We start from the raw sequence: 57,671 nt of genomic DNA on the forward strand, positions 1-57,671 counted from the left end.
TTATCGTCGTTGAAAACAGTGTTGCCAAGAGTGAATAAAATGACTCTTTCTTTTTACACAATTATATGGACTCAATCGAATTTTTCCAAGTAATGCACGAATTCTTTCAAGTAATGCACGAATCCCCAAAAGAAATGCCCAGCAAAAATAAGGATTGCACAAGTTATAGCGAGAATGCACAACATTGATCATTTATGCCCATCCCTGGCATCCCTAACATCTCTGTAACCTTTACTTCAGAAACATAGGGTTTTTTTTCACGTCCTGCCAGTACTCGGTTTGCTCGAAAGTTCCTGCCATTTGATATAATAAGTCCTCTCTTCCTCCTGCAGCCATGAATTGGACGCCTATCGGGAGTCCATCTGCGGTCATATGCAAAGGAACCGACATAGCGGGCTGGCCGGTTAGGTTCGCAAGCTGGGTAAACGGGGTCCGTTTCAGGCTATTCTCTATTATGGTATCAACTATCCCAGCCTTCTTCACAAGTCCTCCAAGTCCAAATCGCCCAACCATACTGATCAGCCTTTTTTCAGAAGGGCTTGGATCAAGTTCACCAATCCTTGATGCAGGGAACGCGGTGGCAGGAGTAACATAAAAATCGAAATTCTCATGAAAGCTTTCCATTGCATATGAAGCAATATCCCATTCCCGAAGGCTCAATACCCATTCTTCAGCAGAGGTTACTTTTCCAAGCAACCCAAGCAGCCATGTGGTTGGTTCAACATCCATCCGGGTTACCTTGCGGCCGAGTATTTCCTCCATGCTAGCCAGTGCAGCTGCTACCTCACCAAAATACATGGTAATATAGCTTTTCGCAATCTTTTGACCATCAACCGGAGCATTCTTTTCTGTTACTTCGTGACCCATACCCTCAAGCAATCTAGCTGTTTTCATTACTGCCTCTTTGCATTCAGGGTGAACCTCCGTCCCAATCGGCGACGCGACTGAGAAGGCAATTTTCATGGGCCGGTTAAACTCCTTATTCATGCTTTCCAGATAGGAATGATCAAATGGCGGAGCATGGAAGGCAGCCCCTTTTTCATGCCCTTTTAATAAATCAAGCATGTAGGCACTGTCACGGACTGTCCTCGTTAACACATGGTCGGCCGATGCCCCCTGCCAGTGCCTCCCCAGTCTTTTACCAACAGGGGTTCTTCCCCTGGACGGTTTTAATCCGAACAGCCCTGTAAATGCGGCAGGTATCCGAATCGATCCTCCTCCGTCGTTTGCTCCTGCTATAGGTACCATTCCCGAGGCAACAGCAGCAGCTGAACCGCCGCTTGAACCTCCAGGTGTATGGTCCGTATTCCAGGGATTTCTTGACGGGCCGTAATGTACAGGTTCTGTAATACCCATTAATGCTAACTCAGGTACATTGGTCACCCCTAAGAACCTCGTTCCTGTACCTCGCATTCTTGAAACAAATTCAGAATCCTCTTTTGCGATATATCCGCGTAATGCCCGTGAACCCGAGGTAATCGGTTCTCCTTTAATTTCCTGTATGATATCCTTTAAAAGAATTGGCACTCCAGCAAAGGGTGTAGCATTCTCGGATTCCACTTTTTGATGTTCGTATGTTTTATGAATAACGGCATTTAGTTCAGGATTGATTCTTTCTATTTTAGCTGTTGCTGCCTCAATGACCTCCTCTTTTTTTACTTCCTTTTTTTTAATCAGCTCGGCAAGTCCCATTCCATCAAAAAGTTCATATTGAAAAACTGTCACTTTCCCCACCACCCTTTGTTTTGTTTTATATTCTAAAAATTCAGTTAATTAACCCTTGATAAAAACCCGCAATAAAGCGGGCGTTTAAATGCTTTCGATTGCTTGCTTCACATTAGCGTAGACTTCAAAGGATGTGAAGTTAATCCCTTCACCTACTACATGCTGTGCAAGGTCTGGTCTTATGCCGGTAAAAATAATCCTTATTCCCAGCAAACGAAGTACATCGTATATCATAAAAATATGTCTCGCTATATTAGTATCAATGTTACCAATGCCTGAAAAATCGAGAATCAGGCATTCAACGTGCTGGTTTGCTATTTTAGGAACTACCTTATCTAAGAGATGTCTTGCTCTGTCTATATCAATAGAACCAATTAGAGGCAATACAGCAATTCCCTCATGAAGGGGTACAATCGGTGAGGCAAGCTCATTGATTTCTGCCTGTGCGTTTTTAATAAATTCGTCATATGATCGCTCATAAGCAAAAACGGTTTCATTTAAGCTTATATCGAGCATGTGGTTTACTCTTTTAAGAAGCATGACTACTTCTTTTGTATTCAAATCAAACTTAACCCCAAGATCCAGCATAAAATCAGAAAAAACCATCCTGGTATCAGGATAACGAATCAGAATAGACGAAATTTTTCCTCCCCGAGAGGCTGCAGCCTGGCCATTTTGCTTGCTCCAGTTCGATAACTCTTCAGGTACAGAACCTTCCTTGCAATCAATGGAGTCGGCAAGGAATTCAAGAAACTCTCCATACATCTGTTTAGCTTGATCAATATCTTCTTTTGGTACATCAAACCCAAATTTATGAATGATCTGGTCAACAATCTCATCAGCTAATTTACTATTGTTTTCTTTTAAGTATTCAACGAGAGTTGATACAGCGTTCATATATTCTTCCACGTCCCTATTTAAAAATGAATTAATGTGCCTGGACATTTTATCAACTCTTATAATATAACTTTTATTAAAAAATTACTAATCTAAATCTGCTTTCAATAAGAAAATTCTATCCTTCTTTTTGCAGCTGGGTTCTTTTAGCCGAACGCAGAATATCTTCCATCGGGAATACACGTCCAAATTCATCCTTATAAACAAGGTGCTTTCTTTCAAATTTAGTAGGACAGTCAATTCCCGCAGCAGCAGCCAAATTATATAGTCCCTCACGGAGAGAAGCTATATAATTGCAGACTCGGTAAAACTTTTCATCCACTACAAGGGCATCCTGAAGTTTTCTATCTGTTGTGGCAACCCCTGCAGGGCATTTATTAGTATGGCAAACTTGTGCCATAATACACCCAACGCTTATCATCATACCTCGCGCAATATTCACAAGGTCTGCCCCCATGGCAAGAGCTATTGCAATTTTATCCGGGGTAATAAGTTTACCAGAAGCAATAAGTTTTACCCGGTCTCTTACCCCGTATTGCTTAAGCATTTCATCAACGACTGGCAAAGCAGATTTAATTGGCAGTCCTACTGTATCAGCAAGCTCCTGAAACGTTGCCCCGGTTCCGCCCTCACCACCATCAATTGTAATAAAATCGGGTCCCTTTCCGCTTTCCTTCATGTAGGAAATCATATTTTCCAAGGCATCTAAATCCCCGATTACTATCTTGATTCCAACTGGTTTTCCACCGATGCTTCTTAGCTGTTCAATAAAGTCAAACATGGTTGGAGTATCGCCAAACTCGTAGAATCGGTTTGGACTGTTGATTGTTTTGCCTGGCTCTACTAGGCGGATTCGCGCAATTTCCTCTGTTACCTTTTCCCCTTCAACGTGCCCTCCGCGCGTTTTAGCACCCTGAGCAAGCTTCAATTCAAATGCCTTGATTACATCCATTTCACTTTTCCGCTTAAATTCTTCCCAGGAAAATTCGCCATTGGGTTTTCGTACACCGAACAGGTCTGGTCCAATTTGCATAATAATATCAGTATTTCCCTTTAAGTGGTGATCGGACAGCCCGCCTTCGCCTGTATTCATCCAGGTACCCCCTGCAAGGGCAAGACCTTTAGAGAGAGCGGTGATTGCATTTTCCCCGAGAGCACCGTAGCTCATTGCTGACTGGCCGATAAGCCCCCTAACCTGAAAAGGTTTTCTGCACGTTTTCCCGCCGAGCACAACCGCTTCGTCTTCGGGCAAATAATATGGATCAATAAGCTTTTCCTCGCTATGTTCTTTTCTAGTTAAAAGATTGTCCCCGTCTACCTTGTACACTCTCGTTTTTATCTTTTGAGAGTTATCGACCTTCATTTCGTCCCTGAGTTTTGGAAAAAGCGTGTTGCGTATATACATCCCTGCCTGTTCAAAGTCTCTGACTGATCCAAAGCCAATTAATCTCTGATGATATTTACCTGCTTTTACAACGTCCTGATACTCTTTTCTTGAAAAAGGCTTTCCTTCATTATCATTATTAAATAGATACTGTCTTAACTCCGGCCCAATCTTTTCAGTTATATATCTTACCTTCCCTATCACTGGAAAATTTCTTAGAATGGAATGCTGCTTTTGTCTGTCATCCTTGAAGTAAAGATAGATTCCAAGCACAATCGGCACAATGAAAATGACAGCAATAAACATAAATAGTGCGATAACCAGATAATCTGTTAAATGCAATTTCTCTCGCCCCTCTTTCTAAAAATCTGCCAATGCCTCTGCAATTTCCTTCTTTCCTGCTGTTACACTAATCGTTTTATTAAAAACATTTTCGATTTCAATGGCTTCTACCAGTACAGCCGCAATGTCATCACGGGAGATTTCATCCCTTTCACCCCTTCCGGCCTCAGATACCAAAATTTTTCCTGTCCCCGGCTGGTCTGTCAGCTTCCCAGGTAAAATAACGGTATAATTCAATCCAGATTCCCTTAAATACTCATCAGCTTTATGCTTTCCTCCAATTCTTGAAGGATTTCCGGGTTCTTCTGTATTTTCATGTGCCTTAACAGCACTTAGCATAATAAAGCGGTGTACCCCATTCTCCTTCGCTTTCTTCACCGTTTCTTCCAAACCATCATGGTCTATAAGCACTGTTTTATCACTTTGAGCTTTTTGGTTCACATCAGACAAGTAAATGACCGTGCAGCCTCCGTCAAGAAAGTCTTCCATCCTCATTTCTTCAAAAACAGCTGTCTCATCAGCTCCACGGTTTTTAGCCCCTTCCATTTGCATCTCTTTCCCGACAACAGCAAGGGATTGGTATTTCTTCTGCTTTAGTTTTTTGATAACATGCTCCCCTATTTCGCCATGCGCACCAAACACAACAACCTTCATAGAATCGCCTCCTTTTTTTATTTACACATTTCCACTGCATATTTTTTTAAAACCAAAGAATGTTGCCGCTTTTGTTTTTTCTATAAAAACTATATATAGCTAAGAATCCTGATTAAGAACTCCCCATATATTTAATAATGGTTAAGGAATATTCCAATCAAAGGAGAGCTTAGCTTGATTTGTATATGCGAAGAATTGGATTGCAGTAAGTACGGACTTTCAGGAAAAGTAGCTATTTTAGAAAATAAGCAAAGCATTCTTACATCCTTTAGCTTAAAAAATGAACGGTGGCTTCAGCTTCTCGGTATCGATCCTAGATTGTTAACTGTTTTTTATCAATCACTGGATCCCAGGTATGATTGGTTTATTGTTGTGTACGATTATCCCGAATTCTGCAAAGACCCGGATATAAAGGAAGCCATTCTATGGCATGAATTGGGGCATATCCAGTATCCTGTTCAAGCAGGCATGAATGATCTGGAAAGTGAAATAAAATGCGATGAACTTGCAGTAAAACAAGGTTTTAAAGCAGGACTTGAAAAAGTTCTGGATCTTACCCTTGAAATGGCAAGACATCTTAATCATGAAATACTCCAGCAAATGACCACAGCAAGAAAATTAAAAATCACCGGCTAAAAAAATTCACAATTTACTGAAAGCAATTAATGGAATTATTTCGAAAAACGTAGTATTGTGTATTTGAAGATTCGAAAAACTCGGCTTTTTCCTGCCGGATTTTCTTAAATTTAATAAGGGAGTGGTTGGATGGAATATCGTCGCTTGGGAAAAACAGGTTTAAAGGTTAGTGAAATCAGTCTTGGCAGCTGGCTTACATACGGCGGTTACGTCGAAGAACAAAATGCGGTTGCATCGATTGATAAAGCATTTGACCTTGGCATCAATTTTATTGATACTGCAAATGTTTATGTTCGTGGGGAAGCAGAAATTGTTGTTGGTAAAGCTCTTAAAAATTATGCCCGTGACTCTTATGTATTAGCTACAAAGGTATTCTGGCCAATGGGTGATGGCCCTAATGACAGAGGCCTTTCAAGGAAGCATGTGATTGAACAATGTAATGCAAGCTTGAAGCGGCTGAATACGGATTATGTTGACATTTATTATTGCCACCGCTACGACCCTGAAACCCCTTTAGAAGAAACTCTTCGCGCTCTCGACGACCTTGTCAGACAGGGTAAAGTTTTATATGTTGGCGTAAGCGAATGGACAGCAGAACAGATTTCAGAAGCTGTACATTTGGCAGATAAGAGACTTCTTGACCGAATTGTTGTAAACCAGCCTCAATACAGCATGCTTAACCGCTATATTGAAAAAGAAGTTCTGCCAGTCAGTGAAAAGCATGGCATTGGACAGGTTGTCTTCTCTCCTCTTGCACAGGGAGTGCTCACTGGCAAATACCAAAAAGGATCAGAACCGCCTGCTGGAAGCCGTGCCACACAGAAAAATCTTGGTTCCCTGTTTGGACTTTTAAACGACGAGAATCTTGATAAGGTGGAAAATTTAAAAGGTGTTGCAGCTGAAAACAACTTAAGCCTTTCACAGCTGGCATTAGCATGGATTCTCCGCCAGCCGGCAGTAGCAAGTGCTCTTGTAGGAGCAAGCCGTCCTGAGCAGCTTGAAGAAAACGTAAAAGCATCAGGCGTTAAACTAAGCCAGGATACAATCAACCATATTGAAGACATTTTAAGATAAAAACCTGTATTCGCCAATTCCCTTTTGGCGGCTACCCTAGTTTTTCTTATCGATTAGGAAATTATGAAAATCTTAATATCGAAATAAGGAACAGGCCTTCAAAAGAGCCTGTTCTTTTTTTGTTTATTTTAGAATCCAGTCTCCATTTTTGTCTATTTCGTGAACTCTCCTGTTTTTAGAAAAGAAAAAAGCAAAACATTGATTTAAATCAATTCTTTTGACCAAAAATTTTATTATGGTTGAGTTAGAAACTTTCAATAAATGAATGGAGAGGATATCATATGGAATTTCAAATGGACGGCACTAGAGCAATTATTGATGTAAGAGAAAGTGTTTTACGGGGAGAGCATCCAAGAAAGGAAATCCTTGATTTTGTAAAAAGCACACCGGTCGGTACAGTGATTGAAGTTCACCTTCCACACCGGGGAGAGCCAATGGCTGCTGGTTTTAGCGCTATGGGAATGAATGCGATTATTAATGAACTTGAACCTGGCCATTACAGGCTGATGGCTGTAAAACTGGAAGATCGAAGATAAATCGACTATCCACTACATTGACGAAACTTTAGCTTATGTTTCTCCTATAGTTGTGATTGTAAATTACATCTTTTTAGATGGGAATTTATTATATTTAATATATGAAAGAAAGTAAGGGGGAATTTCTAATGGGCTTTGCGACTATAAAAATGGAAGAGTTCGGGTGTCTCTCTTGTTTGAAAAAAGTCAAACGTGGCATTCAGAAGGAAGACGGAATTGAGAATGTTACCATACTATTTGATTATGTAAAAGTGAAGTTGACTTTTAATGAAGAACGAATCGGTTTGCAGGAAATTCAAACGAAAATCAACCGGCTTAAATTTAAAACCTTCGATTAAAATCCATCGCCCTGGAGGAGTATCCAGGGCTATTTTCTTTATATGATTTTTGAATCTAATATCATTTCTTTTTCCAAATGGCTTGCACGGATGCCAAATTGTGGACTTAAATTTTTAATTTCTTCTCCAAGAAGCAGTTTAAGGGCCAGATAGGGATAATTCACACCGGATAGGCAGCTAATATGAAGGCCTCCGCTCATTCGAGGGTTAATTTCCAACAGTTTCGGAATTCCCATCGAGTATTTAAACTGGATATTAAAAACATAAGGAAGCCTGAATTCCTTGTAAAATTCATGAGCAAGCTGGATCAGCTCATGGTTCTCAATAAGCTCCCTAACTCTGCCGTCCCCTTTCATGCGCGGGACGGCTGTAAATAATTTTTTCGTTGAAGCCAGGCAGTCTATACTATACTCCGTTCCTTCAAGGAATTCCATTACGATTAAATCAGAAAAATGTTCCTTCTGGCTTAATATTTCAAAGGCATATGGATAAGGAATACGGTATCCATTCCCTCCGCCAATCAATTGTTCGACCGTATCAATATTTTCCTTTATGACTCGAAACCCGCAGGCTCCCTCGCCCACGGCCGGCTTCATGCAGACAGTACGTCCCCGCTCTCTTAATGTTTGATAGGCATCCTTAAATTCTTCTGCATTATTAACAACAAAATACTCAGGGATCCTTATACTCGTTTTCTCCCCAACAACTTGATAAGCCTTTACTTTATTATCAAGCACCTTCATTAGCTCATAATCAGGACAGACAAGCACCTTGACTCCGATGGAATGAAATTTTTCAAGTCGTTTAGAGATTAAAACATTTTCTGTCCTTGGGATAAAAATATCTATTTGGTGGTTTTGGCAAAAATCCAGGCAAAAATCAATGTATTCCTCACCTTCCACATCAGGCTCCGAATAGGCGAAATCGCAAACCTGCAGATACAAGGCATCCAGGTTTGAATGGGTTCCATAAATAGTGAACTTTCTACTTTCCGGGTTATTTCTTATTAACTCAATAAAATGGGCTGCAGTGGTAAACCATCGGTTAAACCAAATGTTCATCTTAATCCTCTTTCATGTTGTATTTGGCTTTTCCATTATTTGTTTTTTTGTCGAAATTTATTAAAAAATAATTCGCCCATTTTTTCAATAAGTGGACAGGTGTTTTTGCTTGTCTCATTTTTTTCATACTATGTTAATGTAAGGTTAAAACATTACATACTCCAAGCCGAAAGGGGGGATATGTAATGGAATTAGGATTAGTGGATTATCTTGTTGTAGTGCTGATTTTAGTAGCATGGCTTCAGTAAGTCTTTTAAGCCCTGGAAGTGACACTACCGAAAATGCACTTAAAGTTTCAGCTTGTACAATTTTGGGCTGTTAATCCAATGAAAATAGGTTGACTTTTAACATGTTGCAATACATTTTCACAGGGAGCCTTGGAAGATTTTCTTTTCCAGGGCTTTCTTCTTGCGGAAAAATAAGCCCATTCTTCCTTTAGGTCTTATTAGCGGCTCAAAAGTCACTGGGTTTTCATACAATATAAGGACAACTAGTAAGCAATACTTTATGAAAATTTCAGAATGGAGATTGATATTATTATGCAGGAATCAGAAATGCCAAAAAAAAATGACGAGGAATCTGCACCTAATTTAGATTTTACTCAGCTGGCAGATTTACTAAAAATGAATTTACTTAATCTACAGGATGGAGGGAAATCAACAGGACTGAAGACAAAAGTAAATGCGGAGCCGCTCAAAAATATGGCTTCTAAAATTGCTTCAAAATCAGCCAGCACTGGATATGGGCTCCATCTTTAAAAGGGCAGGAACCATTGCAGGCAACAAGGAAGTTTTAAATGCAGTTAAAGGAATGGCAGAAGGTACTTCTTCTGAACAAAAAAATTCCCGGCTGGAGAGCCTTCTGGAAGAGCTGGTAAAAGAGGTTTCCCTTTTAAGAAAGGAAATTCAAGTTATAAGGCAGATACTGTAAATTAAAAAAAGGATCTATTCATAGCAGAATAGATCCTTTTTTTATAACTGTTTATTAACGAATCAAGTCCGCGGCTTTCCTCTTGTATCAGCCAGTATTCCTAAGTCCTGCAGCAATTCCGCTGATTGTTAAGAGAACCTGGGTCATGAGTTCATCATCGATTTCTTCTGTGTTCCTCAGTTCCTTAATCAGTTCAACCTGTATATGATTCAGAGGGTCTACGTAAGGATTGCGTCGATGGACTGAATCCTGAATATTCGGCGTGTGGTCAAGCAGCTCTTCAACCTGTGATATTTGCAGGAGAATGGACTTGGTTTTGTTGTATTCTTCCACAATATTATTGAAAATACGGTCGGCTATTTCTTTATCCTCTACAAGGGCACAATATTCGCTTGCCGTTGTAAGGTCTGCTTTCATTAAAGCCATTTGCAGGTTATCCACTGTTGAGCGGAAGAATGGCCATTCTTTGTACATTTCCTGCAGTAAAACCAGATTTTCTTGATTCTTTGCAGCAAAGTTTTCAAGGCCAGTTCCCGCTGCATACCAGGCAGGGAAAAGCTGGCGGCTCTGCGTCCAGGCAAATACCCATGGAATAGCTCTCAGGTTCTCAAATTGAGCGCTGTTCTTCCTGCTCATTGGGCGAGAGCCAATATTTAATTCCGCTAATTCCTTTAGTGGTGTTGCTTGATTAAAGTAAACCAAAAAGTCAGGATCAGCGAACACGAGGGATTGATATTTTACAAGTGAGACTTCAGAGATTTCCTCCATTGCCTCCTCCCATCTGATATCCCGGATATGCCCCTGCTCTGATTCCTTAGATACCTTAGCTGCTGCGAGAATCAATGTTGATGTTGCCTGTTCGAGACTTCGGTATGCAATATCTTCAAGCAAATATCTTGATGATAAAACCTCTCCCTGCTCGGTAATTTTGACTCCATCACCCAGGGTTTCTGCCGGCTGAGACAAAAGGCTTCGGTGCAGTGTACCGCCGCCCCTTCCAAGGGAACCGCCTCGGCCGTGGAAAAACTTCAGGCTGATGTTATATTTTTTAGCCATTTCATGAATTTCAAGCTGAGCTTTATATAGCTTCCAGTTAGCTGTTAAAGTTCCTCCGTCCTTACTTCCATCGGAATACCCCAGCATGATTTCCTGATGGTCGCCCAGTGTTTTCAGGTGGTTTCGGTATACTGGCAGATTAAACAGCGTCTCCATTATTTTTGGACCTGCTTTTAAGTCATCAATGGTTTCAAGCAAAGGGGCTACATTCAGATCGTTCTCAATCGAACCGTCCGCATGAAGACGATAAATCCCTGCCTCTTTTGCCATAAGCAAAACCTCAAGCAAATCGCTGGCCGACTGTGTCATGCTGACAAGGTAAACGGTAATTGATCTTTTTCCGAACTCAGTATGAGCTCTTTTGATAAGCTGGAAAACTTCAATCATTTGCTGTGTTTCCGGAGAATAGTCTTCATTCATTAATAGAAGCGGTCTCGGATCATTCAGCAGGCCGTCGAGCAGGCTTACTTTTTCACTTTCACTTAATTCTTCATATTTGTCTGTAATCCGAACTTTACGAAGGATTTCGGAAACAGCTGCCTGATGCTCACCGCTATGGTTGCGGATATCAAGTGTGGCAAGATGGAATCCGAACAATTCTACCTGGCGGATCAGCTTGTTCAGCATTTTGAGTTCATGATTTACAGGATGATGCTGGCGAATACTTTTTTGAATCATAAGTAAATCCTCAAGCATTTCTTCGGCTTTTTGGTATCCAATTTCCGAATTACCAACATTGCGAAGACGTTCAATCATTACAGCAAACTTGCGTCGGTAGACTTCAGATTCGATTGTCCAGCGTTTATCTTCAGTTAAGTACTTCTGCTCGTCTTTTTCAAGAGCTTCAATAAAAGCAGCTGGCACAGATACTCGGAGGTGCGAGTGACTGAAACGCTTCATTAATTCAGTTAAAACTTCCTTGTACTTTTTTAAAACAAGCCTTCGCTGCCTATTTAAGGTTTCCCATGTTACAGCTGGAGTGACATTTGGATTACCATCCCTGTCGCCTCCGATCCATGATCCAAAACGAAGAAACTCGGGAACCTTCCACTTATTGGTGTTGTAATGCATGTTCAGACTCTCTTCTACCTCCTGGTGGATTTCAGGGAGTACTTCAAACAGCGTCTGGTCAAAATAGTAGAGGCCATTACGGACCTCATCGATGACTGAAGGTTTGTTATGTCTTAATTCGTCAGTTTGCCAGAGAGCAGTTACCTCGTTAAACAGGCTATCTTCTAATTTTGTTCTTTCTTTTTTTGAGAGAATTGGAGAATCCAGCTGTTTCAGGATATTAGCAATCCTTTTTTGGATCTCAAGAATGGAACGTTTTGTTGCCTCGGTTGGATGGGCTGTAATGATAAGTTCCAAAGATAAACTGTTGATTACCTTTTCAATTATTTCACTCGTAATTTCATTTTCTTTTAAGGACAAAATCGCACTTTCAATCGATCCAGGCTGGGCATTTACTTCCGATTGAAGCTGATATTCCCTGCGCCTGCGGATTCGATGATTTTGTTCTGCCACATTAATTAAATGGAAATAAGCGGAGAAAGCACGGATAACCTGCTGACGCATTGGCGGAGTCAGCATGGCAATTTCCTGCTTTAATTCGTCATACGTTTCCTGGTGTTTTTGCGTGCGGAGTATCTTGCATAATGCTCTTATTTTTTCAACTTTATCAAGAAGCTCCTCGCCGCCATGATAGATTAGGATTTCGCCCAGTATATTACCAAGCATTTTTACATCCCTGCGCAGCGGCAGGCTGCTGTCATTTGTTTTTAAACCAGTCGGCATCTACTCATCCTCCCTAACACAGATGTTTGTGAATTTTTTAAATATTAATATAACATATGTTTTAAAAAATGTCCGATTTAAGCTTGTATGATTAAATTTTTCCGTTTATAACCGGCAAAAACTTCCTGTTTCAGTAATTACATACTATAATGAAATTCATTAGTTCAAAAATAAATTACTTTTTATACATATAAGCAAGTAAAGGGGTTTGAGTCAATGAAAGATGAGTTAAAATATTTCGGCGAAAAGCTTATTCAAGATAGTAAAAGGCTGGCCATAAAACTTGAGGAACACCTAAATGACAACTACTCCCAAAGTCTCCGAAATGCCGGTATGCCTTTAAATGAATTAAGAGAGATTCGGGCAGAAATAATTCATTGTTTAGGAGAAGCATTGAATGGTGATGAGACTGATATTTCCCAGCGTCTTGATAACTGGGGAATAAAAGCTGCAGAATTTGCCCTCCGGTATGAGGTCCCATTAAGCGGATCAATTCGTGCTGTTTCCTATTACAGGTCTGTCCTATGGGACGTTTTCACAGAGGAGTTAGAACTGCGTGACTTTGCTGCAAAAACCATGCTTGATATTGCAAAAATTATTGATCCCATGATTGATCAGGTTTGCAATGTCATAGGTGAAGTTTACGAAAGGCATAATCACCATCTTATGAGTGCAGCGTACACAGCTTTGGATGAATTATCGGTTCCCGTTGTACCCATTTCAAAAGGAATTGCCGTAATTCCAATTGTTGGCGAAATTGACGCCCGCCGCTCCAGACTAATTATGGAGGTTTCCCTTAACGCAGGAACAGAGCTCCAATTAAATCATATTATCCTTGATGTTTCCGGTGTGCCAATCGTCGATACAATGGCTGCAGACCAACTTATGAAGATTATTAGCGCGTTAAAGCTTACCGGAGTTGAAAGTATTCTAACCGGCCTGCGTCCTGAAATCGCTCAAACAATTGTCGGACTAGGTATTGGATTTACGGACATCCAAACACAGGCCAATATGCGTAAAGCCCTGGAGACCTTAGGATTTAAACAAGTGAAATAAAATGGCAGCTGTTTCGGTGTGACCGGTCTTTGGAGGATTTCCCCCCCCTTTGCTCACCCGCGCCATCATTGTCACTGGAAGGCTTGTCTGCTTTTGAAAGTGTGCATTTACAACTGAACTTGGGCACAATTGCAGGGACTCTGGCATTCAATTTCTGGATTCGTGCATTTAAGTTGGAAAATCGTGCATTCTTCTGAAAAAATTGTGCATTCCTCAGCCAAAATCGTGCATAAGCCTTTCAAAGCCGTGCATTTCTTTTTTAAAAGCCTTTTAACTTTGTTTAAAAATGCCTGTTTCCCGACTCTTCGGGCTGTAATTTTTCTGAATTTGATCAAAACAACAGGGACTGCGCACCAGCAGTCCCATTTTTTATCCCATTAACAGTTTCATGATTGCCTTTTGTGCATGCAGCCGGTTTTCAGCTTCGTCGAAAACAACAGAATGCTTGCCGTCAAGGATTTCAGCTGTCACTTCTTCCCCACGGTGTGCCGGCAGACAATGAAGGAACAAATAGTCCTTTTTCGCATAGCTGCAGAGCTTTTCATTCACCTGGTATGGGGTAAAGATTTTCATTCTCTCCTGCTGTTCTTCTTCCTGGCCCATGCTTGCCCAAACATCTGTGATGATCACATCGGCATCACTTGCTGCTTCAGCAGGGTCATTGGTCAGAATAACTTCTCCGCCTGTTTTTGCCGCTTCCTTTTTCGCACGCTGGACAATCATTTCATTCGCTGCGTAGCCTTCCGGGCTCGCAACAGCAATTTTCATGCCAACCTTTACAGCACCTTCGATCAAGGAGTGTGCCATGTTATTTCCGTCACCTACATAGCAAACCTTCAGTCCTTCCAGCTTTCCTTTGTGTTCAAGAATGGTCAGCAGGTCGGCCATTACCTGTGTGGGATGATGGTCATCAGTCAATCCGTTAATAATCGGAACATCCGCATGATTCGCCAGCTCTTCAATTTTTGAATGTTCAAATGTCCGGATCATAATGCCATCTACATATCGGGAAAGAACCTTTGCGGTATCTCCTACTGTTTCACCACGTCCCAATTGGATGTCGCGGGAGCTTAGAAAAATAGCGTGGCCTCCAAGCTGCAGCATTCCCACTTCAAAGGAGACACGGGTTCTGGTTGAGGATTTTTCAAATATCATCCCCAACACTTTTCCCTGCAGGAAGGAGTGCTGCTTTCCTGCCTTCTGCATCTGTTTTAATTCTTTTGCCTCATCAAGCATATAGAGAATTTCTTCCGTAGAAAAATCATTTAGTGTTAAGAAGTTTTTATTTTTAAATTTAGGCACTTTCTCGTTTTGCATTTTTAAAGTGTAAGTCATTCTCCTGCCCCTTTCTATACGAGCGATTGATTCATTTTTAGATATTCATTGATTTCCAGACATTCTGCTTCCAGCGCCTCTGGGCATCGGATAAAGCTTTGGAAGGTTTCAAGATTTGTAAAGCATGCAACCTGATACCTAGTTGCCATGGACCTCATCTGGAAGCCGAGAGTCTGGCTGTTTCGTCCTTGGGTCGGAATGTTAAGAACTGCCGAAATCTCTTTATCTTTTAAGAGTTGTTCTGTTTCTGCCAGGCTGGAAACTTCTCCAGCGTGAACACCATGGCTTTTTAAAAATTGTGCCGTTTTCGGAGTTGCCATCAGCTGTTTTCCCTGTTCAGCTAATTCCTTGATTAATGGAAGTGCCTCGGTTTTGGCTCTATCGGTAATGGAACATAAAATTGCTCCTGATTGACCTGATTTCTTTGCCCCTTTTTTATATGCTTCGTCAAAGGTCATTCCAATTCCGATTAATTCACCGGTCGACTTCATTTCTGGTCCGAGGATATGGTCGACATCCTTTAGTTTTTTATCTGAAAAAACTGGCTGCTTTACGACTGTATAGGAAGGCTCATTTAAAAGTCCGAGTCGGTGTGTGATTTCTCCAAGCTTTTCGCCCAACTGGCAGCGGACCGCCCATTCAATCATTGGGATTCCGGTTACTTTGCTCATGATCGGCGTCGTTCTGGAGGCTCTTGGATTGACCTCTAATACATAAACGGTGTCGTTAAAAATGACAAATTGAATATTCATCAGGCCAACTACTGGAAGGCCGCAGGCAATTCGTCCCGAATATTCAACCAGCGTTTTCTTTATTTCTTCACTAAGGGTTAAAGGAGGAAATACAGCAATGCTATCACCGGAATGGACTCCAGCTTTTTCAATATGCTCCATGATTCCCGGAATAACAATATCTTTCCCGTCACTGATAACATCGACTTCACATTCAAGCCCAGGATAGTAGCGGTCCATCAACAGCGGCCAAATTCCTTCGTCTGCCTGCTGTAAAAAAATCTTTTTATAATTAGCTAAGTCATCATCATTATTTAAAATAAACATTGACTGTCCGCCGATTACGTATGAAGGGCGTACAAGTAAAGGATAACCGAGCCGAGCAGCGGCACTATCGATCACCGCAGCGGTTTCGACTATTTCCCCTTCAATATGAGGGATATCTAGATCGTTTAAGAGCTGATAAAACTGTTCCCTGTCTTCTGCAGCATCGATGCAGTCCATGCTTGTTCCCAGGATTGTCAGTCCTTCTTCATGGAGGGCTTGAGCGACATTTATTGCCGTCTGGCCACCAAATTGAATCAGCACCTCTTTAATTTGCTCTCGCTTGATAACCTGGAGGATATCTTCTGCAGCAAGCGGTTCAAAATATAATCGGTCCGCAACCGTATAATCAGTACTTACTGTTTCTGGGTTGTTATTGATAACAATTGCCTCATAGCCTTTCTTTTTAAGGGCAAGCGCGGCATGGACGGAACAGTAGTCAAACTCAATTCCCTGGCCGATGCGGATGGGTCCGGAACCAATTACAAGAACCTTTGGTTTGCTAGAATCCAGTTCCAGTTCATCTTCACCATGATAAGTAGAATAATAGTAAGGCGTGATTGCCTCAAACTCAGCGGCACAAGTATCGACCTGCTTATAAACCGGCTGGAAACCGAGGCTCTCCCAGTGATCGCGCACCTCTTTTTCCTTCTTATTAAAAATGCTAGCAAAAAATTTATCGCTAATTTGGTTTTTCTTTGCCCAAATTGCCACATCCTGAGGAATCTCTTCCAGTGTTTTATAGGATCGAAGCTCTTTTTCAAAATCTGTCAGTTTTTTAATTTTAGCGAGAAACCACATATCAATGGCAGTGATCTTTTGAATAGTCTCGATATCCGTTCCTCTATAAAACAACTCGGCGATTTGGTAAAGCCGTTCGTCCGTGGCGGTTTTAATCGATTCAGCCAATTCTTCATATGCCGTTTCGCCAAAACGGTTGCCTGTCAGGCTGAAGAAGGATGTGTTTAAAGAACGGATTGCCTTATTTAAGGCTCCTTCAAAGGTACGGTCAATAGCCATCGCTTCACCTGTTGCCTTCATCTGAGTTCCAAGCGTCCTGTCTGCTTCAGGGAATTTATCAAATGGAAACCTTGGAAGTTTGACAACAATATAGTCAATTGCCGGTTCAAAGGAAGCAAATGTATTTCCTGTTATAGGGTTCACAATCTCATCAAGATGAAAGCCAATGGCACATTTTGCAGCAATCCTTGCAATTGGATAACCTGTCGCTTTCGAGGCGAGTGCCGATGAACGGCTCACCCTTGGATTTACTTCAATAATGCAGTACTGATTGGATTCAGGATTGAGCGCGAACTGAATATTACAGCCGCCGATGACACCAAGTGCGCGAATAATTTTTAAAGAGGAATCCCTTAGCATCTGGTATTGAGTGTCAGATAATGTTTGAGATGGTGCCACAACAATGGAATCGCCGGTATGAACACCAACCGGATCAAGATTCTCCATATTGCAAACAATAATACATGTATCGTTTGCATCTCTCATTACCTCGTACTCTACTTCCTTCCAGCCTTTGATACTTCTCTCCAGCAAAACCTGGCCAATAGGGCTTAAGGATAAACCCTTTTTCAAAAGAGGAACTAGTTCTTCCTCGCTATTGGCAAATCCTCCGCCTTCACCACCGAGCGTAAAAGCAGGACGGCTGATTAGCGGGAAGCCTGTTTCCCTGGCAAAATCTAAACCTTCCTCAACCGTACTGATAGATAGGGAATCAGGAATTGGCTCATTTAATTCAATCATCAATTGTTTAAAAAGCTCCCGGTCTTCCCCTTTTTGAATCGAAGCAACAGATGTGCCAAGAATTTTAACTCCGTACTTTTCTAAAATCCCTGCCTGGTAAAGCTGGACTGTTAAGTTTAATCCTGTCTGTCCTCCCAGGGTTCCAATTAATCCATCTGGCATTTCTTTTTTTATAACCGCCTCTATGCTTTCAACAGTCAAAGGCTCCATATACACTTTGTCAGCTACTGCAGAATCGGTCATGATCGTAGCGGGATTATTATTTACCAGAACTACCTCAAGGCCTTCCTCCTTGAGGGCAAGGCATGCCTGCGTTCCTGCATAGTCAAACTCAGCGGCCTGGCCAATAACAATAGGACCTGCACCTATTACTAACACTTTCTTAATTTCTTTCAATCTAGGCATTTTGCATTTCTCCTGTTTCCGCAAGCTGCTGGACAAATTTTTTAAAAATATGAGCTGTGTCATTTGGGCCTGCATTGGCCTCAGGGTGAAACTGGACTGTCTGAAGCGACAGCGTTTTATGTTTAAGCCCCTCCACAGTGTTGTCATTTACATTTTTATAGGCAATATCAAAGGTTTCCTGATCAATGGTATGCTCGATAACTTCATAGCCATGGTTCTGAGAAGTAATCCACACCTTGCCGGTTTCAAGCTCCTTTACAGGATGGTTGGCTCCCCTGTGACCAAATTTCATCTTTTCAGTTTTACCTCCAAAGGCGAGGGCTATTAGCTGATGGCCCAGACAAATTCCAAGAGTAGGTAAGGCCTCTGCCATTTTCTTAATCTCAGGAAAAAGTGGTGCGAGTGCCATTGGATCCCCAGGGCCATTACTTAGTAATAAGGCATCTGGATTGAGGGCGCTGATTTGCTGGTAGGTGTAGTTATAAGGGACTACCGTTACCCTGCAGCCTTCTTCAAGAAGTGAGTCAAGGATGGACCTTTTATAACCATAATCAACCAGGACAACGTGGGGTCCCTTATTCCCATGTACTTCCGGCTCCTTAACAGAAACCCTTGGAACCTGACTGCTTGAAAAATCAGTAATCCATTCCTGCTTTTTGCCTGCGAAGCTTTTATCCGATATCCAACCCTTCAACGTTCCGTGTTTGCGGATTTTTTTCGTAAGGCTTCGGGTATCTATCCCCGCCAGGCCGGCCACTCCGAAATGGCGCAATTGGTCAGAGAATGATTGATTGGCCTGAAAATGGCTAGGTTCATCACAATGTTCACCAATGATTACCCCAGATAAATGCAGGGTGTCAGCTTCGAAATCAAAGGAATTCATCCCGTAATTCCCGATCATTGGATAGCAAAACACCACAATCTGGCCTGCATAGGAAGGATCGGAAACGATCTCTTGGTAGCCTGTCATACTGGTGTTAAACACCACCTCGCCGCAAGCTTCACCTGCCTTTCCGATAAAGCTTCCTTCATATATGTCGCCGTTCTCCAAGATGAGATACCCTTTATCCATTGTTTTCCCCTTCCTTAGGCTTCTGCTAAAATATTTCCTAATGATTTAATAAACTGATCACATTCTTCTTTTGAAGCGGTCAAAGGCGGAAGAATCCGCAATACATTCGGACCCGCAGTCAGAGCAAGCACCTTTTCTTCCTCTCTTAATCTATTTACAAGTGGCCCCGCCTCTGTATCCATTACTAATCCCAAAAGCAGCCCTTTTCCTCTTACATCTTTAATTTGGATATGCTTGCTTTTTAATTCAGCCAGTTTTTCGAGTAAATAATTACCGAGGTTCTGTGCTGCTTCAGCCGCATTATTTTGAACCATATATTCCAGGGTTGCAAGACCTGCTGTTGCTGACAGCGGATTTCCTCCAAATGTACTGCCGTGTGTGCCTGGCCCAAGTACCTTAGCTGCTTCAGTCGAAGCAATAATCGCTCCAATAGGAAATCCTGACCCTAATCCTTTTGCCAGAGATACTGCGTCAGGCTTTATTCCGTATTGCTGAAAAGCGAATAAAGTTCCTGTCCGGCCCATGCCTGTCTGTACCTCGTCAATCATCAGGAGCATTTCTTTTTCGCTACAGATTTCTGCCAGCTTATTCACCCATTCCTGATCAGCAGGGACGACACCGCCCTCACCCTGAACAAGCTCAAGCAAAACTGCGGAAGTATCTAGTTCCTTTAATTGCTGCAAAGCTTCTTCGCTATTAAACTCCAAATAAATGAAGTCATTTGTTAAAGCTGAGAAGCCGGCCTGGATTTTTTCCTGGCCAGTGGCTGACAGAGTAGCAAGCGTACGTCCGTGGAAGGATTGTTTAAAGGTTGCAATTTTATTGCTTCCTCCCTTTTCTGCTCCATGTTTTCTGGCTAGCTTAATCAAAGCCTCATTCGCCTCAGCCCCGCTATTGCAAAAAAACACCTGGCCTCCAAAGCTGTTCTGAATTAATAATTCTGCAAGCTTTTCCTGTGCCGGTATATGATACAAATTGGAGCAATGCCAAAGGCTTTGAAGCTGATCCTGTACTTTTCCGTAAACGGCATCAGGCACATGCCCCAAATTACAAACCGCTATACCTGAAGTAAAATCGAGATACTTTTCTCCTTTATCATCCCAGACGAAGCTTCCTTTTCCTTTAACCAGGGTAAGTGGAAATCTGGAATAAGTGTTCATTACAGCACTTGTTTTAAGCAGTGAATTAGGCATGCAATAACTCCTCACTTAAATATATTTTTGTTCCAATTTTTTGTCCTTTACAGTAGGCGGAAATCGCCTTTTCTGCTTTTCCGCTGAAAATGAGTACTTCTTTTACTCCGTTTATTAATGCTTCCCTGGCACCGTTTACCTTTGGAATCATGCCTCCGGTAATGGTTCCGTCTCCTATCAGCATATCTGCCTGAGTGGTAGAAACAGCGGATAAAATTTTCCTTTCTCCAGCTTCATCACTATAAATACCAGGTATATCGCTCATTAACAGCAAAGGGCATTTTAATGCTGAAGCGATAGCTGCCGCCGCAGTATCTGCATTAATGTTAAGGCGCTGCCCTGAAGCGTTCTGTCCCACAGGAGAAACAACCGGAATATAACCTTTCCCGCAAAGATCAATAAGCAAATCTTCAGTTATTTTTTTCGGTGAACCAGTATATCCCAGCTCTTCACTGATTTGTTCTCCTTGGATCAGCCCGCCGTCTATACCGCTTATGCCAACTGCCCGGCCCCCTGATGACTGAATGCTCCTGCAGATCATTTTATTTACAGAACCGCTTAAAGCCATCTCGATTACATCCAGCATTTCTACTGTCGTTACTCTAAGACCGTTTACAAAGGTAGTTGGTATATCCAATTGGCCAAGCAAACGGGTAATTAATTTACCTCCGCCATGAACAATAATAGGCTGATACCGGCCTTCAGATTGGATTTCAGCCAGTTCCTGGTAAAAGGTAGGAGAAACATCGTCTATAACACTGCCGCCTGCCTTAATAACTAAGTATTCCATTCGCCAGGTCCCTCCTTACGTCCTGTACGAGGCGTTAATACGGACATAGTCATATGTCAAGTCGCAGCCCCAAGCCACGGCAGATTCGAGACCCTGATTTAAATTAACACTGATTTTAATTACTTCATTATCAAGATAAGCTTTCGCTTCTTCTTCACTAAATGGATATGGAAGTCCGTTTTCAACAACTGTAATCGGTCCGATATTGGCAGAAATTTTTGAAGGATCAAGCTTTTTGCCACTGTAGCCGACTGCACATATAATCCTTCCCCAGTTGGCATCACTTCCGAAAACGGCCGTTTTTACAAGGCTGGATCCTACGATAGTTTTACTTATTGCTGTGGCGGTTTCCTTATCAGGACATCCGATAGCCTCTACTTCAATCAGCTTGGTAGCGCCTTCGCCGTCACGGGCAATCATTTTCGCCAGTTCACGCGATACATAGGAGAATCCATCCAGGAACACCTGCCAATCCTTATGTTCAGGTGTTAATGGTGAATTTTCCGCAAGGCCATTTGCCAGAGCAAGCACCATATCATTTGTACTTGTATCACCATCAACTGTAATCATATTAAAGGTTTGGTTCGTTGTTGCCTTTAATGCCATGCTTAAAGCCTCAGCAGTAACAGCAGCATCAGTAGTGATAAATCCCAGCATTGTAGCCATATTTGGATGTATCATACCCGACCCCTTGGCAGCACCGCCTATGATAACCTCTTTTCCATCAATGATGACCTTTACTGCTATTTGTTTTTCGGTTGTATCTGTTGTTAAAATCGCCTGTTCGAAATTTCCCGGCTGTCCGATGGAAGCATCTATTTGGTTGATTCCTTTTATAATTTTTTCAATAGGAAGCTGTTCCCCAATTACCCCTGTTGAAGTAACAGCCACATAATGAGGGGTAATCCCTAACACCTCAGCAAATTGGCTTTGCATAGTGCGGGCATTTTCCATTCCTTGATCCCCCGTACACGCATTGGCATTTCCGGAGTTGACAAGAATCGCCTGTACTTTATTTTCCTTAGCAACACTTTCCTGTGTAACGATTAGTGGTGCAGCCTGGAATAGGTTAGTCGTGTATACCCCTGCTGCTGAAGCCGGCACTTCCGAGAAGATCCAGCCGAGATCAAGGCGCTTTCTTTTAAGCCCGCAATGCAGGCCGCCTCCTTTAAATCCACGAGGAGAAGTGACGCTTCCTCCTTGTATTTCAGTAAATACGCCCAACTCCTGCGCAATAATTTCTCCCAACTTTGTCCCCTCCAACGTCATATTAAAAATTTGCCTTGTTTATGGAAAAACAGGCGTCATATTTAGTCCTTCAGTTTCATTCCATCCCATCATCAGGTTCAAGTTCTGAACAGCCTGCCCGGCTGCACCTTTTACGACATTATCAATCACGGAAACTACCATAATTTGATTGGTTCGCTGATTAATCGCAAACCCGATGTCACAAAAATTAGAACCGTAAACCTGTTTTGTAGATGGGTAGGTTCCCCCCTCACGGATTCTTACAAAAGGACTTGTTTCATAAAAGTCCCGGTATAATGCTTCAATTTGATCCTGTATGAAGCTTTTTGCCATTTTGGCGTATATGGTGCACATAATTCCCCTTGTCATCGGGACGAGATGAGTACTAAAGGTAACTTGGACCGGTTTGTTTACCTGTTCAGATAAAACCTGTTCAATTTCTGGTATATGCTGGTGTTTGCCAAGTTTATAGGCTGATAGGTTTTCGTTCGTCTCCGGGTAGTGGGTGGTCTGGGATAATCCCCTCCCAGCTCCTGAAACACCGGATTTTCCATCAATAATAATGGAATCAGGTTCAATCCATCCCTGCTTCAGCAATGGAGTAATCCCCAGAAGCGTTGCAGTTGGATAACAACCAGGATTAGCAATAAAGCGACTGTTAGAGATTGTCTCTCTGTAAAATTCACTCAGCCCATAAACCGCCTGGTTTAAATGCTCCATTTGTGCTGGAGACTTTCCATACCATTCTTCATATAGTTCTGGTGATTTGAGCCGAAAGTCACCCGATAAATCAATAATTTTAACATCTTTGACTAAAAGCTTGGGTACTTCGTTTTTGCTAATGCCGGATGGTGTTGCATAAAAAACCACATCCGTTTCATCTGCATTTAATTTTGATAGCCTCGGAATTCCCAAGCCGGATAAATGGGGATAAATCTCAGAGATATCTGCTCCTTCACTGGTGCCTGAGACAACTGAATGGATCTCCACATTGGGATGATTATGCAGGAGCCGGATAAGTTCCAGCCCGCTGTAGCCAGTTGCCCCCACTATTGACGCCTTCATTCAATTCAACTCCAATGGATTCATTTTTACTATGTTGATAATTATACATATTAATGGATTAATATACAAATAATAAAATATAAAAAATTAAAAAAATACTAATTTTATTTTTCCACCCGCAGGATTCTGAACACTTTATTTTGCCTTTTATCCTAAGAGGGTCAGCTCGTTTTTTCTATTCGTTTTCCGTTAATACATAAATATTCAGCATGCTGTATAAAGTGCAAAAAATCCATCCTGTAAAAAAACTTTATTGTATTTTCACTGTGAGCATAGATAGTAAGATGGGATTCTGATAAGGAGCAGTTGCAGACTATGAAAATATTTTTTTGGACAAGTAGAATGGGATCAAAAGGTATTACCTCTGTGTGTTATAATTGTTGATAAATATACTAATTTAGGATCATTGGTAATTACTATGAGATATCCAATTGGACATGGCGTGATCCAGTAACGCCATTGAATCAGTTAAATAGAGTGATATATTCCAATAGGAAATTTCAATAAAATCAAAAAGGGGGTTCGGAATAAAGCATTCCGAACCCCCTTTTGTCGACAAACTGAAACTCCGGCAGAACCGGAGTTTTTTTAGTTTATTTCGATCTCAAGCTGTCTCGTTACAGCACCAAACACCTTTTTTTCCACGTATTTTGGCGTATAGCTGTAAAAATGGCTGAGGCGGAGATTTTCAAATCCCTCAAGAGCATTAATGGTTTTTTCAATATATTGGACTTGATGTGAGGATGAAGCTGACGCATATTCCTTATCGGGAAGCTGTATGATATATTTCCCCTCTTTTAAGACATCCTTTGGAATTCCTTTTACAGCAAGACGGTTCAGCTTTCTGTTTACTTTCCAGAGTGAAATTCCTTCAATCTTTTGGTAAATATTTAATCTTTGTTCGATGTTTTCCTTAAGGGTGGTTTTAAGCTGTTCCAACTTATATACCCTTTTTTCAACCAGCTTTGAAAAAAATAAAGCCACCCGGTTTTCTCCTGTGTCTTGGCTTTTTATTGTTTTCTGCCACTTTTCTTTTTTCTCTAGTAACATCGTGCTGCTTCCTCCAATTCTCATCTTCAAAAAAATATTCGAGCCCCTCAGTTGTTTTCTGGGTGCCTTTCAATGGTACTTTATGAACAAAATGAGTGAACTGCCGCCCCCTTTCAACTGATGAACTGGCAAGCCTCCTCTCGTACTCGATCCGTGCTCTTGCCAGCCCCTTTTCCGGAAAAGTACCGCAGATTCACTCAACAATAGTGGCTACCAAAAAAGACTGCTCCTTCAGGGAGTTATTCCCCGACATAACAGTCTCTATTGTATCTTTAAGCTCGACTCAAACTTCTTTTCTTTGTGTGTTCTTTCATTTCAGAAATGGCGAAAGAACTGCCAAGCCATAAAATAACTCCTGATATAATACTAAACATCCAGTTTCCGCTTGCCTGGAGAACCAGAAGAACTGTGGCCACACACACAATACCTCCGATCATTCCAAAAACGGAACCTGTAGCAATATTTGCTGCTTTTTTAGAACCAGAGGAAATGCCCATCATTAAAACGGCTGTGAGCATTACTGCCGGAAAGGCTGCGAAGATACCGCCAAGTATTTTCCATGGAGAGATAACGGTTACGAGATAGCTTAAGGCTACTGCTGAACCCCCCAATAAAAATCGAAGTAATAAATCATTTTTTTTCATGAAGTCCACCTTTGCTTTCATAATTAGATGTAATCATTACAACAACCATTGATACAACAAACCAACACACCATTGCCTCAGTTAAACCGCGCTTCCATCCCTGACGAGGCAGCAGGTAACCAGCTAAAATCGCTACACCAATATTTATAGCCATTCCAAATATGGCTCCCTTTGACAACAGAATCGAATGAGAAATAAGTTCTTGTCCATGAAAATCCAGACCGTTTGTTAAGAGTGCTGCCAAAAATACGGCAGGAAAAGCGGCAAAAATTCCACCTGCCCTATCCCCCAGCTTACGCGAAATTATTGTTGAAGCAATTACAGCAGTTCCTCCGAGAATAAATCTGATCAATAACGCACTCAATGACAATCCACTCACTTTTGTTCGCCTCTCTCTGGATATTGGAAACTATATTATGGTGAGTAAGCCCACGTTTGTGAATACTATCACAAAGCTTGCTACAGTCTCTATTTTAACGCAGAAACCGATAATTCCCTGTGAACATTTTATTAAGATTTTTGAAGCATTTCTATTCCAGGTGGTGAGTTAAGTTTTTTCCACTAGCAGTTTTAATAGGTTTATTTACTTTCGTGGAGGGTATTAATAGAAAGGCACTTTAATCTCTTTATTCTTTTAAAAAAGATATAATAGATTAAAAGGTTATAGAAAAAGATGAGGAGAAGCAAAATGTCGATAGTTATTGTAGACGACAACCATGTTAACCTGTACCTGATTGAGAAAATTCTTCACAGGGCAGGATACCAGGATTACATATCTCTTACTTCTGCACAGGAACTTTTTGATTACTTGCAGATTGACAGCAAATATCCAGAACCTGTGCAAACCGATGTCATTCTAATGGATATTATGATGCCAGAAATTGATGGTATCGAAGCATGCAGGAGACTTCAGAAAATACCGCATCTTCGTGATATACCTGTTATCTTTGTAACGGCACTCGAAGATACTAACAAGGTCGTAGAGGCTCTTGATGTTGGCGGAATTGACTACATAATGAAACCAATAAATAAGGTTGAATTACTGGCTCGTATAAGGGTAGCTCTTAGACTGAAATATGAAAAAGACTGGCATAAAGAACAGGAAGAAAAAATCCGGAAAGAATTGGATTTATCCATGAAGGTTCAGACGAGCTTGCTGAGCGAACCGGTATTGAAGGAAAATCTAATAATAAAGGCCTCCCACCTGCCTGCCAATAAATTGGCGGGCGACATGTATTACTGGTATAAAATCAACGATGATCAATATGGAATTATTCTGTTGGATATGATGGGCCATGGAATTTCCGCTTCCCTTGTATGTATGTTTATCAACTCGGTTTTGCGGGACGCCATCCGAATCCATGTTGACCCTGAAGCAGTCATTAAGGAATTAAATCGCTGGATGGCCCAGATCAATCGAAAAGATTCTTCTATGCATTACTACTTTACAGCTATTTATCTAATTATCAACATAAGTAAAAAAACAGTGGAGTATGTTAACGCAGGGCATCCTCCAGGCTACATACTAATTGACAATCAGGATGTACATAATCTTTCTACAGGCACCTGTGCTGTTGGTTTTTTCCCGGAAATGGACGTTAAAAAGACGGTTATCCATTATAAGGAACATGTTCAGCTTCTTCTTTATACGGATGGAGTAATGGAAGCACTTGAAGAGAATGGAGAGGATGGTCTGCTGCTCCTCAAAGAATCAGCCTCTGCTGAATGGGCAAATCTCAAGGAATCCAATCCAATTGACTATGTATTGCCTAAAGAGCTTCACGGCAATCAGCCGGACGATATGTGTGTACTAACGATTCAGGTATAAATGTATTTAGTTAAAAAGAACCTTCGGATTCGGGGGTCTTCTTTGCGTTTCCTCCGAACTATGAAGGACAAAAGCTACGGTCCGACCATATATAAAAGTCTTTCACTCTGGCTTGTCCTCAAACCATAACCAAAAAGCAGGGATGCCCTTATGGCGATCCCTGCTCTTTTTTTTGATAAATTTTCTCAGCAACATCAAAGTTATGGTATTTTTCTGATATGTTCATAGCCCTTAGAGTTTCTTTGTTTCCAAGGCCTAAAAATCCGCCCTCACAAAGACTTTCATAAAAAAGGGCATTAACCTTGGCCTGAAGGTCTGCATTAAAGTAGATCATGACATTCCTGCAAATAATCACATGGAATTCATTAATGGATCCATCAGTTACTAAGTTGTGCTGAGTAAAAAAGATATTTTTAAGCAAATTTTCATTTAAATAAGCATTTTCAAAGTCTGTTCTATAATATTCCGAAAATGCTTTTTCACCGCCGGCTTGCAGATAGTTTTTAGTATAGGACTGCATCCGTTTCAAATCGATAATCCCTTTTCCCGCTCCTTTTAAAACAGCCTCATTCATGTCAGTCGCATATATCCTTGCCTTATGGTAAAGCCCCTCCTCCTCTAGGAGAATAGCCATAGAAAAAGCCTCTTCACCGGTTGAACAGCCAGCATGCCAAATTCTTATTTCCGGAAGCTCTCTCAAAAAAGGAATGACCTTCTTTCGAAATGCACTGAAGAAGGCTGGATCTCTAAACATTTCTGTTACATTAATGGAAAAATCCTCAAGTAGTATATCAATATATCCTTCTGTATGAAAAACCTTTTCGATTAATTGGCTGATGGATGAAAGCCCATCCTGCCTCATCCGATGCTGTACCCTTCGGAAAATCGATGAGCGCATATACTCCCTGAAATCAAAGCCGGATAATCGAAAGACAGCCTGTAAAAGCAAATCCATTTCTAGTTCTTTTATTTCATCATCATTTATTAGATGTACCAACTTTGTCCTCTCCTCCCTTTCAGTTTTTAGAAGGATTAGACAGCCATACTCTTAGCACAGATAAAAGCTGATCCATCTTGATAGGTTTACTAATATAATCGGATGCGCCAGCCTCAAGACATTTCTCCCTGTCACCTTTCATGGCTTTAGCTGTTAATGCTACGATTGGCAGATCGTCATATTTCTTTTCAGTCCGGATTTGCCTCATCGTTTCATAGCCGTCCAGGCCAGGCATCATAATGTCCATTAACACAATATCAAATTCTTTTCCTTTGTTAAGGATATCCAGACACTCATGACCGTTATGTGCAGTAGAGATATGCATCCCTTCATGCGCCAGGGCCTTTTCCAATGCAAAAATATTACGGTTATCATCATCCACCACAAGAACTTTTTTATTTTGTAAGTGATTCGATCCAGCCCCAGAAGGATTTATTGGAATGTCTTTCTCCTGGATAACCGGTTCACTCTCTGTTTCAACTGGCATTGCTGCCGCTACTTCTTCCGAAGCTATTAGGGTTGCTTCCTGCATTGTTAATCCTGCTGGAAGGCTAGGAATATACAGGGTGAACTTGCTGCCTTTTCCTTCCTTACTATCAACCTCAATCCAGCCTCCGAGCAAGGCTGCAAACTCCTTACAAATGGCAAGTCCTAATCCGGTACCACCAAACTTCCTCATAGTAGCTCCGTCCACCTGCTTAAATGCTTCAAAAATAATCTCCTGCTTGTCTTCCGGAATGCCAATGCCTGTATCTTCTACTGTAATTTCAAGCCAATCCACATCAATGTAGGAAAAATTAGCTTTTTTCATAGTTTCGGGCGAAGGAATCCCTATATTAACAGAAACCGAACCTGACTCTGTAAATTTAAATGCGTTTGACAGCAGGTTTTTGATAATCTGCTGAAAGCGCTGTTCATCAGTATAAAAAATCCCTGGTGTTTTTTCATCTTTTACAATATTAAATTGAATGCCTCGGCTTTTAGCAAGATGGGTAAAGTTTCTCTCCAAAATGCCTGGCAGTTCGCTTAGGTTCATTTCACCAAATACCATATCAAGCTTGCCGACCTCCACTTTAGAAAGGTCTAAAATATCGTTTATCAAAGAAAGAAGATCCTGTCCGGAACTATTTATGACTCTGGCAAATTCCTTTTGTTCTTCTGATAACGTTTCTTCTGTTCCATCTGAAAGCATCTCAGAAAGTATCAGAATACTATTTAATGGTGTTCTCAATTCATGTGACATATTCGCCAGGAATTCTGATTTGTATCTTGAACTTAATTTAAGCTGCTCAGCCTGTTTTTCAAGATTGATTTTGACTTTTTGCAGTTCTCTTGTTTTTTGCTCACTTTCAAGATTCCGTTCCGCCAGCTGCTCATTTATCATGCGAAGTTCTTCAGACTGTGATTGCATCTCTTCTGCCTGTGCCTGCAGCTCTTCTGATTGCGATTGGAGTTCTTCCGATTGAACCTGCAATTCCTCTGTCTGGGCTTGCGATTCCTTGAGGAGCCTTTCAATTTCCATCCTGCCCTTAACACTATTTATGGTAATTCCAAGAGTCTCGAGTGCCTGTGTAAGAAACTTCCGTTTTTTCTCATCGAAAGCTTCCAGGCTGGCAATTTCAATCATTGCCACTGCTTCATCTTCAAAAAGGACAGGGGCAATCAGAATACTTTTTGGCCTAACCACTCCAAGTCCTGAGGTAATCAAACGATAACCCTCTGGTATATCTTCGATAAGATGTGCACGCTTTTCGATAGCTGCCTGTCCAATTAGTCCTTCGCCAGGAAGAAATTCATGCCTTCCTGCTTCCCCATCACTGCCTGCAAAAGAAGCTAGTTTCCGAAAACGTGTCTTTTCACCTTCACCCACTTTTGCGTAAAAAGCACCATAGGCTGCATCCAGCATTGGCGCGAGACTGGTTAGGAAGCGGCCTGCCAGAATATCCATGCTGACAATGCGCTGATACATAGTTGCCAAATCTGCTAGTCTGGTTTGGATCCAGTTTTGCTCTTCAATTTTGGAAGTGAATTCTTTTTCCTTAAAACTATAGTTCTCGAGTGAGCCAGCCATCTCATTAAAAGCTGAAGCAATATCGCCTATCTCATCTTTTGTTTTTACACGGATCCTCGGAAGAACCGATAAATCTTTATAATTCAGTGTTTTAATCACTTTGGTAATCGCACGAAGATTATTCGCCGTGCTCCTTATTACCCAATATCCAATTACTGCGGTAGCAATTAGTGCAAGCAGCAATCCCGTAATAAGAGTGTTAATAGCATCCTGGTAGGTATTTTTAGCTGATTTCAGGCTCGATTTCATTAAACTTTCCTGGAAATTTTTAAAGCCATTTAAATTCTTAATGACTTCAGTGCGTCTTTCATTCTGCACAACAAGAAGCGGCCGTAATGCGGTTTTATCTCCCCGTTTTATGGCTTCTTTTACCTGTGTTTCTGTTTCCGTATAAGAGCGATAGCTCTCCTCAATTCTGCTTAAAAGGTACCTTGATTTTTGCCGATTTACGATTCCGGTTAAAGTACTGATATCTTCAAGAAGAATAGTATGGTTCGTATTCAGTATTTTATTGCTTTCCTTAATTTCCTGCTCATCATTTGAAACGGTCATACTTAGCAGTTCACGGTCGGATTGAAAGAATAATTGCCTCATATCTGTAGCTAAATTCACTTTTGTATACCTGTCATCCATGATATCCTGCATATTATTCTTCATGGAATTAATCATATAAAATATTCCTGCCATCAATGAAACAATTAGCAGCAGGATTGCACCAAAGCCAATAATCTGTTTCTTTTTAAAACTCACTTAAGCTCCCCCTTTCCAAAAATCTTTTATATGTTGAAAAACTAGTAAATAAGTTCATCTATTAATATACCTTATTTTTTATAGTAGTTCCAAAATACAGCCGGTATTAAAAAGGAAACCATTTTCTCTATTCTTTTTTTTCGTTCCTATTATTTATAAATCCCCATGATACTTGCAACAAGTGCACACTACTTTTTACTATTCTTTCTTCCTTTTAGGACAAAGAACATATAATAATGGAATCTTTATTTTTCTTCATTTATTTTTAGTAAAATAGTCCGAAATTGGAAAAGAAGTGAATCATATCCCAATATAAGGGTAAATTATTTTAGTGAGATTTCTGATAAAAACAACCGGGGGTAATCCTATGGAAAATCAAAACTCCGATAGTCAAAAATATTTGTGGGCGGATGTTGTAAAGTCCGTAAAAAAGTTAGACCCTAAAAAGCTGGAAATCGTGAAGTCTACTCTACCTATTATCCAGGAACATGGTGAAACGATTACAAAACATTTTTATCAAAGACTTTTTAAGAACCACCCAGAATTGAAGAATATTTTTAATATGACACATCAAAAAACAGGCCACCAACCAAGGGCGCTTGCGAATGCCGTTTATGGTGCTGCAGCAAATATTGAGGATATGAGTACAATTATGCCAGTCCTTGAGAGAATCGGGCAAAAGCACCGCAGCCTCCAAATCAAGCCGGAACAGTATCCAATCGTTGGAGAGAACCTGCTAGGTGCAATAAAAGAAGTCCTTGGTGATGCGGCTACAGATGAAATCATTGATGCCTGGGCAGATGCTTACGGTATTATTTCCGATGTTTTCATCCGAATGGAGGACAAGCTGTACAAGTATGCAGCAACTCAGCCTGGTGGATGGGCTGGCTTTAAGGATTTTGTTGTTGCCAATAAAGTTCCGGAGAGCGACGTGATCACTTCCTTCTATTTAAAGCCAAAGGATGGGCAGGAACTTCCTCGTTATACTCCAGGCCAATATATTACAATGAAACTTGATGTCGAGCAGGAAGAATATACTCACCTAAGACAGTATAGCCTCTCTGACCGTCCAGGGCAGGATTATTACCGAATTAGTGTGAAACGGGAGGATGCCCCGTCAGAAGAACTCCCTCCTGGCGTGGTTTCAACCGATTTGCATAAGCTAATCAATGAGGGAGATATCCTCCCAATCACATCGCCTGCCGGAGATTTTTATTTGGATATGAATAGCACCCGTCCGGTTGTACTTTTAAGTGGAGGTGTCGGACTTACTCCGATGATGGCCATGCTGAATACGATTGTTGAAGAGCAGCCTGAAAGACAGGTAACGTTTATACACGCCTCGCTTAACGGGAAAGTACATGCTTTTAAGGACCATGTACGTGAAATGGCAGAACAGCATGAAAATGTGAAGTCCTATGTAATTTATGAGAAGCCGACAGAAGAGGACCAGGCAGCTAAAAATTATGATAAGGATGGCTATATTACGCTTGAGTGGATGAAGGAAACACTAAAGTCGAATGACGCTCAATACTATTTCTGCGGACCTCCACCGTTTATGAAAGCTGTTAACTCTTTCCTTAAAGGCTTTGGCGTTCCCGAAGAGGACATTCATTATGAATTCTTTGGATCCTTTGGTGATTTGGAAGGTTAATATGCACCTAAATAAAGCTCCCGCTGCAGCGGGAGCTTCTTTATTATGTATTTCATTAATACTTATCGGCCCTTCCCTTACTTCACCGAAATTCGAGCAATAAGCGGCGGTCACTTTTATCTAAAATAATCCCACTTATAATCAATACTTAAGATGCCGGCAATCTCAGGAATGGGTCCCCTATCCTTTTTCACAGCCAGTTCAGGCTTTCGGAAGCATGCCACTTTTTCATAATATCCAAATTTCCGGCAAACTTCAGGACGTGCTGAATAGATACCGCATTTATCCTTTTCTAGATCATAAAAAATGCAGGTCCCAAAATACCGTTTTTGATTGGTGAGCTCCTCTCTAATCTTAGAGGGCATTGAATTTACCTTTTTCTTTATCTTTATAAGTTCTTGTTTGGTCACAGCGACAGGACCGCAGCAAAGCCCTCTGCATCCCTGGCAAGGCAGCGTCTCCAAAAACTTCTCCCCTTTTCCCTTATTTTAAACTTTTGTAAACCTCTTCCCAATTTAGAGGTCTGGCAAGCCGGTTCTCTACCTGCGGTAATGGTTCAAATCCAAATCGTGCATATAAGGTGGGCATCCTGTGTAGCTAGCATGAAGTTTGTTCCCTTCAATCTTGGATGACTAACAATGGTGTCGATTAGCCATTTACTTAATCCTTTTCCTCTGTATTCGGGAAGGACAAAGACATCTCCAAGCCATGAAAATCTCACCAAATCGGTAACAACTCTTGCAAAACCTGCCTGTTTTCCCTTACCCTTCTCTGGATTCCCCTCATAAATGCCATAGCAAAGCGTGGAATTTTTAATAAGTTCATTAATTATTTCAACCGTAACGCTTTTATCCCACCAATAGGCCTCATTTTTTAAAAATTGGTGTATGGCGGATGAATCTAAAAACTCTTTATCGTGATATAAAAGCCGTCTTTCCGCATCCATATTCCCTTTTCTACAGCATCCATTTTATTTCCTCCTTTTTTCTCGAACTATATTTTAACGCTTCTGCTAAATTTGCTTGTTGATTTTAGCTCCAAAATTAAAATGAGTTTTACATAACTATTTTAAAAAGTAAATCATTACTTGTCTCCACTAAGTTATTAGTTTGAACCCGCTTGATATATTTTTCAAATATAGTAGGATAGTAAAATGATAGAAAGACAGGAAAGAAGGACTTAAAAAATGACATATAAAATGGTCGTACTCGATTTAGATGATACCTTGCTCCAAGATGACCTTACGATTTCATCAAGAACGAAAGAGGCTTTATTTGCTGCACAGGAGGCAGGCGTGAAAGTCGTCCTTGCATCTGGCCGGCCTGATTTTGCAATGCACCCTATTGCAGAAGAACTAAGACTAAAGGATTTTGGGAGCTTTATTATTACTTTCAATGGAGCAAAAATTATTGACTGCAAAACCAATAAAGAGATTTTTAGCAGCATGTTAACTCCTGAAACCGCTCATAGACTTTATGATATCAGCCAGCGCGAAGGCATTCTTATTCAATCCTACTTAGGGGATGAAATTATTACGGAAACACCTAACCGTTTTACCAATATTGAGGGAGAAATTACAGGGATGAAAATTAAATTGGTGGACAGCTTTAAAGAAGCCATTAATGAATCAGTAGTAAAAGCCCTTATGCTTGCTGAACCGGAAAGACTTGCTGAAGTGGAGAAAAAGCTGCAGAAGGAGTTAGACGGAGAAATCAGCACCATGAGGTCCAAGCCTTTTTTCCTTGAATTTACGAATCTGGGAGTAACAAAAGCGACAAGCGTGGAGCACCTGATTAAAAAACTTGGAATTAAGCGTGAAGAAGTCATTGCCATGGGTGACAGCTATAATGACCTGGCCATGATTGAATTTGCTGGACTCGGTGTTGCCATGGGTAATGCGCCTGACGATATAAAAGCGAAAGCAGACTTTGTGACAGATACCAATATGAATGATGGCGTCGCCAAGATCGTAGAGAATTTTATCTTAAATAAAATAATATTCAACAACTAACTACTAGCACAAAAGGCATCGATTCTCCTCGGTGCCTTTTCTTTTATCCCATTGAGTCTAATATTAATGAAACAAATAGCCCCAAGGCGGCAAACAGTCCTGTAATGGAGCCGCCCTCCTCATAAGCTTCGGGCATCATGGTAGAGCCAATCATTGCAATAATTCCTCCCCCTGCGAACGAGGCAATGACTGCCATTAGCGTATCCGGAGCGTGATCAAGAAAAACAAATCCAGCCCATGAGCATATTGCGGATATGACTAGAACCGTAAGCCAGAGTGACAGAACCGTTTTCCTGCAAAACCCCCCTTTTAGTAAACCGGTTGTACTTGAGAGGCCCTCGGGAATATTGCTGATAAAAATAGCAATGACCAGCAGCCAGCTAATCCGGTGTGTTTCAACAAAGGTAGCACCTATCATGATGGATTCAGGTATTGCGTCTAAAACAGTACCAGCAAAAATGGCCATTCCGGATCCTTTATACCTTCTTTGACTATCAGAACGTTTCCTGTTAAGTGCCCCTCTTTTTGAAATTTGCAAGTCAAGCAATGTAAAAACCCCTGCCCCCAATAAAAACCCTAGCCCTGTTGCCTTGATCCCTCCGCTATGTACAGCTTCCCAAAGCAAATCATATGTAGCTGCACCAATAAGGACTCCTGTACCAAAAGCCATAATAAAGCCTATTATTTTCTTTTTTATAGGAAAAAACATTGCCGCCAAGGCGCCGAGCAAAACGGCAGATCCAGAAACGCCACCCCATAAAGCGGCAGTCCACATAAAACAACCTCCTTTTTTATTCAGTTTTTCCATAACGTTGAAAAAGACTCTTGTTTACTCAAAAAAAAAACAGGCAATCCTGCCTGTTATCAAAAATTATTTTGGCTCATGGTACTTTAAAGCCTGTTCACTATCCGAGTAACCCTTCGTTGTCGGGTCCTGAACAATTCCCAGCATAGATAAAATAACAAAAATAGCATTTACCAGTGCAAGTACCCATTCTTTTACCGATTCTGTTAATTGAAAATCGGTAACACCCATCATATGAAGACCTGTCAGCAGCAATTCTAAAACAATCATCAGCTGGGAAATAAAACCGATTACCCATCCTCTGTTCTTCAACCGGACCTTCCAGTTAATCATCCTTATCCCCCCGGTGTTAATGGCCTTTTTATATACTATGTTTAAAAATCTTCAGGTTGTACGCACTTGTACCTTCCAATGAAATTTTTTCTACCCATAAGTAATTTAATGATACATATTGTCTTTTTTTAATAAAAATCCTTATAATATAACGCAGAAACATTTTGTATCATTCCGCACTTGCGGTAAAAGTCAGGAGATTCCTATGAGTAAATTAGAATTTATAAAAGATGCCGCTATTCGATTTTGGAAAAGAAGGCATCTGACGCAAATATTACTGCTTATTTTGCTTACAGTTATACTGTTAACCATTCTTTATTTTGCATGGCTCGCAAGCAGGACCAATGTCGAGTCGCTTAAGGAAGGTCTTAGCCAGTCCACAACCATATACGATAAAGATGGTGATGTGGCAAGTGAGCTTCAGCCAAACCGTCTGAAAGGAATTTCCCTTCAGGATGTTCCCAAGTATGTTCCGGAAGCGGTCGTCTCCATTGAAGATGAACGTTTCTATCAGCATGGCGGTTTTGATATTAGAGGAATTGCACGTGCCTTCTTTGGCAACCTTTTAGCTGGTGGAGTAACTGGAGGCGGAAGTACCTTAACTCAGCAGCTTACGAAAAACGCCCTTCTTTCCCCAGAAAGAACTTATAAACGGAAAGCTGAAGAATTATTCCTTGCCGTAAAGCTGGAAAAGGTTTATACAAAGGATGAAATTTTGCAGATGTATTTGAACCAGGTCTATTTTGGTTCAGGTGCCTGGGGAATTGGGCAGGCGTCTCAAAAATATTTCGCAAAGGATATACGGGATATTTCAATAAGTGAAGCGGCTCTGCTGGCTGGCCTTGTACAGGCGCCAACCGCCCTTGATCCTTATAATCATTACGACAGGGCGATGAAGCGGCGAAATGTTGTACTTGGAAAAATGAAAGAACTTGGTTATATTAGCTCCGCTCAATATAAAAGGGCAATAAATGAAAAAATCCGCCTGCGTGATGGTGGCGGAACAAAAGCGGAAAGAAATTACCCTTATTATTTGGATGCTGTTTTGGATGAGGCCATCAATAAATACGGACTTACCCAGGAAGAAATTTTTACAAGGGGTTTTAAGATTTATACCGAAATGGACCAAAATCTTCAAGCCGGACTTGAAAAGGTTTATAGCCGTCGCAATTTATTCCCCCGCGGACCTAATGGGGCGCTTGTTCAAAGTGGTTCCGTACTGATGGATCCAGCAACAGGAGGAGTACGTGCCGAAGTGGGCGGCCGTGGCGAACATGTTTTCAGGGGCTTTAATAGAGCTACTCATTTAAAAGCACAGCCAGGATCAACCATGAAGCCGCTAGCCGTTTATACACCTGCTCTGGAGGCAGGCTATGATGCGACATCCATGCTTCAGGATAAATCAATGTCCTTTGGCAACTACAAGCCAGAGAACTTCTCGAGGACTTATTCCGGCGAAGTGCCAATGTACAAGGCGGTTGAAGAATCACTAAATATCCCTGCTGTTTGGCTATTAAATAAGATCGGCCTAAATAAGGGAATTGAGTCAGTAGAAAAATTCGGAATTCCTGTTAAAAAAGTAGATAAAAACCTGGCTCTTGCGCTTGGCGGTATGTACAATGGCGTGTCTCCCCTTCAAATGGCAAATGCCTTCTCGGCTTTTCCAAATGGCGGAAAACGCGAGGACAGCCATTTTATTACAAAGATTGTTGGACCAACTGGCAATATTCTTGCAGAGCATGATTCTGAGACAACGAAGGTTACTTCCAAATCAGTAGCAAACGAAATGACCTCCATGTTAATGAATGTTGTTGAAACCGGAACAGGACGAAGAGCACACATCCCTGGGTATGATATTGCCGGTAAAACAGGCTCTACCCAGCTTCCGTATAATGATATTAACGGAACAAAGGACCAATGGATGGTGGGATATACACCTAATCTTGTAGGGGCTATCTGGATTGGTTTTGACCAGACTGACCGTAATCATTACCTTCCAAATAACAGTTCAGGGAATGTTGTCCCTATTTTCAGAGCGATGATGGATGAATCACTTCCTTATATTAAAAAGGAAAAATTCGAGGTGGAATCGGTTAACACCCAGCTCGCAAATAAAGGACAAACAGCTGAGGAAGCCAGAAAGGCCTTTCAGAAAAAAGCGGATCAAATCCGTAAAGAGTTAGAGGACAATGCCGGCAAATTAGGCAAAAAACTAAAAGATGAAGCACCAAAGTGGAAACAGGAGCTTAATAGTGGGATGCAGGGACTTGGCAGAACCATTGATGATATAATCAGAAAAATCCAAGGCCAATAGAATTGTAAAAGCTGTGCGGAAATCCGCACAGCTTTTGCATTTTCCTCGCCGGCAAGGAAAGTTTCCATTAACAGCGCCGGTTGAAAATAAAACTGTTATTTTAATACCCACTTTTCAATGGCGAAGGCTACTCCATCTTCATCGTTTGTTTTTGTCACAAAATCAGCTTCAGCCTTGACTGCTTCCTGCGCATTTCCCATAGCAACCCCCAGTCCTGCTTCCTTAATCATAGCCATGTCATTTAAACTGTCACCTACTGCCATTACATGCTCGAGCCCGATGCCAAGCTTTTCGCAAACAGTCTGAAGACCCCTTGCTTTGTTTACTCCAAGTGCATTTACTTCTATATTAATAGGACTGGAATTGCTTATTTCAAACAATTCTTTGTCCTGAAGTTCTTTTAATATCAATTCCCGCACATGAACGTCCTCAATATTAAAACCAAATTTCAGCCATTCACCTGCCATAATATCCTCCGGCATACTGTCATTCCAAACCTTATCTACACCAGTGGCCCAAAACTTTGTCCCATGCTTTTGGGAAAGCTCCCACATCCACTGCACAAGGTCGGATTTTACGGAATTTCGTTCGACTAGTTCTCCGTTCTGATCCCAAATCTCACTTCCATTCACTGTTACCAAAAATGATGAAAGCTGCAGGGATTCTGCATGCTGCCTGGATGTCAAAATAGACCTACCTGTACTTAAAACAACATAAATCCCTTTTTCCTGAGCCTCTTTGATTGCTCTGCGGTTGCCTTCTGAAATCTCATCACTGCTGTTCAAAAGGGTTCCGTCCATATCAAGTGCAACTAATTTAATGTCAATCTCTTTTTGCTTATTTTCCAAGATAACGATCCCCTTTTTTCCTATTTAATAGTTATTAAATTATCCATATACAGTTTAATCAAAACATAGGACAAAAAATCTGATTCAAAAAATAAGGCTCTTTTCGTAACCTTTGTTGTTTTTAAAAGTAAAAATAGGCTCGCTTTCCGCGGCAATCCGCGAGCCTCCTCGGTCGCTAACGACCTGCTGGGTCTCGCCTGGCTTGCTTTTCCCGCAGGACTTTGAATTGTCATCGTTGAGTTAACCCACGCACGAAGGAAATGCGAATGCATTTCCGAGGAGTCTCGCCTATTTTTGCTCATAATTTCTTCGAATTAGAACAATCTCTTAGAAAAGAACCAAAAATAAAAACCGGGATTAGCCCGGTTTTTAGATTCAGATTAACTCACAAAGTGCTTAGTGGGCAGGGCTCCAGCGCCATGATTATCTGCTGAAATTCCTGTTCAGCTCGCCGCCAAGCAGCATGGGTATTCTGGAAGCTGAACCGCTTCTGCTTTTCTTTAATGGTGATGATGGTGTTCCTTTGAAGGATTGGTAATGACAAACTCCTCTTTTGGCACGTAGAAATACTGGAGCCAAACTCCGTCAAGGAATCCTTCATTTTTATCTAGAAGGATATCAATATCCTTATCCGTTTTCACAATTTCATCGTTTTCTGTCGGAGTATCTAATCTAATATCATAATGGGCGTGATCGCCATGCATATGTGTCACATATACTCGAATCATCTTTCCCTCTGCTTCTGGCTTGCCAAGCATTTCTTTTAAAACCTTTGCCGCATTTTTGTTAATTTTGCACTTCATGTCAAATCCTCCATTCGATCTTTTTCATTCCCATTATGCCATATTAAGTTGAAAAACACTAAATTATTCAATTTGTGGGTAATTTTATTATCGCGGTAAAACAAAATTACACCAAAAAGAACCTTGACATTGGCTTATGTCAAATAAAAAGACTTCTTTTTACAAAGAAATTCCACTAAAGGTTCAAAAATCCTTACTAATTTTGTCACATTTAAACCTCGCTTTTTATGTTATTATCATAAACGTAGTGTTAACTGCATACTCTCATGCGATTGTGATCACCAAGTCCGCTTGAGATTGTGAAGATTTTCACAACAATATTAGAATAATCATTCAATTCATTATTTAACAATTAATTTTTTATTTAGAGAGGAGCTGACGGAATGAAATCGAAGAAAGGGTTCTTGATTTCGTTCATGGCGCTGATTCCTATGCTGTTTCTAAGCGGCTGTGACACACACATGGTCGTATTTGAACCAAAGGGGCCTGCTGCCAGAGAAATACTTGGTTTAATTAACTGGTCGCTTGTACTTATGCTGCTGGTTGTAGTAGTCGTATTCGGCCTTTTTGGATACATTATCTGGAAATACCGCGACCGGCCGGAAAGAAAGGACTACGAGCCTCCTGAAGAGCACGGCAGTACTGCTCTTGAAATTACATGGACTGTTATTCCTATTCTTATCGTTATTGCACTTACTATTCCAACCGTTAAATCTATTTATAATTTGGAAAAAGTACCGAAGGGTTACGAAAACAAAAAACCAATTACAATTAATGTTACTTCCGCTGACTGGAAGTGGATCTTCAGTTATCCTGAACAAGGAATTGAGACAGTAAACTATGTAAATATTCCAGCTGGAACTCCTGTTAAATTCAAGCTGACTTCTGCTGGTACAATGCAATCCTTCTGGGTTCCTGCATTGGGCGGACAAAAGTACACAATGAATAAAATGGAAACTCAGCTTTATCTGACAGCTGATAAACCAGGCGAATTTTTAGGCCGTAACACTAACTTTAACGGCCGGGGCTATGCTGACATGGAATTTACAGTAGAAGCTCAATCTCCGCAAAAGTTCAAGAAATGGATAGAAGAAGTTAAGAATACTGCTCCAAAGCTTACAGAGAAAAAATATGAGAGTCTTCTTGATCCTACTCATCTTGGCAGATTGACTTTTAATGGGACACATCTTGCATGGGTTGACCATGGAAAAATGGACTCAAAAACATATCTGAACCCTGAAAAGTACCGTGTACACGGTTACCAGGGACAAATTTTTAAAGATGAAGATACAAGCAAAAACAAAAATAAAAAAGATGAAGCAATGAATATGGATGGCCATTCAATGGACGGTATGGACATGAAGGGCGAGAAAGATGGAGGTGGACATTAATGGACATTCTGCTAGGCAGTATTCAATGGAATGAAATTTTAATGGGCGGCGACCCGCTTATTGTTGGTTCCCAAATCGCCATTGGCCTTACAATGCTTGGTATTCTTGCCGGCCTGACTTTCTTTAAGAAATGGTCTTGGCTTTGGCGTGAATGGCTGACAACTGTCGACCATAAACGAATTGGTATTATGTACATTCTAGCTGGTGTACTTATGTTCTTCCGCGGCGGTATGGACGGAATCTTAATGAAGGTCCAGACTTTGACACCGGAAGAGAAATTTTTAAATGCACAGCACTATAATGAAATTTTCACCACTCACGGTGTTATCATGATTCTTTTCATGGCAATGCCATTCCTGATTGGTTTAATGAACGTTGTTATTCCGCTTCAAATCGGGGCTCGTGACGTTGCGTTTCCTCAATTGAACGCTCTAAGCTTCTGGCTGTTCTTCGTTGGGGCAATGCTGTTTAATATTTCCTTTGTTATAGGCGGATCACCTGATGCAGGATGGACAGCTTACTTCCCTCTTGCGGGCAAGGAATTCAGCCCGGGCATTGGTAATAACTATTATGCCGTTGCCATTCAGATTGCCGGTATCGGTACCCTGATGACAGGTATTAACTTTATTGTTACGATCTTAAAAATGCGTGCCAAAGGCATGACATTATTGAAAATGCCAATGTTCTCTTGGACTTCCCTAATTACGTCTATTATTATCGTAGCTGCTTTCCCTATCTTTACAGTAGCTCTTGCATTAATGACCTTTGACCGTATTTTCGGAACTCACTTCTTTACAATAAGCGGCGGCGGTATGGACATGATGTGGGTAAACTTGTTCTGGTTATGGGGACACCCTGAGGTTTATATCGTTGTTCTGCCTGCATTCGGTATGTTCTCGGAGGTTATAGCAACCTTCTCGAGAAAGTCATTGTTCGGTTATAAATCAATGGTAGGTTCCATCGTAGGTATTGCATTTTTGAGTATGCTTGTTTGGGTCCACCACTTCTTCACTATGGGTGCAGGACCAGCAGTTAACTCTATTTTCTCGATTACAACTATGATGATTGCGATTCCGACTGGTGTTAAGATGTTCAACTGGCTCTTTACCATGAGAAAAGGACGTATTCAATTTACAACTGCTATGCTTTGGGCACTTGCATTCGTTCCGAACTTTGTTATCGGCGGTGTAACAGGTGTCATGCTGGCAATGGGTGCAGCTGACTATCAGTATCATAATACTCTGTTCCTTGTTGCTCACTTCCACTATGTACTTATTCCTGGTGTCGTATTTGCGGTATTTGCAGGATTATACTACTGGTGGCCAAAAATGTTCGGCCATATGCTGAACGAAAAGCTTGGAAAGATCCATTTCTGGTTCTTTGTTATCGGCTTTAACTTAACCTTTATGCCAATGTTCTTCCTTGGTTTAAAAGGTGCAGTAAGACGTTCTTACACTTTCTCTGTCGAATCTGGTTTCGCTCCATTGTTCCTTGTTTCCGGTATTGGTGCGTTTATACTTGCGATCGGCTTTGGTGCCTTCTGCTACAACATTTACTGGAGTGCACGTTATGCAGACCGCAATATCTCAAATGACCCATGGGATGCAAGAACTTTAGAATGGGCTACAGCAACACCAGTACAGCACTACAACTTTGCAAAAGTTCCAGAAGTTAAATCTTTAGATGCTTTCTGGCACATGAAGAAAAATAAGGTAAGCCTCGATATCAGCGAGGATGAACTTGAAGAAATCCATATGCCAAGCAATTCTGGTCAGCCTATTATTATGGCATCCATTATTGGTGTAGCCGGCTTCTTCCTTGTTTTTGAATGGAAAATTGCAGCTCTTATTGCTGCTGTAGGTATTCTTGTTGGTTTGATCGTTCGTTCGTTTGATTACAACGATGGCTATCATGTCCACATCGATGAAATTAAGAAAACTGAAAGCAAATGGCGTAAGGTAACTAAAGGGGTGAATAATAATGTCGGCTAATGTGAATACTTCCCTGCCGTTAGAATATCAGACAGAGCAAAGCAGGCTGAATATTCTTGGCTTCTGGATTTTCCTTGGAGCCGAAATCGTCCTGTTCGCCACTCTGTTTGCAACGTATTCAGTTTTAAAAGCAAGATATGCTGGAGGCCCTACTCCAAATGATCTTTTTGAGATAAAAGGGATTTTGACAGAAACAATTTTACTTTTAACAAGTTCTTTCACTTGCGGTCTTGCAATCTTTGAAATGCGCCGCAACAACAGAAATGGCCTTGTTGCCTGGATGATCGTTACCCTATTGCTGGGTGCTGGCTTCGTTTTCATGGAAATCACTGAGTTTATCAATTATGTCCATGAAGGTGCTACTATGCAAACCAGCGCGTTCCTTTCAAGCTTCTTTGTATTGCTTGGAACCCATGGTCTCCACGTTAGCATGGGTATTGGCTGGGCAACAATGATTATTATCCAGCTTATAAGAAGAGGTTTAACTCCGACAACTGCCCGTAAGACCTTTATTATCGGTCTTTACTGGCACTTCCTTGATGTTGTCTGGATCTTTATTTTCACTTTCGTATACCTGGCAAGGATGGTGGGTTAATATGCATAATCACTCAAAAGGCTTTCCGTTGACTCACGTTCTTGGTTTTATTGCATCACTTGTTTTAACATTCGTTGCACTAGGAGTGGCATTGCATACTTCCCTGTCATATAAAGCAATTATCTGGATCATCGGCTCTCTAGCTGTGGTCCAGGCTCTCCTTCAGCTTTATATGTTCATGCACATGAACGAAAGCGAAGAAAACCGTGCAACAAATACCATCAATATTTACTTTGCAATTTTTATGGCAATTATACTCGTGGCAGGCTCTGTCTGGGTAATGTCATTTGGGATGTAATATATATGGGAACAGCCCGCTCAGCAATGAGCGGGCTGTTTTTGTTTTATCTTATGGCTTATAAATTTATTAAAGACAAACTGATTCATTCTTTAAGGGAAATGTCTCCAATAAGCCTACTTGAGGACAAGTCCATGTAATTTTTAAGGCTAATTGTCTTTAATACGCTTATTTTGGGCCGCAATGAAACCAAAACGTGACTTGCCTTCCCCTCTTAAGGACAAACTCTTTCATTCTTTATGGGACAATGTCTCCAATAAGCCTCCTTGAGGTCAAGTCCATGTAATTTTCAAGGCTAATTGTCTTTAATACGCTCATTTTGGACAGCAATGAAACCAAAACGTGACTCGCCTTCCCCTCTTAAGGACAAACTCATTCATTCTTTAAGGGACAATGTCTCCAATAAGACTCCTTGAGGACAAGTCTATTCAATTTTCAAGGCTAATTGTCTTTAATACGCTCATTTTGGGCAACATTGAAACCAAAACGTGTCTTGCCTTCCCTTATAGAGGACAAACTCATTCATTCTTTAAGGGACAATGTCTCCAATAAGCCTCCTTGAGGACAAGTCCATGTAATTTTCAAGAGAAAATGTCTTTAATAAATTACCCTTCAACATTATTTCTTCTCCTCCTGCTTAAACAGATCGGCAGGCATCTGGATAATGGAATTAGAACCTCCATTTACATATGGCTGGACCCCGTTCCATTTTTTAATCCAATTATCCTGGATTATTGCTGGCGTCATTGATTTTGTTAGCAATTCATTGGCCTTTGCCTGGGCTTCCGCACGGATTCTCGTCTGCTCCGCATCGGCTTGGGCGTTAACAATACCTACATTCTTTTTTCCCTCTGCCTCTATTTTGGCATTGATGGCTTCCTGTTCTTTGTTCTTTTGTTCCCGTTTTAAAAACTCCTGCCTGTTCTGCGCATCGGCAATCGCCTGAAGGGATTTAAGGGTCTCTTTGTCAGGGCGGACATCAGAAAGCGAGAAGTTTTCAATAATAATGCCATCTGGCTTCAAGCGTTTGATAATGAGTTCCTGCATCTCTTTTGTCACTTCTCCCCGCTTTTCAGCATAAACCCCAAGCACCGAATAATGAGTTGAAACCTCCTGCATGACTGTTTTAATTTGTGTTTTTAAATAACCTGCCTGGATTTCTTGATGTGTCATCCGCCGGAATTTTGTAAAGATATGCGGCAGTTTTGCCGATTCCATTTTATAGGAGTAAACCACATCTACATTGACTGACTTTCCGTCAAAAGTATTAATATTGAAGGAATCATCACTCGGGGACCCATCTGTTCGTGATTTAGTCAAATATACTGTTTCTGTTGAAACTGGATATTGGGTCACATCCTCCCAAGGCCAAATAAATTTCATTCCCTGACCAAGTACTTTTTCCTTTAGTCCTCCATTTAAGCTGTACACAACACCTTTATAGCCTGGTTCAATCTTCACAGTTAAAGTAAAAAAGCCGATGACAATAATTAAAATAATCAGGAAAGCAGCAACTACAGCAAAAATTTTTCTCTTATTGTTCTGGAATAGAGGTACAACGTTGTTTCCCCCGCGATTATTTGCCATTCTCATTCCCCCAAATTCCAAGATGTTAAAGCACCCATAAAATGGGCAGCCGCAAATATGCTTTATCATACGAAGGTTCTGGGCGAATGTTGCTTCTTCTCTTTTAATTTTCATAAAAAAATCCAGGGATCACTGATCCCGGGACTTGAAATTCCTTATAGGATTAGGCTTTTGCTGAACAAAAATATTTAACGCTTTTTCCATATCGACATCTATTTTTAAATGGTTAGGCGTCTATGGATAGTGAATATGAGGCTCAATGCCTTTTCCTGTCATTCCCTGGCCTTTATCAATCCGTAATAAGCGAGAGCATTCCATGTTCCTACCCCTATTTTATAAAGCTCTTTCCGTAAGCTTTGTCGTTTATAAATACAAAAATAGACTCGCTATCCGCGGACGATCCGGGAGCCTCCTCGTCGCATTGCGCTGTGGGGTCTCCCCTGGACCGCTTTTCCCGCTGGACGTTGAGTTTCCATCGGTGAATCGTCAACGCACGGAGAAAATGCGAATGCATTTTCGAGGATCTCGCCTATTTTTGCTTACTATTTCTTCAAATTACAACAATCTTTTAGAAAAGGACTTTATTTAAAGACTTCCAGCACAATGTGTTCTTCTAACAGAAGTTCCCGGAAAACTTCAGCTGCTCGAATGGTATCAGTGTCATGACCACTTTCGGCTGACCAGCAGGAGGATAATACAGAATGACAATATCCCCAAAGGAAAAGTCTTTTCTTATTCAGCTTTAATTCCCTTGTGAATATTTCTGCCCGGTTTCGTATTATGTTTTTTAGGTTCGTTTGAGGCCACTTGTTAAGGAAGTATTGGATAAGGTCATATTCCCTTTCTCCGATTAATCCTTTAGGATCAATAACTGTCCAGTCACCCACACTGTTTTTTAAAAGGTTAAAATGGTGGAAATCCCCGTGAAGTAAATATTCTTTTTCTGATGTTTCAATCATGTATGTAAATAAGGCAGAAGCTTGCTTTATATGCTCTGCGGATATGTTTGCAAGACCATCTTTATTCTCCCTTTCTATTCTCTTCATGGACTCTTCTCTTGATTTTATGGATGGAAGATTTGTCCCTAGTGGAACCTCTGCCCAAAGCTGGTCCAATGCCTTGGCAGCCAAAACCACTGCCACTGAATCATCCTCCAAATCGGCAAGCGGATTTCCAGGAAGAATCCTTTCTAAAAGCAAAACTCCTCTTTCCCTATTATAATCAAACAGCTCCACCATACCTCTCCCCTGAAAAAGCTGAAGTGCTTGAAGCTCGGACAAAAACTCATCCCCGGGTACACAAAGTTTTAAAACTGCTTCATGCCCACTTTGCAATACTGCAGGAGCAACATAATTATAGGACAAGGAAAAAGGTTTACCTATTGTCAGGTTCCAATGCTTTTCACAATATTGGAGAAGGCCAGGAAAAGCATCCATCCATGCTCTGCCTTTTTCACCATGAACGTTATGAAGCGTTTGTTTAAAACTTTCAGTAAGCATGACTTATACCGTTTTTGAAAAAATGCATGTGTCCCTGAGTTCGTTTCCTTCAATGGACATAGCTTCATTTTTCAATATTCCATCAAGAGTAAAGCCAGCTCTTTCCGCAACAGAACGGCTTTTGACGTTTTTAGCATCACAGCGGATTTCTAACCGCCTTGCTTTTAATTCCTTGAAGGCAAATTCGGTTATCCCTTTTACCGCTTCCGTCACATAGCCTTTTCCGCTATGACGCGTATCCACCCAGTACCCGATTTCCATTTTCGGAACTTCCCAGTTAATTCGGTGCAATCCGGAGGAGGCAATCAATTCGCCTGTTTCACCCAGGAAAACCAACAGTCTTAAATCTTCTCTTGTTAGAAACTTAACATGAGCTTCCCGGATATTTGCCTCTACATCCTGTTCTGTTTGACTAAAGTGAGCAAAGGGCATCCAAGGCTTTAATTCTTCCAAAGCTGCTTCAATCGCATCGTAAACAGCCTTTCCGTCACCAGGTTTAGGGCTTCTTATAAGTAATCTTTCAGTAGTAAACTCTGTAGAAAAATCCAATAAAATAGGTTTCAAATTGTTTCTCTCCTCTTTTGCCAATACGCGAATGTAAAAATTACTTCTATAATTGGCACTGTAATTCCTGCTTTGCACCAGTTTTTAGCACCTTACATATACAGTGACCTCAGTAAATCCAGCAGGGCACTAATCGTTAGGATCATCTTTTCCTTTTTCATCGAAAAAAAGAACCCGGCGCCAGCCGGGCAATTAAACGTTATAAAATTTATAAAGGTCCATTGGTATGATCATTTCGGATGTTGTGCAAATGCGATCCAATATAAACCCTCTCGGATTCAGAAACATGCTTTTCATTCTCAGAAGGATCTAAATGGTCAATGCCTTTGCTTTTATAAAACCAGTCAACGATAAAGCCAAAAGCAAGCAGCCCGCCTATGATTAGGATCCAGCCCATTGTCCTCACCTCTTATATGTATATTACAAATAAAAGGAAAAAAATGATACTTAAATTTCCACTTTTCTAAAAACGGTCTTTAATAAAGATCTTTTGTATATCCTAATTTTAAACCCGCGTCAATGTCTTCTGCTTTTCTTCCGCATATTTTTGCGTGGTCAGCAAGAATCTGTGCCGCCCATGGTAATGTCTCTTTATCTGGCCAGGATTCAGGTTTCCATAGTCCGCTGCGGATTGTAGCTTTTGCACATTGAATAAAACATTCTTCTACATTTACAGCGATACCGAATTTTGGACTTTTTCCATTAACAGCCATCATATCAAGGATATCCTCATCCCTTATTAATGTGGCCTTGCCATTTACCCTAAGCATTTCTCCAAAGCCAGGTATAAAAAAGATCACGCCCATATAAGGATTTTCAAGAATATTCATCATGGTATCAGCTCTTCGGTTTCCTTTTCGCTCTGGAATCACCATCTGATGATCATTTAAAATATGAACAAAGCCCGCTTGATCCCCTTTTGGAGAAACATCGGTTTTTCCAGCCTTGTCAGTAGTGGAAACCACAATAAAAGGCGACTTGGAAATAAAACTCCGGCAGTGTTCATCCAAATAGTTAATCACCTTGTTCTGTACCATTTCACTTGGTGTTCCGAGCAGTTCCCGCAGTTCTTCCTTAGAAGTTACAGCATTTTCAAATTGATATTCTCCCATAAAAATTCCCCTGTCTTTATTTTTCTTGTCTTTATCTTCTCGTAATTGGTTTATTTCTGTCAAAAACTTTTTGTTATTTATTTTAAAAAAGGGGTAAAGATTAATACCATCATACGAAGGGAGACTAGCACTTATGTGGATTGTATACTTAAGTCTTATCGTTATTGTTGCTTCCCTTGCTTATCTAGGCTGGTTTGCTTTTAAAACATTGAAGGCGGCAAAGCCGACCATCAATGCGTTGAACCATACGGTGGCAAGAGTACAGCAAAAGACAGACAGAATAAAGGATGAAACGGACAAACTGACACTGAACCAGCAGGAATTAATGGCCGATATTAATTTTAAAAAGGAAGCTGTCAACTCAGTTGTTGGTGAAGCAAAGCAGACTGCTTTTTCTGTTAAAAAACTGTTTAAGTTTAAGCCGATGGCAATAGTTGCAAGGAAACGCCGCAGCAGAAAATCAAAAATGCGTACAGCTCCGTATTAATAAGAACAGCGTAAGCACCCTGATTAGCCCCGAGGGGTTGAGCGCTGGAGCTAGACATAAAGAGGCTGTTCCTATGGGAACAGCCTCTTTTTTGTGATTTATGATAGGAAAAGTAGTAGTTTCGGAAATAGGAGTAGAAGTTTTAAGAAAAGAGGTAGAACTTCTTCTCAAAAAGGAAGAACATCAGCGTGTGGGACCAGCTGAAGCCGGTCCTTTAACTCTTCTTCCCGAGTACTTCTTTTACTGCTGCTTCAATTTCAGCATAACCCGTGCAGCGGCATATATTTGATTCAAGCCATTCTTTAATCTTTTTGTCATCAGCACCCGGATGATTATTAACAAGAGAATGGCAATTCATGATAAACCCTGGCGTACAATATCCGCATTGAAAAGCAAAATGTTCCACAAATGCTTTCTGGATAGGCGCATCATGAAGGCCTTCAACTGTGGTGATTTCTTTCCCCTGTGCCTCAACAGCGAGCATGAGGCAGGATTTCATCGGCCACCCATCGACATTCACGGTACAGGCACCGCAGTCTCCGTTTAAACATCCTGGCTTTGAACCTGTAAGTCCGAGTCTTCCTCGTAACGTATATAGAAGGGTATCGGCCGACCTGACTGTTACCTGACGATCCTCTCCATTTATTCTTAATACCAGATTATGTGTTTTCAAGCTTAAACCCTCCCTCCTGCCAGTTTAGAATTTCCTCCAATAAATTCCTTAGTGCAAAAAGGCGGTATTCTTTTGAACCTTCTACATCATCTAATATTGGAGATGGCATTGCCTTCAATGCCTCCCGGATTTTTTCCTCCCTGTTAAATTCTTTTTTGTTCAAAGCTGCTTCCACAGCAGCAGACCTGAAAGGGAAAGGACAAAGCCCGCTTAAGCCTACTCTGAGTCCGTCTTCTGCTTGTAAAGCCGCAATTGTAATCAATGGATATCCAGTTTGCCATTGCTGACGGCGTTTAATGTGGATAAAAGGTGCATTTAGCCATTTTCTTTCTGTTAACAACTGCACCAGAAATTCACCTTTTTTAAGCTGGATTTTTTCCTTAAATGCATCGCTCATTTTTTTGGCAGTTATGCCTTTGTTCCCTGCAATTATGACCGTACTGTCCACCAGCAAATATGGAAGGACTGCTTCACGATAAAAAATCGCCGCACAGATATTGCCGCCAATTGTTATTTTCCCTCTGGCAGTATGGTCTGCAACCTGGCTGGCCACACTTGTTAAAAACGGAAAAAAATTAGCTACTTCTGCTGCGGTTAAAGAAAGTGCGCTGCCCTGGACAAGAAAATCTCCAGATAAGCCGTGGGCGTGGCATTCTGGTATATTTTTTAAATCGATAACGGCTTCGCTATAAGCCATATTCAGCCTTCCCAACGTGATAAGTTCAGTTCCGCCTGAATAATAATAGGGGCTTTTCCCCTCCTGATCCAGCCTTTGAAAAAGCTCAGCTGCCTCCTGCATGGTGGTGGGTGTAAGGTAATCAAAATCAAAGGATATCACCGGAGCAGCCCCTCCCTTGTTCTCCACAACAGCTCAGGAGTAAGCGGTAAATGGTAAATAGGTACTCCAATCGCCTTTGATAAGGCATTCGCAAGCGCTGCCGGCATTCCAAGCAGCCCATGCTCTCCCACTCCTCTTGCTCCATATGGCGCATCAAGCTGCGGGGTTTCAATAAAATCAACCATGTATTCCGGCTGTTCTCCATACCTCAGGGGTCTGTAGGTTCGCAGCTGTGGATTGAGTATTCTGCCCAGTTCATCCATAACGAAGGTTTCCCTGCCGGCAAATGCGAGCCCCATGCTCATTGCTCCCATTACCTGCCCTTTTGCTGCTTTCTCATTTAACACCTTCCCAATATCAATAACCGATACGGCTCTCAGCAATTTATAGGTTAAGTCTTTACGATCAAATTCCACTTCTACTCCGTGAGCTGTAACTGTCCACTCCGGGCCTGGCTTTCCCTTTCCATTCTCAGGATCCAGATGAGTCAAACCACGCAAAATGTAATTACCCCGACCAATAATTTGTCCGCCTATAGCGTTTCCATTTGGATAGGTATAACCATAACAGATTTCTTTAAAATGAACCCCTTGCTCCGGATCATCCCGAAGGAATACCCGGCTGTCCGCAACTTCTAAATCCTCAATAGGAGCTCTTAATACACAGGCAGCAATGTCCTTTAGCTGCCGAATGACATCATCTGCTGCCTCCAAAACGGCTTTTCCGCCCATAAAGGTTCCCCGGCTGGCTACCGTCTTCCAGTGCTCCGGAGTGGTTTGTGTATCAACCTCCATCCTTACATAGATATGGTTAACATCCATTTTGAGCCGTTCAGCTAAAATTTGAGCAAGTACTGTTTTCGTTCCTGTACCGATTTCGATAACACCGGACATTAGGTTAATGGTTCCGTCCCTGTTAAAGGTTAAAATGGCTCCTGATGGTGCATTCGTATCTATAGTTGAGGTTTTCCAGCTGCAGGAAATTCCTTTTACTTTTACAATCCTGTCGTTAACGGGAACAACCTCACCCTCCTCCCATTTGATCAGTTCTTTTAATTTCGTAATACAGGCTGGGAGGTCACCGACATTGCTTTTGTTTAGCTTAACCTGGGTCGGGGTCAGGTCACCTGGCCTTATAGCATTGATTCTTCTTAATTCAAGAGGGTCCATCTTTAATTTTTCAGCAAGTAAATTCATTGTCCGTTCGATCGCAAAGGAAAGTTCCGAATGGCTAAACCCTCGAAATGGTGCGGGATAAGGATGGTTAGTATACATGCAAAAGGAGTCACACCAAACATTTTCTATTCCATATGGTCCTGTACAGTCCGTCGCACCGGCTCTCGTTAAATCAATCGCTTTGTCTGAGTAAGCTCCCCCATCCCATAAAAAAAGAATTTCCGCGGCTCTTATTTTTCCATTCCGGTCCGCTCCGAATTTAATTTTGGCATCCAGACCAATGTGGCAAGGGGAAGTGATCATATCTTCTTCTCTGCTATTCCATAACTTTACAGGCCTTCCGCCGACTGCCTTAGAAGAAAGATAGGCTAAAACCTCAAGCTGAACAGAAGCTTTCCCGCCATAAGCCCCGCCCACCAGTGGAGTATGAACTTCAATATTTCCTTCCGGCTCGTTGAAGTACTGGCTGATTAACCTTTTGGCCATGAAGGGTGCTTGTGAGGAGGTGGTAATGAGGATCCTGCCTTCGCGGGTAATTTCGGCAATCGAACACCTTGTTTCCATGGCCACATGATCAGAGGGGTTAAAAGAATACCTGCCTTCAACGGTGAACTCCACGTCTTTCCAAAAATTCGTCAGGTCTCCCTTTCTAATTTTCAGGTGTGTGGCAATATTTGTCCCCGGTACGGGATAACTATCTTCATCCTTCTTATATTTCCCAAGCTGTTCATGAACAAGGGGAGCCCCTTTTTGAAACGCTTGTGCTGGCGAGTTTACTACAGGAAGCTGTTCATACTGAATCTTTACTTTGTCAGCCGCTTTTTTTGCAAGAGCGGGCGTATCTGCTACCACGATCACTACCGGCTCGCCATGATAGCGAACCTTTCCAAAAGCAAGCGGCGGTCTGTCTTTAATGGCTTCGCCAATAAGTGGGAGCCCTTCCCCGGTCAAGACACCCCTGACACCTGGCATTTTTTTCGCCTCTGACGTATCAATTGAAATTATTTTTGCATGGCCAAACGGGCTCGTAACCATCTTCGCGTACAGCAGCTCTGTAAATTGAAAATCATGGGTATAACGCGCTGTCCCCGATACCTTATCCCAGGCTTCCTTCCTGATGACACTTTTACCGACTGTCCTCATCTCCACCCTCCTTTTTAAAAATCAAGTAATCCTTCCATGTATCAATGTCCCGAAAAGCAATGGCTGGCAATTCCACCCTAAGAACTTTCTCATGATGGCGAAGGATATTCCGAGCCCCCTGATCACCTTCCAGTGTGGCCAATCGTGAAAAGAACTTTTTTGAAAAAATAACAGGCGGCTTGCAAATACCATTGTCTGCTGCAGACACAATCCACTCCTGCCCCACTTGTTTATAAGCTGCTAATAGCTGATTCAGCATGGCAGTACTGATAAATGGCTGATCAGCCAGAAGAATCATTATCGCCTCAGCCCCTGATTTTTCTGCTTCCCGGAGACCTGCTTTAAGTGACTCGCTTTGCCCTGTTGCACCTTCTGTTATAGAGACCTTTTTCCACCGTATGTTTTTTAAAAAAGGACTCAGCCACTCATCCGTCCTTATCCCATTTGTTACCGTAAATACAAAGCTGAGTTTTGATTCTAAAGCAGTTCCGAAAGCACAGCTTCCCAATAAGCCGGGACCAAAAGGGAGATTCAGTTTGTTTCGTCCCATGCGCCTGCTTTGCCCCGCTGCAAGAAGGACCCCTATTACTCCGGAAGCGTCCACAAAGGTATATTCCTCCTTTTTTTCGGTTTATAAAGGCCCTGGAGGATTTCCGCCATAATACTTACGGCAATTTCCGCTTCATCTGCTGCTCCAATATCGAGGCCTGCTGGTGAATAGATTTCTTCAGGAATATCATTTGTACCCAGGAGTCTTCTGGTACGATCCCTCGGTCCCATCACACCGAGGTATTTCAGCTTGTTCTCCTTTAAAAGCTCCAGCCACTCCCTATCCCGCTGAAAATGATGGCTCATAATAATGACATGATCCTTGTCTTTGAAAGATATCTGGGGGTAAACCTCGTGCGGGAAACCGATTAAGAAGCTATCAGCCTCAGGAAAATGCAAGCTGCTTGCCAGTTCTTCTCTCCAATCACAAATCGTAACAGCGAACCCATTTCGTGCAGCCAGTGATACGAGGGGTCTTGCATCCTTTCCTGCCCCTATGACATACAAGCTTCGTTTCGGCTCATACAATTGCAGGTAAACGGGCAGAGAAACAGACATTACCTTCTTAGTTCCAATAACCTTTTCTTCTTCCAAATGAGTAATTTTTACTTTTTCCTTTTCCATTAACTCGAATAAGTCTGCAAAGACCTTGTTTGGCCCTTTCCACGGCCCAAATGAATTGCCATTCTCTGCGATAAACATCTGATCAAATGGTCCGTTTAGTTTTTTAACATTCAGTACGTTAATTCCCTTGTCCAAGAGGACCTTAAGAAGCCTGTAAACCTTTCTTTCGTTTTCACCAATTCTTTCAAGCAGAACATGAATAATCCCGTTGCAGCCATAGCCTTGACCCCAGGATAGATCCGACTCTTCAGCAAGGTCATATTTAAAAATTTGCGATTTACCTGTTTTAAAAACTTGCTCCGCTCTTGATTTTAGTTCCTCTTCAAGGCATCCAGGACTCAACAGTCCAACTTGCTTGCCGTCCTCCAGAAGGAGCATGCAGGAGCCTTGCTTTTTATATGCAGACCCTTCTACCTGAATGATGGTGGCAAGTACAGAATCAGATTCCACTTTTTCCAAAGCTTTATAAATGAGATGGAAGTCCTTCAAAAAAACTCCCCCCTTTTTACTTCATTCCTTCTATATTTATTAGGCAGGGCTGGTCCCTTAGACTAAGGAAATCGCTCATAATGTTTCTAAGGCATTAACTTCCTGCATAAAATTGAAAAAGAAACCCGACTTGTCTCTCAGCTATCCCTTGAAAAGACATTTTTAAATAAAGGAGCGGAAGGCATGAAACTTAAAAAATTTATCGACCCGCTTCCCATTCCACGAGTTCTAAAGCCACAAATGAAGGCCAAGGATTATACCTATTATGAAGTTGTAATGAATGAGGCAATTCACCAGTTTCACAGTGATCTTGCTCCAACAATGATTTGGGGCTATGAAGGCATCTACCCAGGGCCTACAGTTGAGGCAGAAATGGGAGAAAGGGTTTACTTCAAGTGGAAAAACCATCTGCCATCCAGGCACTTTCTGCCTTTGGACAAAACGGTTCACGGCGCACATCCCGATACTCCAGAGGTCAGAACCGTTGTCCATCTGCATGGAGGAAGGACAGAGCCTGACAGTGATGGATATCCAGACGCCTGGTTTACCAGCAGCTATAAGGAGACAGGGCCCTTATTTAGAAAAAAGATCTATGAATACAGCAATCTTCAATCATCACGCTGCCTCTGGTATCATGACCATGCCATTGGAATTACAAGACTTAATATATATGCAGGCCTGGCTGGTTTTTATCTAATTAGAGATTCCTTTGAGAAATCACTAAATCTTCCTTCGGGCCAATTTGAAATACCCTTAATGATTCAGGATAAGTCCTTCCTGGAGGATGGGGCGTTATTCTATCCTGATGTCAGCAAGGATAATCCTAGTAAAATTAAACCCTCAATCGTTCCGGAGTTTTTTGGAGACACCATTGTAGTGAACGGAAAAGTTTGGCCGTTTCTGGAGGTAGAACCGAGGTGCTATCGCTTTCGAGTTCTAAATGCTTCAAACTCACGTTTTTTTCGCCTTTACCTTGAGCCCTATCAATATATGTATCAGATAGGCACAGACAGCGGGTTTATGGAAAAGCCAATCTCCATTCAAACGATTACCTTGGCACCTGCTGAGCGGGCTGATATTATTGTAGATTTTTCAAATTCAGCAGGAAAAACCATCAATTTGAAAAACAACGCCCCTGCAGGTTTTCCATCGGGCAAGCCTCCCGAACCGGAGACTACTGGCAGTGTTATGCAATTCCGGGTTACAAAGCCCCTTTCTGAAAAGAATCACAGTGTAATTCCGCCAGTTCTAAGTAAGATTCATTGGCTCACTGAACAATCCGTGAATGATGTGCGCTATTTGGAGCTCGGTGAAACAAAGGATCAGTTTGGAAGAAAGCTCATGCTGCTGGACAATAAAAAATGGGATTCCCCTATTTCAGAGAATCCCATTGCAGGAACAGTAGAAATTTGGAACTTAATTAATACAACTCAGGATGACCATCCCATTCATCTGCACCTGGTACAATTTCAGATTCTGGATAGACGGCCGTTTGATGTAAAAAATTTCAAGAACACTGGTAAGATAAAATATACCGGAAGTCCCATTTCACCAAAGCGCCAGGAAAAAGGCTGGAAGGATGTGGCACAATCACCTCCGGGGATGGTAACAAGAATCATTGTCCCTTTTTTTCCTTATACCGGTTTATATGTATGGCATTGCCATATGCTCGAACATGAAGACTATGAAATGATGAGACCTTATCAAGTATTGCCACCTTAGAAAAACTTGGCATCCTTAAGTCATTTAGACCGAAGACCTTCGTGTTATGCCATAGCTGACGAAACCTTCCTTGTCCTGTCTGCCATGCGTTCAGAATTAATCAATATTAATATCTAACAAGTAAAGGGCTGTACTGAACGGCCCTTTTGATTTTAGTATAGGTTTATAGTTTTCAGGGCTTGTTCCAAAGAATGAAAGCATTGGACATTAGAAAGGGAAATTCCCAGCTCGGCAAAAGTTTTGCTTATACTTGCACTCATTCCAGTCACCAGTGGTGTTACACCCAACAGATTTAGTGACCGGATTAGTTTATATAGAACTTCAATACCAACCAAATCAACCTCGTATACACCTGAAAGATCGATAACAAGTGTTTCAAACCGATTTTTCACACAAGCTTCTAATGTGTCCTGGATAATGGTTTCAGAACGGATTTCATTAATCTCACCAATGAGCGGCAAAACCGCTGTCGCTTTTGAGATAGGTACAATCGGAACAGATATTTTGAGATAAAGCTGTTCCGATTTTTCCAGCAAATATTCCGCATTCTGTGTAAAGGCATTGCTGAACCCGTATACAAACAAATTAAAAATATGGTCGATATCCGCTATCATTTCAACCAACATTTCAAAGGAAATTTTCATGTTCCTAGTTTCACGTTGGATAAAAAACAAAATTGCTTTTTTATATATAGAAACAGACAATAGAGAAGGACCGAGTTCTCCGTTATTTTCAATGGATAATTTCCCTATTGCTTCTCCCCAGGCTGATGCCCTGTTTAAAACATTGCCTCCCTGTAATCCTTCGGCAATTATATGTACGCATTGAAGAAATATATTGAAAGTCTGTTCTTCTTCCTCTTTATTTTTAAACTGATAGTGGAATTCCTTGAGCATACCATCAATCATTCCGCGTGCAATTTCCTCTGATTGAAAATACATTCTTTTACTAAATTCCTTCTTTAGCTCGCCAAGTTTCATCTTCTTCACCCTAAATAGTGATTTTCTACTATTATATCAGAGATTACGAAATATTTAAAAAATTAAAGTCTATTTTAATTGACACAAAACAAGGTTTTCACTATGATAGATTGTTGTATTATACAATTAAACCCTCAAAACATTTACTGAATCTGACAGACAAGCTATGGAGATAGTAAAACGGTATAGATATCATCGAATAGACTTTTTACCATAAATGCCCTCACCTTAGAAAAGGATGAATAATATGAAAAAAACCAGAGCTTTATTTTTAACTGCTGTTGCTAGCGGTACGATGCTTAATCCCTTAAACTCTTCTATGATTTCACTGGCTTTGCACAGTATTCAGAAGGATTTTCATCTCTCCTTTACTACCGTCTCCTGGCTGATTTCTTCTTTTTATCTGGCCAGTGCTGTAGCCCAGCCTGTTACAGGTAAA

The 57,671-nt window shown here is 41.3% G+C and carries 53 protein-coding genes (1 of these 53 running past the window's edge); 18 read left to right on the forward strand and 35 right to left on the reverse strand.

Annotation, left to right across the window (positions count from 1 at the left end; all coding sequences use genetic code 11):
• Positions 1–231 precede the first annotated feature (231 nt).
• The 4 genes from G8761_RS18950 to G8761_RS18965 form a co-directional block, all read right to left on the reverse strand.
• Positions 232–1,692: an amidase family protein gene (locus G8761_RS18950; RefSeq protein WP_166029620.1), complete on the reverse strand. Its 1,461-nt coding sequence runs from the start codon at positions 1,690–1,692 to the stop codon at positions 232–234.
• A 117-nt stretch (positions 1,693–1,809) separates the two neighbouring features.
• A complete protein-coding gene (locus G8761_RS18955; protein WP_166029537.1) occupies positions 1,810–2,622 on the reverse strand; it encodes an STAS domain-containing protein in 813 nt (270 codons plus the stop codon).
• Between the two features lie 118 nt (positions 2,623–2,740).
• Positions 2,741–4,312, reverse strand: a complete 1,572-nt coding sequence (locus tag G8761_RS18960) for an FMN-binding glutamate synthase family protein (protein ID WP_207789278.1) — start codon at positions 4,310–4,312, stop codon at positions 2,741–2,743.
• Between the two features lie 54 nt (positions 4,313–4,366).
• Positions 4,367–5,002, reverse strand: a complete 636-nt coding sequence (locus G8761_RS18965; protein WP_166029539.1) for an NAD(P)H-binding protein — start codon at positions 5,000–5,002, stop codon at positions 4,367–4,369.
• 174 nt (positions 5,003–5,176) lie between these two features.
• Between G8761_RS18965 and G8761_RS18970 the strand changes: the two genes are divergently transcribed.
• The 4 genes from G8761_RS18970 to G8761_RS18985 all read left to right on the forward strand — a co-directional run bounded on the left by G8761_RS18970 (position 5,177) and on the right by G8761_RS18985 (position 7,586).
• Entirely contained in the window at positions 5,177–5,638 is a 462-nt protein-coding gene (locus G8761_RS18970) for a hypothetical protein (protein WP_166029540.1), read from the forward strand.
• Positions 5,639–5,767: 129 nt separating this feature from the next.
• A complete protein-coding gene (locus G8761_RS18975; RefSeq protein WP_166029541.1) occupies positions 5,768–6,712 on the forward strand; it encodes an aldo/keto reductase family protein in 945 nt (314 codons plus the stop codon).
• A 281-nt stretch (positions 6,713–6,993) separates the two neighbouring features.
• Entirely contained in the window at positions 6,994–7,248 is a 255-nt protein-coding gene (locus G8761_RS18980) for an amino acid decarboxylase (protein ID WP_166029542.1), read from the forward strand.
• A gap of 128 nt (positions 7,249–7,376) precedes the next feature.
• The gene (locus tag G8761_RS18985; protein WP_166029543.1) at positions 7,377–7,586 is read left to right on the forward strand and encodes a heavy-metal-associated domain-containing protein; all 210 of its coding nucleotides are present in this window, start codon (positions 7,377–7,379) and stop codon (positions 7,584–7,586) included.
• A 38-nt stretch (positions 7,587–7,624) separates the two neighbouring features.
• Here the strand turns inward: G8761_RS18985 and G8761_RS18990 are convergent, their stop codons facing one another.
• Complete coding sequence (locus G8761_RS18990; RefSeq protein WP_166029544.1) at positions 7,625–8,647, reverse strand: ATP-grasp domain-containing protein; 1,023 nt, start codon at positions 8,645–8,647, stop codon at positions 7,625–7,627.
• 554 nt (positions 8,648–9,201) lie between these two features.
• On the opposite strand from G8761_RS18990, the gene G8761_RS18995 reads away from it, so the two are divergent.
• Positions 9,202–9,405, forward strand: a complete 204-nt coding sequence (locus tag G8761_RS18995) for a hypothetical protein (protein ID WP_166029545.1) — start codon at positions 9,202–9,204, stop codon at positions 9,403–9,405.
• The gene (locus G8761_RS19000) at positions 9,362–9,577 is read left to right on the forward strand and encodes a hypothetical protein (protein ID WP_166029546.1); all 216 of its coding nucleotides are present in this window, start codon (positions 9,362–9,364) and stop codon (positions 9,575–9,577) included. The genes G8761_RS18995 and G8761_RS19000 overlap by 44 nt, the downstream gene beginning before the upstream one ends.
• Positions 9,578–9,664: 87 nt before the next feature.
• Here the strand turns inward: G8761_RS19000 and ppc are convergent, their stop codons facing one another.
• Positions 9,665–12,427 (reverse strand): phosphoenolpyruvate carboxylase, encoded by a 2,763-nt coding sequence (ppc, locus tag G8761_RS19005; RefSeq protein WP_166029547.1) that lies wholly within the window; start codon positions 12,425–12,427, stop codon positions 9,665–9,667.
• A 216-nt stretch (positions 12,428–12,643) separates the two neighbouring features.
• Here ppc and G8761_RS19010 point away from each other — a divergent pair, with 216 nt between their 5' ends.
• A complete protein-coding gene (locus G8761_RS19010; protein WP_166029548.1) occupies positions 12,644–13,483 on the forward strand; it encodes an STAS domain-containing protein in 840 nt (279 codons plus the stop codon).
• Positions 13,484–13,852: 369 nt separating this feature from the next.
• Here the strand turns inward: G8761_RS19010 and argF are convergent, their stop codons facing one another.
• From argF to G8761_RS19060, 10 genes are all read right to left on the reverse strand, one after another.
• Positions 13,853–14,818 carry an ornithine carbamoyltransferase gene (gene argF, locus G8761_RS19015; protein ID WP_166029549.1) on the reverse strand — a complete coding sequence of 322 codons (966 nt, stop codon included), beginning with the start codon at positions 14,816–14,818 and terminating at the stop codon, positions 13,853–13,855.
• A 14-nt stretch (positions 14,819–14,832) separates the two neighbouring features.
• Positions 14,833–18,039: a carbamoyl-phosphate synthase (glutamine-hydrolyzing) large subunit gene (gene carB, locus G8761_RS19020; protein WP_166029550.1), complete on the reverse strand. Its 3,207-nt coding sequence runs from the start codon at positions 18,037–18,039 to the stop codon at positions 14,833–14,835.
• Positions 18,032–19,111 (reverse strand): carbamoyl phosphate synthase small subunit, encoded by a 1,080-nt coding sequence (locus G8761_RS19025; RefSeq protein WP_166029551.1) that lies wholly within the window; start codon positions 19,109–19,111, stop codon positions 18,032–18,034. Before G8761_RS19025 ends, carB begins: the two co-directional genes overlap by 8 nt.
• A 14-nt stretch (positions 19,112–19,125) precedes the next feature.
• A complete protein-coding gene (locus G8761_RS19030) occupies positions 19,126–20,304 on the reverse strand; it encodes an aspartate aminotransferase family protein (RefSeq protein ID WP_166029552.1) in 1,179 nt (392 codons plus the stop codon).
• Entirely contained in the window at positions 20,297–21,094 is a 798-nt protein-coding gene (gene argB / locus G8761_RS19035) for an acetylglutamate kinase (RefSeq protein WP_166029553.1), read from the reverse strand. Before argB ends, G8761_RS19030 begins: the two co-directional genes overlap by 8 nt.
• Positions 21,095–21,109: 15 nt before the next feature.
• On the reverse strand, positions 21,110–22,342 hold the full coding sequence (gene argJ, locus G8761_RS19040; protein ID WP_243450088.1) for a bifunctional ornithine acetyltransferase/N-acetylglutamate synthase: 1,233 nt from the start codon (positions 22,340–22,342) through the stop codon (positions 21,110–21,112).
• A 39-nt stretch (positions 22,343–22,381) separates the two neighbouring features.
• A complete protein-coding gene (argC, locus tag G8761_RS19045; RefSeq protein WP_166029555.1) occupies positions 22,382–23,407 on the reverse strand; it encodes an N-acetyl-gamma-glutamyl-phosphate reductase in 1,026 nt (341 codons plus the stop codon).
• A gap of 588 nt (positions 23,408–23,995) precedes the next feature.
• Positions 23,996–24,457, reverse strand: coding sequence for a hypothetical protein (locus G8761_RS19050; RefSeq protein WP_166029556.1), 462 nt, complete (start codon positions 24,455–24,457; stop codon positions 23,996–23,998).
• Positions 24,458–24,729: 272 nt separating this feature from the next.
• Positions 24,730–25,101: a DUF3147 family protein gene (locus tag G8761_RS19055; RefSeq protein WP_166029557.1), complete on the reverse strand. Its 372-nt coding sequence runs from the start codon at positions 25,099–25,101 to the stop codon at positions 24,730–24,732.
• The gene (locus G8761_RS19060; RefSeq protein ID WP_166029558.1) at positions 25,088–25,465 is read right to left on the reverse strand and encodes a DUF3147 family protein; all 378 of its coding nucleotides are present in this window, start codon (positions 25,463–25,465) and stop codon (positions 25,088–25,090) included. Before G8761_RS19060 ends, G8761_RS19055 begins: the two co-directional genes overlap by 14 nt.
• 324 nt (positions 25,466–25,789) lie before the next feature.
• On the opposite strand from G8761_RS19060, the gene G8761_RS19065 reads away from it, so the two are divergent.
• Positions 25,790–26,929, forward strand: a complete 1,140-nt coding sequence (locus G8761_RS19065; RefSeq protein ID WP_166029559.1) for a fused response regulator/phosphatase — start codon at positions 25,790–25,792, stop codon at positions 26,927–26,929.
• A gap of 148 nt (positions 26,930–27,077) precedes the next feature.
• Here G8761_RS19065 and G8761_RS19070 read toward each other — a convergent pair whose 3' ends face one another.
• Positions 27,078–27,884, reverse strand: coding sequence for a CheR family methyltransferase (locus G8761_RS19070; protein WP_166029621.1), 807 nt, complete (start codon positions 27,882–27,884; stop codon positions 27,078–27,080).
• 61 nt (positions 27,885–27,945) lie between these two features.
• The gene (locus tag G8761_RS19075; protein ID WP_166029560.1) at positions 27,946–30,747 is read right to left on the reverse strand and encodes a response regulator; all 2,802 of its coding nucleotides are present in this window, start codon (positions 30,745–30,747) and stop codon (positions 27,946–27,948) included.
• Positions 30,748–31,114: 367 nt separating this feature from the next.
• Between G8761_RS19075 and hmpA the strand changes: the two genes are divergently transcribed.
• A complete protein-coding gene (gene hmpA, locus G8761_RS19080) occupies positions 31,115–32,401 on the forward strand; it encodes an NO-inducible flavohemoprotein (RefSeq protein ID WP_166029561.1) in 1,287 nt (428 codons plus the stop codon).
• A 116-nt stretch (positions 32,402–32,517) separates the two neighbouring features.
• Here the strand turns inward: hmpA and G8761_RS19085 are convergent, their stop codons facing one another.
• Both G8761_RS19085 and G8761_RS19090 read right to left on the reverse strand, forming a co-directional pair.
• Entirely contained in the window at positions 32,518–32,865 is a 348-nt protein-coding gene (locus tag G8761_RS19085) for a YkgJ family cysteine cluster protein (protein ID WP_166029562.1), read from the reverse strand.
• A 92-nt stretch (positions 32,866–32,957) separates the two neighbouring features.
• Positions 32,958–33,347 carry a GNAT family N-acetyltransferase gene (locus G8761_RS19090; protein WP_243450089.1) on the reverse strand — a complete coding sequence of 130 codons (390 nt, stop codon included), beginning with the start codon at positions 33,345–33,347 and terminating at the stop codon, positions 32,958–32,960.
• A 240-nt stretch (positions 33,348–33,587) separates the two neighbouring features.
• On the opposite strand from G8761_RS19090, the gene G8761_RS19095 reads away from it, so the two are divergent.
• Complete coding sequence (locus G8761_RS19095) at positions 33,588–34,412, forward strand: Cof-type HAD-IIB family hydrolase (protein ID WP_166029563.1); 825 nt, start codon at positions 33,588–33,590, stop codon at positions 34,410–34,412.
• Positions 34,413–34,455: 43 nt separating this feature from the next.
• Here the strand turns inward: G8761_RS19095 and G8761_RS19100 are convergent, their stop codons facing one another.
• Both G8761_RS19100 and G8761_RS19105 read right to left on the reverse strand, forming a co-directional pair.
• Positions 34,456–35,187, reverse strand: a complete 732-nt coding sequence (locus G8761_RS19100; RefSeq protein WP_166029564.1) for a ZIP family metal transporter — start codon at positions 35,185–35,187, stop codon at positions 34,456–34,458.
• A 96-nt stretch (positions 35,188–35,283) separates the two neighbouring features.
• Entirely contained in the window at positions 35,284–35,550 is a 267-nt protein-coding gene (locus tag G8761_RS19105) for a phage holin (protein ID WP_166029565.1), read from the reverse strand.
• A gap of 205 nt (positions 35,551–35,755) precedes the next feature.
• Between G8761_RS19105 and G8761_RS19110 the strand changes: the two genes are divergently transcribed.
• Positions 35,756–37,864, forward strand: a complete 2,109-nt coding sequence (locus G8761_RS19110) for a transglycosylase domain-containing protein (protein ID WP_166029566.1) — start codon at positions 35,756–35,758, stop codon at positions 37,862–37,864.
• Between the two features lie 95 nt (positions 37,865–37,959).
• Here the strand turns inward: G8761_RS19110 and G8761_RS19115 are convergent, their stop codons facing one another.
• Entirely contained in the window at positions 37,960–38,712 is a 753-nt protein-coding gene (locus G8761_RS19115; RefSeq protein ID WP_166029567.1) for a Cof-type HAD-IIB family hydrolase, read from the reverse strand.
• A gap of 500 nt (positions 38,713–39,212) precedes the next feature.
• Entirely contained in the window at positions 39,213–39,515 is a 303-nt protein-coding gene (locus G8761_RS19120) for an iron-sulfur cluster assembly accessory protein (RefSeq protein WP_166029568.1), read from the reverse strand.
• 383 nt (positions 39,516–39,898) lie between these two features.
• Here G8761_RS19120 and qoxA point away from each other — a divergent pair, with 383 nt between their 5' ends.
• From qoxA to qoxD, 4 genes are read left to right on the forward strand one after another with little or no spacing between them, the layout of a single operon-like run.
• Positions 39,899–40,906, forward strand: coding sequence for a cytochrome aa3 quinol oxidase subunit II (qoxA, locus tag G8761_RS19125; protein ID WP_166029569.1), 1,008 nt, complete (start codon positions 39,899–39,901; stop codon positions 40,904–40,906).
• The gene (qoxB, locus tag G8761_RS19130) at positions 40,906–42,897 is read left to right on the forward strand and encodes a cytochrome aa3 quinol oxidase subunit I (RefSeq protein ID WP_166029570.1); all 1,992 of its coding nucleotides are present in this window, start codon (positions 40,906–40,908) and stop codon (positions 42,895–42,897) included. Before qoxA ends, qoxB begins: the two co-directional genes overlap by 1 nt.
• Positions 42,887–43,492 (forward strand): cytochrome aa3 quinol oxidase subunit III, encoded by a 606-nt coding sequence (gene qoxC, locus G8761_RS19135; RefSeq protein ID WP_166029571.1) that lies wholly within the window; start codon positions 42,887–42,889, stop codon positions 43,490–43,492. Before qoxB ends, qoxC begins: the two co-directional genes overlap by 11 nt.
• A 1-nt stretch (position 43,493) precedes the next feature.
• Positions 43,494–43,790 (forward strand): cytochrome aa3 quinol oxidase subunit IV, encoded by a 297-nt coding sequence (gene qoxD, locus G8761_RS19140; protein WP_166029572.1) that lies wholly within the window; start codon positions 43,494–43,496, stop codon positions 43,788–43,790.
• Between the two features lie 618 nt (positions 43,791–44,408).
• Here qoxD and G8761_RS19145 read toward each other — a convergent pair.
• From G8761_RS19145 to G8761_RS19165, 5 genes are all read right to left on the reverse strand, one after another.
• Positions 44,409–45,377 (reverse strand): prohibitin family protein, encoded by a 969-nt coding sequence (locus tag G8761_RS19145; protein ID WP_166029573.1) that lies wholly within the window; start codon positions 45,375–45,377, stop codon positions 44,409–44,411.
• A 581-nt stretch (positions 45,378–45,958) separates the two neighbouring features.
• Positions 45,959–46,876 (reverse strand): aminoglycoside phosphotransferase family protein, encoded by a 918-nt coding sequence (locus tag G8761_RS19150; RefSeq protein WP_166029574.1) that lies wholly within the window; start codon positions 46,874–46,876, stop codon positions 45,959–45,961.
• 3 nt (positions 46,877–46,879) lie between these two features.
• Positions 46,880–47,440 carry a GNAT family N-acetyltransferase gene (locus G8761_RS19155; protein ID WP_166029575.1) on the reverse strand — a complete coding sequence of 187 codons (561 nt, stop codon included), beginning with the start codon at positions 47,438–47,440 and terminating at the stop codon, positions 46,880–46,882.
• Positions 47,441–47,648: 208 nt separating this feature from the next.
• A complete protein-coding gene (locus G8761_RS19160; protein WP_166029576.1) occupies positions 47,649–47,837 on the reverse strand; it encodes a hypothetical protein in 189 nt (62 codons plus the stop codon).
• 79 nt (positions 47,838–47,916) lie between these two features.
• Positions 47,917–48,552 carry a pyridoxamine 5'-phosphate oxidase family protein gene (locus tag G8761_RS19165; protein ID WP_166029577.1) on the reverse strand — a complete coding sequence of 212 codons (636 nt, stop codon included), beginning with the start codon at positions 48,550–48,552 and terminating at the stop codon, positions 47,917–47,919.
• 133 nt (positions 48,553–48,685) lie between these two features.
• Here G8761_RS19165 and G8761_RS19170 point away from each other — a divergent pair, with 133 nt between their 5' ends.
• Complete coding sequence (locus tag G8761_RS19170; protein ID WP_166029578.1) at positions 48,686–49,039, forward strand: DUF948 domain-containing protein; 354 nt, start codon at positions 48,686–48,688, stop codon at positions 49,037–49,039.
• 214 nt (positions 49,040–49,253) lie between these two features.
• On the opposite strand, the gene G8761_RS19175 is transcribed toward G8761_RS19170, so the two are convergent.
• Genes G8761_RS19175 through G8761_RS19195 form a run of 5 tightly spaced genes read right to left on the reverse strand, consistent with a single transcriptional unit; the run spans position 49,254 to position 54,530 of the window.
• On the reverse strand, positions 49,254–49,712 hold the full coding sequence (locus G8761_RS19175) for a (2Fe-2S)-binding protein (protein ID WP_166029579.1): 459 nt from the start codon (positions 49,710–49,712) through the stop codon (positions 49,254–49,256).
• A complete protein-coding gene (locus G8761_RS19180; protein WP_166029580.1) occupies positions 49,699–50,550 on the reverse strand; it encodes an FAD binding domain-containing protein in 852 nt (283 codons plus the stop codon). Before G8761_RS19180 ends, G8761_RS19175 begins: the two co-directional genes overlap by 14 nt.
• Positions 50,547–52,868, reverse strand: a complete 2,322-nt coding sequence (locus G8761_RS19185; RefSeq protein ID WP_166029581.1) for a xanthine dehydrogenase family protein molybdopterin-binding subunit — start codon at positions 52,866–52,868, stop codon at positions 50,547–50,549. The genes G8761_RS19180 and G8761_RS19185 overlap by 4 nt, the downstream gene beginning before the upstream one ends.
• A complete protein-coding gene (locus tag G8761_RS19190) occupies positions 52,852–53,472 on the reverse strand; it encodes an NTP transferase domain-containing protein (protein WP_166029582.1) in 621 nt (206 codons plus the stop codon). The genes G8761_RS19185 and G8761_RS19190 overlap by 17 nt, the downstream gene beginning before the upstream one ends.
• Complete coding sequence (locus tag G8761_RS19195) at positions 53,454–54,530, reverse strand: XdhC family protein (RefSeq protein ID WP_166029583.1); 1,077 nt, start codon at positions 54,528–54,530, stop codon at positions 53,454–53,456. The genes G8761_RS19190 and G8761_RS19195 overlap by 19 nt, the downstream gene beginning before the upstream one ends.
• A gap of 183 nt (positions 54,531–54,713) precedes the next feature.
• Here G8761_RS19195 and G8761_RS19200 point away from each other — a divergent pair, with 183 nt between their 5' ends.
• Positions 54,714–56,252 (forward strand): multicopper oxidase family protein, encoded by a 1,539-nt coding sequence (locus G8761_RS19200; RefSeq protein ID WP_166029584.1) that lies wholly within the window; start codon positions 54,714–54,716, stop codon positions 56,250–56,252.
• A gap of 152 nt (positions 56,253–56,404) precedes the next feature.
• On the opposite strand, the gene G8761_RS19205 is transcribed toward G8761_RS19200, so the two are convergent.
• Positions 56,405–57,232 (reverse strand): STAS domain-containing protein, encoded by an 828-nt coding sequence (locus tag G8761_RS19205; protein ID WP_166029585.1) that lies wholly within the window; start codon positions 57,230–57,232, stop codon positions 56,405–56,407.
• Between the two features lie 238 nt (positions 57,233–57,470).
• On the opposite strand from G8761_RS19205, the gene G8761_RS19210 reads away from it, so the two are divergent.
• Positions 57,471–57,671, forward strand: the 5' portion of a protein-coding gene (locus G8761_RS19210) for an MFS transporter (RefSeq protein ID WP_166029586.1). It continues 1,179 nt past the right edge of the window; 201 of the gene's 1,380 nt are visible here — the first part of the coding sequence; its start codon is at positions 57,471–57,473; its stop codon lies off the right edge, out of view.

The sequence above is a fragment of the Neobacillus terrae genome, from assembly GCF_011393025.1.
GTDB classification, from domain to species: domain Bacteria; phylum Bacillota; class Bacilli; order Bacillales; family Cytobacillaceae; genus Neobacillus_A; species Neobacillus_A terrae.

Excerpts from the sequence above, each read along its gene's own strand:
- G8761_RS18950 (WP_166029620.1), bottom strand. The coding sequence starts at position 1,692 with ATGGGACTTGCCGAGCTGATTAAAAAAAAGGAAGTAAAAAAAGAGGAG.
- G8761_RS18955 (WP_166029537.1), bottom strand. The coding sequence starts at position 2,622 with ATGAACGCTGTATCAACTCTCGTTGAATACTTAAAAGAAAACAATAGT.
- G8761_RS18960 (WP_207789278.1), bottom strand. The coding sequence starts at position 4,312 with ATGTTTATTGCTGTCATTTTCATTGTGCCGATTGTGCTTGGAATCTAT.
- G8761_RS18965 (WP_166029539.1), bottom strand. The coding sequence starts at position 5,002 with ATGAAGGTTGTTGTGTTTGGTGCGCATGGCGAAATAGGGGAGCATGTT.
- G8761_RS18975 (WP_166029541.1), top strand. The coding sequence starts at position 5,768 with ATGGAATATCGTCGCTTGGGAAAAACAGGTTTAAAGGTTAGTGAAATC.
- G8761_RS18980 (WP_166029542.1), top strand. The coding sequence starts at position 6,994 with ATGGAATTTCAAATGGACGGCACTAGAGCAATTATTGATGTAAGAGAA.
- G8761_RS18985 (WP_166029543.1), top strand. The coding sequence starts at position 7,377 with ATGGGCTTTGCGACTATAAAAATGGAAGAGTTCGGGTGTCTCTCTTGT.
- G8761_RS18990 (WP_166029544.1), bottom strand. The coding sequence starts at position 8,647 with ATGAACATTTGGTTTAACCGATGGTTTACCACTGCAGCCCATTTTATT.
- G8761_RS18995 (WP_166029545.1), top strand. The coding sequence starts at position 9,202 with ATGCCAAAAAAAAATGACGAGGAATCTGCACCTAATTTAGATTTTACT.
- ppc (WP_166029547.1), bottom strand. The coding sequence starts at position 12,427 with ATGCCGACTGGTTTAAAAACAAATGACAGCAGCCTGCCGCTGCGCAGG.
- G8761_RS19010 (WP_166029548.1), top strand. The coding sequence starts at position 12,644 with ATGAAAGATGAGTTAAAATATTTCGGCGAAAAGCTTATTCAAGATAGT.
- argF (WP_166029549.1), bottom strand. The coding sequence starts at position 14,818 with ATGACTTACACTTTAAAAATGCAAAACGAGAAAGTGCCTAAATTTAAA.
- carB (WP_166029550.1), bottom strand. The coding sequence starts at position 18,039 with ATGCCTAGATTGAAAGAAATTAAGAAAGTGTTAGTAATAGGTGCAGGT.
- G8761_RS19025 (WP_166029551.1), bottom strand. The coding sequence starts at position 19,111 with ATGGATAAAGGGTATCTCATCTTGGAGAACGGCGACATATATGAAGGA.
- G8761_RS19030 (WP_166029552.1), bottom strand. The coding sequence starts at position 20,304 with ATGCCTAATTCACTGCTTAAAACAAGTGCTGTAATGAACACTTATTCC.
- argB (WP_166029553.1), bottom strand. The coding sequence starts at position 21,094 with ATGGAATACTTAGTTATTAAGGCAGGCGGCAGTGTTATAGACGATGTT.
- argC (WP_166029555.1), bottom strand. The coding sequence starts at position 23,407 with ATGAAGGCGTCAATAGTGGGGGCAACTGGCTACAGCGGGCTGGAACTT.
- G8761_RS19050 (WP_166029556.1), bottom strand. The coding sequence starts at position 24,457 with ATGTTACTAGAGAAAAAAGAAAAGTGGCAGAAAACAATAAAAAGCCAA.
- G8761_RS19055 (WP_166029557.1), bottom strand. The coding sequence starts at position 25,101 with ATGAAAAAAAATGATTTATTACTTCGATTTTTATTGGGGGGTTCAGCA.
- G8761_RS19065 (WP_166029559.1), top strand. The coding sequence starts at position 25,790 with ATGTCGATAGTTATTGTAGACGACAACCATGTTAACCTGTACCTGATT.
- G8761_RS19070 (WP_166029621.1), bottom strand. The coding sequence starts at position 27,884 with ATGGATTTGCTTTTACAGGCTGTCTTTCGATTATCCGGCTTTGATTTC.
- hmpA (WP_166029561.1), top strand. The coding sequence starts at position 31,115 with ATGGAAAATCAAAACTCCGATAGTCAAAAATATTTGTGGGCGGATGTT.
- G8761_RS19090 (WP_243450089.1), bottom strand. The coding sequence starts at position 33,347 with ATGGATGCGGAAAGACGGCTTTTATATCACGATAAAGAGTTTTTAGAT.
- G8761_RS19095 (WP_166029563.1), top strand. The coding sequence starts at position 33,588 with ATGACATATAAAATGGTCGTACTCGATTTAGATGATACCTTGCTCCAA.
- G8761_RS19100 (WP_166029564.1), bottom strand. The coding sequence starts at position 35,187 with ATGTGGACTGCCGCTTTATGGGGTGGCGTTTCTGGATCTGCCGTTTTG.
- G8761_RS19105 (WP_166029565.1), bottom strand. The coding sequence starts at position 35,550 with ATGATTAACTGGAAGGTCCGGTTGAAGAACAGAGGATGGGTAATCGGT.
- G8761_RS19110 (WP_166029566.1), top strand. The coding sequence starts at position 35,756 with ATGAGTAAATTAGAATTTATAAAAGATGCCGCTATTCGATTTTGGAAA.
- G8761_RS19120 (WP_166029568.1), bottom strand. The coding sequence starts at position 39,515 with ATGAAGTGCAAAATTAACAAAAATGCGGCAAAGGTTTTAAAAGAAATG.
- qoxA (WP_166029569.1), top strand. The coding sequence starts at position 39,899 with ATGAAATCGAAGAAAGGGTTCTTGATTTCGTTCATGGCGCTGATTCCT.
- qoxB (WP_166029570.1), top strand. The coding sequence starts at position 40,906 with ATGGACATTCTGCTAGGCAGTATTCAATGGAATGAAATTTTAATGGGC.
- qoxC (WP_166029571.1), top strand. The coding sequence starts at position 42,887 with ATGTCGGCTAATGTGAATACTTCCCTGCCGTTAGAATATCAGACAGAG.
- qoxD (WP_166029572.1), top strand. The coding sequence starts at position 43,494 with ATGCATAATCACTCAAAAGGCTTTCCGTTGACTCACGTTCTTGGTTTT.
- G8761_RS19145 (WP_166029573.1), bottom strand. The coding sequence starts at position 45,377 with ATGGCAAATAATCGCGGGGGAAACAACGTTGTACCTCTATTCCAGAAC.
- G8761_RS19150 (WP_166029574.1), bottom strand. The coding sequence starts at position 46,876 with ATGCTTACTGAAAGTTTTAAACAAACGCTTCATAACGTTCATGGTGAA.
- G8761_RS19160 (WP_166029576.1), bottom strand. The coding sequence starts at position 47,837 with ATGGGCTGGATCCTAATCATAGGCGGGCTGCTTGCTTTTGGCTTTATC.
- G8761_RS19165 (WP_166029577.1), bottom strand. The coding sequence starts at position 48,552 with ATGGGAGAATATCAATTTGAAAATGCTGTAACTTCTAAGGAAGAACTG.
- G8761_RS19170 (WP_166029578.1), top strand. The coding sequence starts at position 48,686 with ATGTGGATTGTATACTTAAGTCTTATCGTTATTGTTGCTTCCCTTGCT.
- G8761_RS19185 (WP_166029581.1), bottom strand. The coding sequence starts at position 52,868 with ATGAGGACAGTCGGTAAAAGTGTCATCAGGAAGGAAGCCTGGGATAAG.
- G8761_RS19200 (WP_166029584.1), top strand. The coding sequence starts at position 54,714 with ATGAAACTTAAAAAATTTATCGACCCGCTTCCCATTCCACGAGTTCTA.
- G8761_RS19205 (WP_166029585.1), bottom strand. The coding sequence starts at position 57,232 with ATGAAACTTGGCGAGCTAAAGAAGGAATTTAGTAAAAGAATGTATTTT.